The organism is Kluyvera chengduensis (assembly GCF_044197065.1).
Lineage (GTDB): Bacteria > Pseudomonadota > Gammaproteobacteria > Enterobacterales > Enterobacteriaceae > Kluyvera > Kluyvera ascorbata_C.
Genome location: NZ_JBIQOI010000015.1, coordinates 1 through 57208, shown reverse-complemented (window position 1 = coordinate 57208; position 57208 = coordinate 1). Strand labels below are relative to the sequence as shown.

Annotated in this window: 50 protein-coding genes; 16 read left to right on the top strand and 34 right to left on the bottom strand. The window is 54.8% G+C overall.

Translation table 11 applies throughout. The annotated features are described in order from the left end of the window. Positions 1-230 precede the first annotated feature (230 nt). Entirely contained in the window at positions 231-794 is a 564-nt protein-coding gene (gene gmhB, locus ACH1XZ_RS22565) for a D-glycero-beta-D-manno-heptose 1,7-bisphosphate 7-phosphatase (RefSeq protein WP_333499059.1), read from the bottom strand. Positions 795-982: 188 nt separating this feature from the next. On the opposite strand from gmhB, the gene metN reads away from it, so the two are divergent. The 6 genes from metN to proS all read left to right on the top strand — a co-directional run bounded on the left by metN (position 983) and on the right by proS (position 6571). Then, on the top strand, positions 983-2014 hold the full coding sequence (metN, locus tag ACH1XZ_RS22560; protein WP_395597240.1) for a methionine ABC transporter ATP-binding protein MetN: 1032 nt from the start codon (positions 983-985) through the stop codon (positions 2012-2014). Continuing rightward, the gene (locus ACH1XZ_RS22555; RefSeq protein ID WP_035891987.1) at positions 2007-2660 is read left to right on the top strand and encodes a methionine ABC transporter permease MetI; all 654 of its coding nucleotides are present in this window, start codon (positions 2007-2009) and stop codon (positions 2658-2660) included. The genes metN and ACH1XZ_RS22555 overlap by 8 nt, the downstream gene beginning before the upstream one ends. Before the next feature lie 41 nt (positions 2661-2701). Then, on the top strand, positions 2702-3517 hold the full coding sequence (gene metQ, locus ACH1XZ_RS22550; protein ID WP_035891986.1) for a methionine ABC transporter substrate-binding lipoprotein MetQ: 816 nt from the start codon (positions 2702-2704) through the stop codon (positions 3515-3517). Between the two features lie 113 nt (positions 3518-3630). Then, positions 3631-4035 carry an Rcs stress response system protein RcsF gene (gene rcsF / locus ACH1XZ_RS22545; RefSeq protein WP_395597239.1) on the top strand — a complete coding sequence of 135 codons (405 nt, stop codon included), beginning with the start codon at positions 3631-3633 and terminating at the stop codon, positions 4033-4035. Then, entirely contained in the window at positions 4032-4739 is a 708-nt protein-coding gene (gene tsaA / locus ACH1XZ_RS22540) for a tRNA (N6-threonylcarbamoyladenosine(37)-N6)-methyltransferase TrmO (RefSeq protein ID WP_395597238.1), read from the top strand. Before rcsF ends, tsaA begins: the two co-directional genes overlap by 4 nt. A 113-nt stretch (positions 4740-4852) precedes the next feature. Next, the gene (gene proS / locus ACH1XZ_RS22535) at positions 4853-6571 is read left to right on the top strand and encodes a proline--tRNA ligase (RefSeq protein ID WP_395597237.1); all 1719 of its coding nucleotides are present in this window, start codon (positions 4853-4855) and stop codon (positions 6569-6571) included. A 173-nt stretch (positions 6572-6744) separates the two neighbouring features. Here the strand turns inward: proS and nlpE are convergent, their stop codons facing one another. The 3 genes from nlpE to ACH1XZ_RS22520 are packed head-to-tail and all read right to left on the bottom strand — an operon-like array spanning position 6745 to position 8438. Continuing rightward, entirely contained in the window at positions 6745-7446 is a 702-nt protein-coding gene (gene nlpE, locus ACH1XZ_RS22530; protein ID WP_395597236.1) for an envelope stress response activation lipoprotein NlpE, read from the bottom strand. 36 nt (positions 7447-7482) lie between these two features. After that, a complete protein-coding gene (arfB, locus tag ACH1XZ_RS22525; RefSeq protein ID WP_395597242.1) occupies positions 7483-7896 on the bottom strand; it encodes an alternative ribosome rescue aminoacyl-tRNA hydrolase ArfB in 414 nt (137 codons plus the stop codon). Next, the gene (locus ACH1XZ_RS22520; protein ID WP_395597235.1) at positions 7893-8438 is read right to left on the bottom strand and encodes a YaeQ family protein; all 546 of its coding nucleotides are present in this window, start codon (positions 8436-8438) and stop codon (positions 7893-7895) included. The genes arfB and ACH1XZ_RS22520 overlap by 4 nt, the downstream gene beginning before the upstream one ends. Before the next feature lie 176 nt (positions 8439-8614). Between ACH1XZ_RS22520 and ACH1XZ_RS22515 the strand changes: the two genes are divergently transcribed. Both ACH1XZ_RS22515 and rof read left to right on the top strand, forming a co-directional pair. Then, positions 8615-8815, top strand: a complete 201-nt coding sequence (locus ACH1XZ_RS22515) for a YaeP family protein (RefSeq protein ID WP_035891979.1) — start codon at positions 8615-8617, stop codon at positions 8813-8815. After that, on the top strand, positions 8802-9062 hold the full coding sequence (gene rof / locus ACH1XZ_RS22510; RefSeq protein WP_035891978.1) for a Rho-binding antiterminator: 261 nt from the start codon (positions 8802-8804) through the stop codon (positions 9060-9062). Before ACH1XZ_RS22515 ends, rof begins: the two co-directional genes overlap by 14 nt. Position 9063: 1 nt before the next feature. Here the strand turns inward: rof and tilS are convergent, their stop codons facing one another. The 20 genes from tilS to rpsB form a co-directional block, all read right to left on the bottom strand. Further along, positions 9064-10380 carry a tRNA lysidine(34) synthetase TilS gene (tilS, locus tag ACH1XZ_RS22505; protein WP_395597234.1) on the bottom strand — a complete coding sequence of 439 codons (1317 nt, stop codon included), beginning with the start codon at positions 10378-10380 and terminating at the stop codon, positions 9064-9066. 63 nt (positions 10381-10443) lie between these two features. Beyond that, entirely contained in the window at positions 10444-10833 is a 390-nt protein-coding gene (locus ACH1XZ_RS22500) for a VOC family protein (protein WP_395597233.1), read from the bottom strand. A 62-nt stretch (positions 10834-10895) separates the two neighbouring features. After that, positions 10896-13034, bottom strand: coding sequence for a lysine decarboxylase LdcC (gene ldcC, locus ACH1XZ_RS22495; protein WP_395597232.1), 2139 nt, complete (start codon positions 13032-13034; stop codon positions 10896-10898). A 105-nt stretch (positions 13035-13139) separates the two neighbouring features. Next, entirely contained in the window at positions 13140-14099 is a 960-nt protein-coding gene (gene accA / locus ACH1XZ_RS22490; protein ID WP_395597231.1) for an acetyl-CoA carboxylase carboxyl transferase subunit alpha, read from the bottom strand. Between the two features lie 12 nt (positions 14100-14111). Then, the gene (gene dnaE, locus ACH1XZ_RS22485) at positions 14112-17594 is read right to left on the bottom strand and encodes a DNA polymerase III subunit alpha (protein WP_395597230.1); all 3483 of its coding nucleotides are present in this window, start codon (positions 17592-17594) and stop codon (positions 14112-14114) included. Positions 17595-17630: 36 nt separating this feature from the next. Beyond that, positions 17631-18227 carry a ribonuclease HII gene (gene rnhB / locus ACH1XZ_RS22480; RefSeq protein WP_035891972.1) on the bottom strand — a complete coding sequence of 199 codons (597 nt, stop codon included), beginning with the start codon at positions 18225-18227 and terminating at the stop codon, positions 17631-17633. Continuing rightward, complete coding sequence (lpxB, locus tag ACH1XZ_RS22475) at positions 18224-19372, bottom strand: lipid-A-disaccharide synthase (RefSeq protein ID WP_395597229.1); 1149 nt, start codon at positions 19370-19372, stop codon at positions 18224-18226. Before lpxB ends, rnhB begins: the two co-directional genes overlap by 4 nt. Continuing rightward, a complete protein-coding gene (lpxA, locus tag ACH1XZ_RS22470) occupies positions 19372-20160 on the bottom strand; it encodes an acyl-ACP--UDP-N-acetylglucosamine O-acyltransferase (RefSeq protein WP_395597228.1) in 789 nt (262 codons plus the stop codon). Before lpxA ends, lpxB begins: the two co-directional genes overlap by 1 nt. A 3-nt stretch (positions 20161-20163) precedes the next feature. Continuing rightward, positions 20164-20619, bottom strand: a complete 456-nt coding sequence (gene fabZ, locus ACH1XZ_RS22465) for a 3-hydroxyacyl-ACP dehydratase FabZ (protein WP_004145858.1) — start codon at positions 20617-20619, stop codon at positions 20164-20166. A gap of 103 nt (positions 20620-20722) precedes the next feature. Then, positions 20723-21748, bottom strand: a complete 1026-nt coding sequence (gene lpxD / locus ACH1XZ_RS22460) for a UDP-3-O-(3-hydroxymyristoyl)glucosamine N-acyltransferase (RefSeq protein ID WP_395597227.1) — start codon at positions 21746-21748, stop codon at positions 20723-20725. 3 nt (positions 21749-21751) lie between these two features. Beyond that, positions 21752-22237, bottom strand: coding sequence for a molecular chaperone Skp (gene skp, locus ACH1XZ_RS22455; RefSeq protein ID WP_395597226.1), 486 nt, complete (start codon positions 22235-22237; stop codon positions 21752-21754). A 126-nt stretch (positions 22238-22363) separates the two neighbouring features. After that, complete coding sequence (bamA, locus tag ACH1XZ_RS22450) at positions 22364-24775, bottom strand: outer membrane protein assembly factor BamA (protein WP_395597225.1); 2412 nt, start codon at positions 24773-24775, stop codon at positions 22364-22366. 31 nt (positions 24776-24806) lie between these two features. Beyond that, positions 24807-26159 carry a sigma E protease regulator RseP gene (rseP, locus tag ACH1XZ_RS22445; RefSeq protein ID WP_123650806.1) on the bottom strand — a complete coding sequence of 451 codons (1353 nt, stop codon included), beginning with the start codon at positions 26157-26159 and terminating at the stop codon, positions 24807-24809. An 11-nt stretch (positions 26160-26170) separates the two neighbouring features. Then, complete coding sequence (cdsA, locus tag ACH1XZ_RS22440) at positions 26171-27028, bottom strand: phosphatidate cytidylyltransferase (RefSeq protein WP_035891965.1); 858 nt, start codon at positions 27026-27028, stop codon at positions 26171-26173. A gap of 12 nt (positions 27029-27040) precedes the next feature. After that, the gene (gene ispU / locus ACH1XZ_RS22435) at positions 27041-27799 is read right to left on the bottom strand and encodes a (2E,6E)-farnesyl-diphosphate-specific ditrans,polycis-undecaprenyl-diphosphate synthase (protein WP_072011334.1); all 759 of its coding nucleotides are present in this window, start codon (positions 27797-27799) and stop codon (positions 27041-27043) included. Between the two features lie 237 nt (positions 27800-28036). After that, the gene (ispC, locus tag ACH1XZ_RS22430; protein WP_395597224.1) at positions 28037-29233 is read right to left on the bottom strand and encodes a 1-deoxy-D-xylulose-5-phosphate reductoisomerase; all 1197 of its coding nucleotides are present in this window, start codon (positions 29231-29233) and stop codon (positions 28037-28039) included. A 212-nt stretch (positions 29234-29445) separates the two neighbouring features. After that, the gene (gene frr, locus ACH1XZ_RS22425; protein WP_035891962.1) at positions 29446-30003 is read right to left on the bottom strand and encodes a ribosome recycling factor; all 558 of its coding nucleotides are present in this window, start codon (positions 30001-30003) and stop codon (positions 29446-29448) included. Between the two features lie 152 nt (positions 30004-30155). After that, positions 30156-30881, bottom strand: a complete 726-nt coding sequence (gene pyrH / locus ACH1XZ_RS22420; protein ID WP_185669221.1) for a UMP kinase — start codon at positions 30879-30881, stop codon at positions 30156-30158. Positions 30882-31047: 166 nt separating this feature from the next. Further along, positions 31048-31899, bottom strand: coding sequence for a translation elongation factor Ts (tsf, locus tag ACH1XZ_RS22415; protein ID WP_035891960.1), 852 nt, complete (start codon positions 31897-31899; stop codon positions 31048-31050). Between the two features lie 136 nt (positions 31900-32035). Next, positions 32036-32761 carry a 30S ribosomal protein S2 gene (gene rpsB, locus ACH1XZ_RS22410; protein WP_395597223.1) on the bottom strand — a complete coding sequence of 242 codons (726 nt, stop codon included), beginning with the start codon at positions 32759-32761 and terminating at the stop codon, positions 32036-32038. Between the two features lie 334 nt (positions 32762-33095). On the opposite strand from rpsB, the gene map reads away from it, so the two are divergent. The 4 genes from map (at position 33096) to ACH1XZ_RS22390 (ending at position 37975) form a co-directional block, all read left to right on the top strand. Next, positions 33096-33890: a type I methionyl aminopeptidase gene (gene map, locus ACH1XZ_RS22405; RefSeq protein WP_395597222.1), complete on the top strand. Its 795-nt coding sequence runs from the start codon at positions 33096-33098 to the stop codon at positions 33888-33890. A 65-nt stretch (positions 33891-33955) separates the two neighbouring features. After that, complete coding sequence (glnD, locus tag ACH1XZ_RS22400) at positions 33956-36628, top strand: bifunctional uridylyltransferase/uridylyl-removing protein GlnD (protein WP_395597221.1); 2673 nt, start codon at positions 33956-33958, stop codon at positions 36626-36628. Between the two features lie 33 nt (positions 36629-36661). Next, on the top strand, positions 36662-37486 hold the full coding sequence (dapD, locus tag ACH1XZ_RS22395) for a 2,3,4,5-tetrahydropyridine-2,6-dicarboxylate N-succinyltransferase (RefSeq protein ID WP_004872026.1): 825 nt from the start codon (positions 36662-36664) through the stop codon (positions 37484-37486). Between the two features lie 108 nt (positions 37487-37594). Continuing rightward, positions 37595-37975, top strand: a complete 381-nt coding sequence (locus ACH1XZ_RS22390; protein WP_333495934.1) for a DUF3461 family protein — start codon at positions 37595-37597, stop codon at positions 37973-37975. Positions 37976-38088: 113 nt separating this feature from the next. Here ACH1XZ_RS22390 and cdaR read toward each other — a convergent pair whose 3' ends face one another. The 3 genes from cdaR to dgt form a co-directional block, all read right to left on the bottom strand. After that, positions 38089-39246 (bottom strand): DNA-binding transcriptional regulator CdaR, encoded by a 1158-nt coding sequence (cdaR, locus tag ACH1XZ_RS22385; protein WP_035891956.1) that lies wholly within the window; start codon positions 39244-39246, stop codon positions 38089-38091. A 158-nt stretch (positions 39247-39404) separates the two neighbouring features. Continuing rightward, positions 39405-40853: a serine endoprotease DegP gene (gene degP, locus ACH1XZ_RS22380; protein WP_395597220.1), complete on the bottom strand. Its 1449-nt coding sequence runs from the start codon at positions 40851-40853 to the stop codon at positions 39405-39407. Positions 40854-40988: 135 nt separating this feature from the next. Further along, on the bottom strand, positions 40989-42503 hold the full coding sequence (gene dgt, locus ACH1XZ_RS22375) for a dGTPase (RefSeq protein ID WP_395597219.1): 1515 nt from the start codon (positions 42501-42503) through the stop codon (positions 40989-40991). An 83-nt stretch (positions 42504-42586) separates the two neighbouring features. Here dgt and mtnN point away from each other — a divergent pair, with 83 nt between their 5' ends. Genes mtnN through ACH1XZ_RS22360 form a run of 3 tightly spaced genes read left to right on the top strand, consistent with a single transcriptional unit; the run spans position 42587 to position 44716 of the window. Further along, positions 42587-43285, top strand: coding sequence for a 5'-methylthioadenosine/S-adenosylhomocysteine nucleosidase (gene mtnN, locus ACH1XZ_RS22370; RefSeq protein WP_395597218.1), 699 nt, complete (start codon positions 42587-42589; stop codon positions 43283-43285). A 7-nt stretch (positions 43286-43292) separates the two neighbouring features. After that, entirely contained in the window at positions 43293-44078 is a 786-nt protein-coding gene (gene btuF, locus ACH1XZ_RS22365; RefSeq protein WP_395597241.1) for a vitamin B12 ABC transporter substrate-binding protein BtuF, read from the top strand. A 14-nt stretch (positions 44079-44092) separates the two neighbouring features. After that, entirely contained in the window at positions 44093-44716 is a 624-nt protein-coding gene (locus ACH1XZ_RS22360) for a TRIC cation channel family protein (protein ID WP_395597217.1), read from the top strand. 142 nt (positions 44717-44858) lie between these two features. Here the strand turns inward: ACH1XZ_RS22360 and erpA are convergent, their stop codons facing one another. Both erpA and clcA read right to left on the bottom strand, forming a co-directional pair. Then, positions 44859-45203, bottom strand: a complete 345-nt coding sequence (gene erpA, locus ACH1XZ_RS22355; protein ID WP_395597216.1) for an iron-sulfur cluster insertion protein ErpA — start codon at positions 45201-45203, stop codon at positions 44859-44861. 82 nt (positions 45204-45285) lie between these two features. Beyond that, positions 45286-46704: a H(+)/Cl(-) exchange transporter ClcA gene (gene clcA / locus ACH1XZ_RS22350; protein ID WP_395597215.1), complete on the bottom strand. Its 1419-nt coding sequence runs from the start codon at positions 46702-46704 to the stop codon at positions 45286-45288. A 181-nt stretch (positions 46705-46885) separates the two neighbouring features. On the opposite strand from clcA, the gene hemL reads away from it, so the two are divergent. After that, positions 46886-48166, top strand: a complete 1281-nt coding sequence (hemL, locus tag ACH1XZ_RS22345) for a glutamate-1-semialdehyde 2,1-aminomutase (protein ID WP_395597214.1) — start codon at positions 46886-46888, stop codon at positions 48164-48166. Between the two features lie 96 nt (positions 48167-48262). Here hemL and fhuB read toward each other — a convergent pair whose 3' ends face one another. The 5 genes from fhuB to mrcB form a co-directional block, all read right to left on the bottom strand. Beyond that, a complete protein-coding gene (gene fhuB, locus ACH1XZ_RS22340; protein WP_395597213.1) occupies positions 48263-50245 on the bottom strand; it encodes a Fe(3+)-hydroxamate ABC transporter permease FhuB in 1983 nt (660 codons plus the stop codon). Beyond that, the gene (gene fhuD, locus ACH1XZ_RS22335) at positions 50242-51132 is read right to left on the bottom strand and encodes a Fe(3+)-hydroxamate ABC transporter substrate-binding protein FhuD (RefSeq protein ID WP_395597212.1); all 891 of its coding nucleotides are present in this window, start codon (positions 51130-51132) and stop codon (positions 50242-50244) included. Before fhuD ends, fhuB begins: the two co-directional genes overlap by 4 nt. Next, the gene (gene fhuC / locus ACH1XZ_RS22330) at positions 51132-51929 is read right to left on the bottom strand and encodes a Fe3+-hydroxamate ABC transporter ATP-binding protein FhuC (RefSeq protein WP_395597211.1); all 798 of its coding nucleotides are present in this window, start codon (positions 51927-51929) and stop codon (positions 51132-51134) included. The genes fhuD and fhuC overlap by 1 nt, the downstream gene beginning before the upstream one ends. Before the next feature lie 48 nt (positions 51930-51977). Continuing rightward, entirely contained in the window at positions 51978-54212 is a 2235-nt protein-coding gene (gene fhuA / locus ACH1XZ_RS22325) for a ferrichrome porin FhuA (protein ID WP_395597210.1), read from the bottom strand. Between the two features lie 326 nt (positions 54213-54538). Beyond that, positions 54539-57076, bottom strand: coding sequence for a bifunctional glycosyl transferase/transpeptidase (gene mrcB / locus ACH1XZ_RS22320; RefSeq protein WP_395597209.1), 2538 nt, complete (start codon positions 57074-57076; stop codon positions 54539-54541). Positions 57077-57208 lie beyond the last annotated feature (132 nt).

Genomic DNA, 57208 nt, shown 5'->3' with positions numbered 1-57208 from the left:
CGGCTTTCGCTCACTGTTGCGAGGTGGCGTATATTACGCTTTCCTCTTTCAGAGTCAAGCGTTTAATTTCGCTTTTCTCTGTCGAGATTCTCAGGAGAACCTCGCTGACCCGGCGGCTTGTTTGCCGTTGTTCCGTCTCAGTGGGGCCGCATTATAGGGAGTTAATTCAGGCTGACAAGAGGAAAAATGCATTTTTCTTTCAACCGCTCACCTTTTCGCCTTTTCGTCGTTTATTTCTGCTTTTTGATAGCCGCAGGCAGGTCTGCAAGGCTATTAATCACCCAATCCGCGGCCTTTTCCGCTTCCTCGGTGACAGGTTTGCCCGTACGCACCAGTACTTTAGTACCTACGTTCGCCGCCGTAGCCGCCTGCATGTCTTCTACTTTATCACCCACCATATAAGAAGAAGCCATATCAATGTGCAGAAACTCCTGCGCGGATTTGAACATTCCCGGGTGTGGTTTACGGCAATCACATACCTGGCGATATTCTTCTACTGTTCCCTGCGGATGATGCGGGCAATAATAGATGCCGTCCAGGTCAACGCCACGGTCAGCCAGAGACCAGTCCATCCATTCCGTCAGCGTTTCAAACTGCGCTTCGGTGAACTTCCCGCGAGCAATACCGGACTGGTTAGTCACCAGCACCAGCGCATAGCCCATCTCTTTTAATTCGCGCATAGCGTCGATGACGCCATCAATAAACTCAAACTCATCGATTTCATGTACGTAGCCATGATCGACATTAATCGTGCCGTCACGATCGAGAAAAATTGCGGGTACAGACTTTGCCACCGTGTTGCTCCTGATTAAGGCTTGTATCTTTAGTATCGCATGTTTCGACAGGCAAGAAAGCGCCGATCGCATAAATCAGATTGATTTAGCCGTCTAGATGCCTTAACATCCGTTTTGTTGACGGTCATCGCCCGTCTCTGGCAGAAGAAAATGCCACGGATAACTCCTAACCGATAATAAATAATCTAATGATTAAACTTTCGAATATCACCAAGGTGTTCCAACAGGGCCACCGCACAATTCAGGCGCTGAACAACGTTAGCCTGCACGTGCCTGCGGGACAAATTTATGGCGTCATTGGCGCATCCGGTGCAGGTAAAAGTACGCTGATTCGCTGCGTCAACCTGCTTGAACGCCCGACCGAAGGCAGCGTTCAGGTTGGCGGCCAGGAACTTACCGCACTGTCCGAAGCGGCGCTGACTAAAGCGCGTCGCCAGATTGGCATGATCTTCCAGCACTTCAACCTGCTCTCTTCACGCACGGTATTTGGCAACGTTGCGCTGCCGCTGGAACTCGATAATACGCCTAAAGAAGAAGTGAAGCGTCGCGTCACTGAGCTGCTGGACCTCGTGGGTCTGGGCGACAAGCATGATAGCTATCCGGCGAACCTGTCCGGTGGGCAAAAACAGCGCGTAGCGATTGCCCGTGCTCTGGCCAGCAACCCGAAGGTTCTGCTGTGTGATGAAGCCACCAGCGCGCTGGACCCGGCAACCACTCGCTCCATCCTCGAACTGCTGAAAGACATCAACCGTCGCCTGGGTCTGACGATTCTACTCATCACCCACGAAATGGATGTGGTAAAGCGCATCTGTGACTGTGTTGCGGTTATCAGCAACGGTGAGCTTATCGAGCAAGATACGGTGAGCGAAGTCTTCTCTCATCCGAAGACGCCGCTGGCACAGCAATTTATTCAGTCCACGCTGCATCTGGATATTCCAGAAGATTACCAGGCGCGTCTTAAAGAAGCACAGACTGCCGATAGCGTACCGATGCTGCGTATGGAGTTTACCGGCCATTCGGTCGATGCTCCGCTGCTGTCGGAAACCGCACGTCGCTTTAACGTGAACAACAACATTATTAGCGCGCAGATGGATTACGCGGGCGGCGTGAAGTTCGGCATTATGCTGACAGAAATGCACGGCACCCCTGAAGATACGCAAGCGGCCATCGCCTGGCTGCAGCAACACCATGTAAAAGTAGAGGTACTGGGTTATGTCTGAAGCCATGATGTGGTTACTGGCGCGCGGCGTCTGGGAAACGCTGGCAATGACATTCGTGTCGGGCTTTTTCGGCTTCGTGATTGGTCTGCCGGTCGGCGTGCTTCTATATACCACGCGTCCGGGGCAAATCATTGAGAACGGCAAGCTTTACCGTGTGCTTTCTGCGTTGGTGAATATCTTCCGCTCCATCCCGTTCATTATCCTGCTGGTATGGATGATTCCATTTACCCGCATTATTGTTGGTACCTCTATCGGCCTGCAGGCGGCAATCGTTCCGCTGACGGTCGGTGCAGCACCGTTTATTGCACGTATGGTGGAAAACGCCCTGCTGGAAATCCCTACCGGGCTGATTGAAGCGTCCCGCGCAATGGGTGCCACGCCGATGCAGATCGTCCGTAAAGTCCTGTTGCCGGAAGCGCTGCCAGGTCTGGTCAATGCGGCAACCATCACCCTGATTACGCTGGTTGGCTACTCCGCAATGGGCGGTGCCGTCGGTGCGGGCGGTCTGGGGCAGATTGGCTATCAGTACGGCTACATTGGATATAATGCGGTCGTGATGAATACAGTACTGGTATTGCTGGTCGTTCTGGTTTATTTAATTCAAGTATCTGGCGATCGTATCGTTCGAGCAGTCACTCATAAATAGCGTTACACACAACACAACTCAAAAGTTTAAGGATATTAAGCATGGCGTTCAATTTTAAAACCTTTGCGGCAGTTGGGGCCCTGATTGGTTCTCTGGCACTTGTTGGTTGCGGCCAGGACGAGAAAGATCCAAACCACATTAAAGTCGGCGTAATTGTCGGTGCAGAACAGCAGGTTGCTGAAGTTGCACAGAAAGTAGCAAAAGAAAAATATGGCCTGGACGTTGAGCTGGTTACCTTCAACGATTACGTTCTGCCGAACGAAGCGCTGAGCAAAGGCGACATCGACGCCAACGCCTTCCAGCACAAACCGTATCTTGATCAGCAGATTAAAGACCGCGGCTACAAACTGGTTTCCGTAGGTAACACCTTCGTTTACCCAATCGCGGGCTACTCCAAGAAAATCAAATCTCTGGATGAACTGCAGCCGGGCTCCCAGATTGCGGTACCAAACGACCCGACCAACCTTGGCCGTTCCCTGCTGCTGCTGCAACAAGTGGGCCTGATCAAACTGAAAGATGACGTGGGTCTGCTGCCAACCGCGCTGGACATCACCGAGAACCCGAAAAACCTGAAGATTGTTGAGCTGGAAGCACCACAGCTGCCACGTTCTCTGGACGATGCGCAGATTGCCCTGGCCGTTATCAACACCACTTACGCCAGCCAGATCAACCTGACTCCAGCGAAAGACGGTATCTTCGTTGAAGGCAAAGACTCTCCGTACGTGAACCTGATCGTTACGCGTGAAGATAACAAAGACGCTGAAAACGTGAAGAAATTCGTACAGGCTTACCAGTCTGACGAAGTGTACGAAGCGGCGAACAAGATCTTTAACGGCGGCGCTGTTAAAGGCTGGTAATCGCAATACCGCTAAGCAGTATCTTTCAAGACGGGCACATGCCCGTCTTGTCATTTATGCAAGCACCTGATTCAATAGCCCCCTGGTCTACCCTTTATAATAGAGGAATTACTATGCGTGCTTTACCGGTCTGTTTATTAGCACTCCTGTTAGGTGGCTGTTCCATGCTAAACAGATCTCCTGTTGAACCCATTCAAAGCACTGCGACCCCCGCGAAAACGGAGACCGCGAAACCGAAAGCGCCACGCGCTACGCCGGTGAGAATTATCACCAACGCTGAAGATCTGGTCGGTAAGCCGTTCCGCGATCTGGGCGAAGTTTCCGGTGACTCATGCCAGGGCACTAATCAGGATTCCCCACCAAATATCCCAACGGCACGTAAGCGCATGCAGATCAACGCCTCTAAAATGAAGGCCAATGCGGTACTGCTGCACAGCTGTGAAGTCACCAGCGGCACGCCGGGTTGCTACCGTCAAGCGGTCTGCGTAGGTTCAGCCCTTAACGTCAGCGCGCAATGAGCCCATTCGCATTTGAACAAATAGGCGTTATCCGCTCTCCTTATAAAGAGAAGTTTGCCGTACCTCGCCAACCAGGGCTGGTCAAAAGCTGTAGTGGCGAGCTGCATCTGCTGCCTCCGTACAACCAGGCCGACGCCGTGCGCGGTCTGGAAGCATTCAGCCATTTATGGGTACTGTTCGTCTTCCATCAGACGATGGAAGGCGGCTGGCGTCCCACAGTGCGACCACCCCGCCTCGGCGGAAATGCACGGATGGGCGTCTTTGCCACCCGCTCCACCTTCCGCCCAAACCCTATCGGGATGTCGCTGGTTGAGCTGCGTGGCGTTCGCTGCCAGAAAGAGCACGTCATTCTGGAGCTCGGTGGGCTCGATTTAGTGGACGGTACGCCGGTAGTCGATATTAAGCCCTACTTACCCTTCGCCGAGTCGCTTCCTGACGCTCGCGCCAGCTACGCTCAGGATGCGCCGCAGGCCAATGTTGAGGTCACCTTCAGCGATGACATTGCCCAGCAGCTTATCGGTCTGGAAAAACGCTACCCGCATTTACGTCGTTTTATTGCCGAAGTACTGGCCCAGGACCCGCGTCCGGCCTATCGTAAGAACGAGGAAGAAGGAAAGACCTACGCCGTCTGGCTGCTGGACTTTAACGTCCGCTGGCGCGTAACACCGTCAGGATTTGAGGTCTTTGCACTGGAAGCCCGGTAATTTCACCGCGCTCTCTTTTGACATCCCTTTCTCGCTGGTAAACTAAATCACTTTTGTTTTTGTGCCAGGCTCGACTTGAGCCTGTTCGATCGTTCAACTGGAACCGTAACAACATGCGTACTAGCCAATACCTGCTCTCCACTCTGAAGGAGACACCTGCCGACGCCGAGGTTATCAGCCACCAGCTGATGCTGCGCGCCGGGATGATCCGCAAGCTGGCCTCCGGGTTATACACCTGGCTGCCGACCGGCGTGCGCGTCCTGAGAAAAGTCGAAAAGATCGTGCGTGAAGAGATGAACAACGCCGGTGCTATCGAGGTGTTAATGCCGGTAGTTCAGCCTTCTGAACTCTGGGAAGAGAGCGGTCGTTGGGAACAGTACGGCCCGGAACTTCTGCGCATTGCAGACCGTGGCGATCGTCCATTCGTTCTGGGTCCAACCCACGAAGAAGTCATCACCGACCTGATTCGTAACGAGCTGAGCTCTTACAAACAGCTGCCGCTGAACTTCTACCAGATCCAGACCAAATTCCGTGACGAAGTGCGTCCACGCTTCGGCGTGATGCGTTCCCGCGAATTCCTGATGAAAGATGCTTACTCTTTCCATACTTCTCAGGAATCCCTGCAGGAAACCTACGACGCGATGTATGCGGCCTACAGCAAAATCTTCAGCCGTATGGGTCTGGATTTCCGTGCGGTACAGGCTGACACCGGTTCTATCGGCGGTAGCGCTTCCCATGAATTCCAGGTACTGGCGCAGAGCGGCGAAGACGATGTGATCTTCTCTGACTCCTCCGACTACGCGGCAAACATCGAGTTCGCTGAAGCAGTGGCACCAAAAGAACCACGTGCAGCAGCAACGCAGGAAATGACGCTGGTTGATACGCCGAACGCGAAAACCATCGCCGAGCTGGTTGAGCAGTTCAATCTGCCAATCGAGAAAACCGTGAAAACCCTGCTGGTGAAAGCGGTGGAAGGCAGCAAGTCTCCGCTGGTTGCCCTGCTGGTTCGCGGCGATCACGAACTGAACGAAGTCAAAGCAGAAAAACTGCCGCAGGTTGCAAGCCCGCTGACCTTCGCCACTGAAGAAGAAATTCGTGCGCTGGTGAAAGCCGGTCCAGGCTCCCTCGGCCCAGTCAATATGCCAATTCCGGTGATTATCGACCGTACCGTCGCCGTGATGAGCGATTTCGCGGCCGGTGCTAACATCGACGGTAAGCACTACTTCGGCATCAACTGGGATCGCGACGTGGCGACGCCAGAAGTGGCTGACATCCGTAACGTTGTCGCTGGCGACCCAAGCCCAGACGGTAAAGGCACGCTGCTGATTAAACGCGGTATCGAAGTGGGCCACATCTTCCAGTTGGGTACTAAGTACTCCGAAGCGATGAAAGCCTCCGTACAGGGCGAGGATGGCCGCAACCAGATCCTGACCATGGGCTGCTACGGTATCGGTGTAACTCGTGTGGTTGCCGCTGCTATTGAGCAGAACTTTGACGACCGCGGTATCGTATGGCCAGACGCCATTGCACCATTCCAGGTTGCCATTCTGCCAATGAACATGCACAAATCCTACCGTGTTCAGGAGCTGGCTGAGAAGCTTTACGCTGAACTGCGTGCACAGGGTATCGAAGTGCTGATGGACGACCGTAAAGAGCGCCCTGGCGTGATGTTCGCGGATATGGAGCTTATCGGTATTCCTCACACCATCGTGCTGGGTGACCGTAACCTCGATAACGACGATATCGAATACAAATACCGTCGTAACGGCGAGAAGCAGCTGATTAAAACCGGCGACATCGTTGATTACCTGGTTAACGCTATTAAGGGCTAACTCGTTCGATGCCCTCCCGGAGTCGGCGTTAACGCCTCGTCCGGTCGACAAAAAGCCTCGCATTTGCGAGGCTTTTTTTATCGTTGTAGGCCGGGTAAGGCGTTTACGCAGCCATCCGGCAATCGGCACCGAATTGCCTGATGGCGCTACGCTTATCAGGCCAACAAATACCTTTACTTCGCGCTGGTACAGTCTTTACCAGGCGCAAATTTTCCGGCTTTATCGGTCGCCAGCGTTTTCACCATCGCACCGGTATCCGGATTTGGCTCAACGGTAAAGTGTCCATCAACCACCAGCAGAATCGGCTTGCTGTCGCTACCCTGCGCGGCGGCGTAGTCACGTTCCAACTGGGCATTATTCGCTACCGCCACGCGCTGGCCGGTGGCGCAGTCGGTGAAGGTGGCCGCATCCGCCATATAGAAGTACATCCCGCGCATCGCCATTGGCGTGGTTGGCAGGCTGGCTTTCACCGGCTCCAGTGTATAGTTAAGCTTTGACTCAATCGGATTACCTTCGCGGTCAAGCATCTCCAGCTTCTCGCCCTTCGCACGATAGTATGACTTCTCGCCTTCGCTGTCCGTCAGCACCAGTTTATCGGCGGTACGCGCCCAGGTACCGTAGGAGCCAAATGAAGATGGCTCACTGCTCACGCCCTGGTAGTGTTCGTTCATCACCCAGGTGCCGTCCTTCTCAAGGAACAGCGACGTTTCAATACCTTCGCAATCGGCGCAAGGGATAACACCGCGCCAGCTTTGCTGCATCGGCGTTAATTCAGCCGCTTGAGTCGGTTTTAGCGTATTCACTTCCGAATGGTTACATCCGAAAAGTCCAAACAGCATCCCCGTGGCCGCAATGGCCAATATCGCTTTTTTCACCCTCAAATCCTTATTCTTATTACATCCACGTCCGGCTTAATAGCGAACTTTACCGCGCAAGTTTTTTACTGAAGACTTTTGCGCTTTCGACGTCAGCCGCCGCTCCTTCGACGCCCGGGTTGGGCGCGTCGGTCGTCGACTTTTTTGTTCTGCGGTCAGCGTCTGGATAACCGAAACCAGGCGAGCCATTGCCGCTTCGCGGTTCATTTCCTGACTGCGATACTCCTGCGCCTTAATAATAATCACACCGTCAGCAGAAATTAAGTGGTGGCTGGCTGCGAGCAGGCGCTCTTTATAATACTCTGGCAGGCTGGAGGCCCGGATGTCAAAACGCAGGTGAATCGCCGTAGAGGTCTTATTCACGTGCTGACCACCCGCCCCCTGCGCCCGGATGGCAGTAATCGTCAGCTCGTCGTCCGGGATACTTACCTGCCGGGAGATAACAATCATGCTGGCAGTTGCCACGGCGTCAGGTGAATTTCCAGATTATTCTGAACGTCAGATAGCCAGATAGCGCCTTCCTGAATAGTGGCCTGTAGCGTCATGGTGCGTTCGGCAAAAGCGCTCAGCTTCGCCAACTGTTCATCATCAAGATACCAGACCGCCAGGTTCTTAAAGCTCGCCATCTTGTTCTGATTTTGCTGCCACCAAATCTCTGCCGCACGACTATTGTAGGTGAACAACGCCACCTCCTGAGACAGACTGCAGGCTTTTTTAATCCGGCGCTCATCCGGCAGACCCAGTTCAATCCACAGGTCGATGCCCAGATGATCGTTGCGCAGCCATACTTCCGGCTCGTCCTCAGAAGAGAGCCCACGGGTAAACTGCAGACGTTCGTTCGCGTACTTAATCCACGCCAGCAGGCGCAGCATCATACGCTCCTGGGTTTCGGAAGGATGACGCGCCAGCGTTAACGACGCGTCCAGAAACTGGTTGCGGTCGAGATCCGCGACGTTCACCACCGCCTTATAAATTGTTGCTTTCAGCGCCATGACTTCACTCCTGCGAAAAATGGGGCTCATTGTAGCGAAATCAGGGCCAAAAGGCTGTCCCGAATTGCATCTGCCGTCACTCATCCCGCTGATAATGCTTAAATGAGTATGATATAGTCACCTTGCTAAACAGAGATTATCTTCATAGGCTTATTGAAGCGCAGACAGGAGGGCACGTGGGCAACTATTGTGAGTTGATTCGTCAACGCTACGCAGAGATTGCGAGCGGTGATTTGGGGTATATCCCGGATGCGCTAGGTTGTGTACTGAAGGTGTTGAACGATGTTGCGGCGGATAATGCCATTTCCGAATCAATCAGGGAAAAAGCCGCGTATGCGGCGGCAAACTTACTGGTGAGCGATTATGTCGATGAATGATACTTATCAACCCATCAATTGTGATGACTATGACAACCTTGAGCTCGCCTGCCAGCACCACCTCGTCCTGTCACTGGAGCTGAAAGACGGCGAAGTGCTGCAAGCCAAGGCTCATGATCTGTTATCGCGTAAAAACGTGGAATATCTGGTCGTCGATAGCGCGGGTGAACTGCGCGAACTGCGCCTCGACCGTATTACCAGCTTCAGCCACCCCGAAATCGGGACCGTGGTCGTTAGCGAATCATGATTCAATCACGGGCGGCGTCGCTGCCCGTTTTATCCCACTTCAGCGCTATACCCTCACCTGCTTCGCATACCCCGTCGACCGTCACAAAAACACCGACAGCCGTAATGAGCGTGTCACCATAAAATAGCAGCGGCGTGGTGTCGCGCAGCCAGGGCGGTACGCCAAGCTCCTGCCAGATTTTCTTTAGCTTACGGCCACCGTTGCGCCCGGCAATATGTAGCATTCCCGATGCTTTAAACCGCACCGAGACGGACTCGCCTGCCCGCGGCGGACGAATGTCGCCCCCGGCGATGCAGTGCAGTTCACCGAGTTCACCCGGCAGCACGAGCGGCATCGTGCGGTCAGTCCACTCCAGCACCGACTCCGTTTGCCCCTTCTGCGCCCTCACCCACCAAAGCTGCTGCTGATAGCGGCGAACGTCGAAGTGGCCCAGGCGCAGACAAGGCGCAGCGTCTTCGCGCGCCAGCGCCACCTCCTGCCATATCCGGGCTATCGCCTCCCGAGAAGGCATCGGCGCACCGAGCCACGCCAGCCAGCGTCGCAAAATCGCCGCCCGTTTTGGCGCACTCATCGCCATCATCGGTTCGATGGCAAGCGTCCCGGCGTCCGTACGCAGTCGCGCAAGCTCATCCGCCAGCAACTCGTCCAGCAGCTGTTCCTGCTCAGCGCACAGCGCCGCACTTCTGGCCGCCGCTTCAGCAAAGTGAGGCCAGCGGGCATTGAGTAACGGCAGGACGCGCAGACGCAGGAAATTGCGGTCATAGGCATCATCCTGATTGCTCTCGTCTTCAATCCACGTCAGCGTATGCGTCTGCGCCCAGTGTAGCAACGCCGCACGGGTTTCATGTAACAGCGGACGAATTAACTGCGTGTCATCAAACGCAGCATGCGTAGGCATCGCCGAAAGCCCAGCGGGCCCGCTGCCGCGTTTAAGCGCTAACAGCAGGGTCTCGCTTTGATCGTCCAGATGCTGCGCCGTCACGAGAACTTCGCCCGGCCTGAGCGCCTCGCGAAACGCCTGATAGCGCGCGGTTCGGGCTTCCGCCTCCAGCCCACTGCCACTCTGTGCCAGCGTTACCCGCTCGACCACCAGCGGCACCTGCCATTGTGCGCAGACCTGCTGGCAGTGTTCTACCCAGCTATCGGCGTTCTGGCTAATCCCGTGATGGATATGGATAGCGCGCAATGAGAGGGTTGGCTCCTGCTGACGCCAGCAGACCAACTGATGCAACAGCACCGTTGAGTCGAGGCCACCGCTAAATGCCACCAGAAACTGGCGGTGCGGTAAGAGTCGTTGCGCGAGCGAAGATGATGTCATGGCGATGTCGTAATGGGATATATAGCCCGGCACGTTACCGGGCCGGGCGCTCAGTGGCAAGCCTTACTGCTGGTATAGCTCCAGCGGCAGGCCGTCTGGATCATTGAAAAAGGTAAAACGCTTGTCGGTAAACGGGTCGATACGGATAGCTTCACAGGCCACACCATGAGACTCAAGGTGCGCCACCGCCGCGTCAATGTCATCCACGCTAAACGCCAGATGACGCAGGCCACAGGCTTCCGGGCGGCTTGGACGCGCCGGCGGGAACGGGAAGGAGAAAAGCTCAATCACATACTGACCGTTTAGCGCCAGGTCGCCTTTCCACGAATCACGCGCTTCCCGATAGGCTTCGCTCTGCAGCGTAAAGCCGAGAATGTCGCAGTAAAAAGACTTACTCTTTGCGTAATCGGCCGCAATAATGGCAATGTGATGAACCTGTTTTAATCCCAGCATCGTTTCTCTCCGTTAACCTTATCTCTGCACGTTACCCGCGCAGGTCGTTATCACGCAACCCCTCACTGGCTTTTTAGGACTCTCACACGGTAGACGCCATTTTCATCGCGTTTTGCCCCGTGGATATCGGTTTCAAAGCCCGGATAATGTCGACCAACGGAACAGAGCATCAGCAGGAAGTCGAGCACCGAACGGCTCTCTTCAGTGATCATCTCACCCGGCATCAACAGCGGTACGCCCGGCGGGTACGGCAGGATCATATTGGCCGAGACCCGCCCTACCAGATCTTCCAGTGCGACCGTTTCCACCTCGCCTTTGATCTGTTTCTGCCACGCCCGATGCGGCGTGAGCTTCATCTCCGGCAGCACATCGAAGGCACGTAGCATCAAACGCGGGAGATCGTGCTGGCGGATCAGGCGATGGATCCCCTGCGCCAGATCCTGAATACGCATGTTGCGATAGAAGTCAGGATCTTCGGCGTAGAGATCCGGCAACATGTTTTTGACCCGCAGGTTCAGATCGTAGGCACGCTTAAACTCGGTGAGCCCACGAAGCAGCCCCATGGCGCGGGTTTTATCGATCCCAATGCTGAACAGGAACAGCAGGTTATACGGCCCGGTCTTTTCGACGACCACGCCGTGTTCATCGAGATACTTCGCCACCAGCGCCGCCGGAATACCGTCATCGCTCATGTTGCCCTGTTCATCCATTCCCGGCGTCAGGATCGTGACCTTCACCGGGTCGAGGAACATATGATCGGCGTCAGCGTCGCTAAATCCGTGCCACGCTTCACCCGGCGACACCGGCCAGCATTCCGCTTCATCGATGGCTTCCGGCTGCCAGATATCAAAGAACCAACTGTCCGACTCTTCGCGCAGGCGCTGAACCTCCTTGCGGAAATGCAGCGCGCGCTCCACCGAGCGGTTAATCAGTCGTTTACCGGGGTTACCGCGCAGCATGGCCGCCGCCGTCTCTATCGAGGCAACGATTGGATAGCTTGGCGAGGTGGAGGTGTGCATCATAAAGGCTTCGTTGAAGGTGTCTTCATCGTAGTCGCCCTTAATGTGGATTAACGAGGCCTGCGACAGCGCCGCCAGCATCTTGTGCGTGGATTGGGTTTCGAAGAAGACCTTACCCGGCACCCGCTCGCCGCTCATACCGCTTTTGCCCTGATAGATAGGGTGGAAATGGGTATAGGGTACCCAAGCCGAGTCAAAGTGAATAGACGGCACGTCCAGCGTCTGTTTGATCCAGTTGGTGTTATACAGCAGACCGTCGTAGGTGGAGTTGGTGATCACTGCATGTACCGGCCACTCGGCGCCATCGGTGCTGTTCACCTTCTGCTGCAGGCTATCGCGGGTAAACTCGCGCTTTGGAATGCCGCCAAGTATCCCCAGCGCGTTACGCGTTGGCTTTAACCAGAGTGGCACGACGTCATTCATCATCAACAGATGCGCCAGCGACTTATGGCAGTTGCGGTCAATCAGCAGCGTGCTGCCGCTCGGCGCGGCGTACATGCCGACGATTTTGTTTGAGGTTGAGGTGCCGTTGGTCACCATGTAGCTCTGCTCGGCGCCAAAGGTGCGGGCGATATACTCTTCGGCTTCAAGGTGCGGCCCGGTGTGATCCAACAGTGAGCCCAGCTCGGTAACGGAAATCGACACGTCGGCCTTTAGGGTATTAGCACCGAAGAAATCATAGAACAGGCAGCCTACCGGGCTTTTCTGGTAAGCCGTACCGCCCATGTGCCCCGGCGTACAGAAGGTGTATTTACCTTCCGTGACGTAGGTAAATAGCGCTTTGGTGAACGGCGGCGTGATGTTATCGAGGTATTCGTCGGTGTACTGACGGATGCGGGTAGCGATATCGTCGGCCTGACCCAGCGCATATTCAAAGAACCACAGCGCCATGCGCATGTCGTGCGCGCTGACGTCCATCGTCGAGTGGTTATTGATAAAGGCGTAGAGCGGTAGATATTCATTAAGCTGATTTATCTCACCGCAGAGATCGACGCTGTATTCGTCCCAGTCAAAAATCACCCCGCATATACGCGGGTTGTGTTCGATAAACTTCAGCAGGTCGGCACTGTTCTGCGGCCAGATAATTTTGAAGCCCTGCGCCAGCAGCGCACCTTCCAGCTCCTTAATCGGTTCGTCTTTGTAGTAGACGCCGTGCGGGCCCATAATGGCGATAATATTCATGCGTTCCTCCTGGAAATCCTTTACCTATCATAGCGCAGGAAGAACGCAGACCATAAAAAAGGGCCACAAACTGTGGCCCTTTTCAGCAAGGTCTTAACGAAATCGTTATGCGTAACCGTAGCTCATCAAGCGCTGATAGCGACGGTTAAGCAGGTCTTCTTTGCTCAGCACGTCGAGATCCGCGAGGTCAGCCAGCAGTTGCGCCTTCAGGGATGCCGCCATCACCTCTGGGTTACGGTGTGCGCCGCCCAGTGGTTCCGGAACGATAGAGTCGATAAGCTTCAGCTCTTTCAGACGCGGTGCGATGATGCCCATGGCTTCAGCAGCCAGCGGTGCTTTGTCAGCGCTTTTCCACAGAATGGAAGCGCAGCCTTCCGGAGAGATAACAGAATAGGTGCTGTACTGCAGCATATTCACTTTATCGCCCACACCGATAGCCAGCGCGCCGCCGGAGCCGCCTTCGCCGATAACGGTACAGATAACCGGCACGCTCAGACGAGACATCTCACGCAGGTTGCGTGCGATAGCTTCGGACTGACCGCGTTCTTCCGCGCCCACGCCAGGGTAAGCACCCGGGGTGTCGATGAAAGTGATGATAGGCATGTTGAAGCGTTCTGCCATCTCCATCAGACGCAGCGCTTTACGGTAGCCTTCTGGTGCCGGCATGCCGAAGTTACGACGGATTTTCTCTTTGGTTTCGCGACCTTTCTGATGACCAATGATCATCACCGGACGACCGTCCAGACGTGCGATACCGCCAACGATAGCTTTATCGTCAGCATAGGCGCGATCGCCCGCCAGTTCGTCAAATTCATCAAACGCCAGGCGGACATAATCCAGGGTGTACGGACGCTGTGGGTGGCGCGCCAGTTGGGCTACCTGCCATGCGCCGAGATCGGCAAAGATTTTGCGCGTCAGCTCTACGCTTTTTTCACGCAGACGATGCACTTCTTCGTCGATATTAATATCCAGTTTCTCATCCTGACGGCTAACCGCAGTCAGAGAATCGATTTTCGCTTCCAGCTCTGCAATCGGCTGTTCAAAATCAAGGAAATTCAGACTCATAGTATTCCTGTATTAGTCAAACTCCAGTTCCACCTGCTCCGAACCGATGAGGCCACGCAGATCGTTGAGTAAACGATCGCTCGGAGAGACACGCCAGGTTGCACCGAAACGCAACCGCGCACGTGCATCCGCCCTCTGATAGTAGAGATGTACTGGAATGGTTCCCGAACGATGGGGTTCCAGAGACTGACGGAGTCGGTTTAAAAGCTGGTCATCAATTTGCCTGTCCGTCAGCGAGATAGCAAGCCCGCGAGCGTATTTTTCCCGGGCTTCGTCAATGTCCATCACTTCGCGGGCCATCATTTTAAGGCCGCCGCTGAAGTCATCAAAGCTGACCTGTCCGCTGACGATAAGTATGCGGTCGTTTTCCAGCAGATGCTGGTATTTTTCCAGGGCTTCGGTGAATAACATCACCTCTAGCCGTCCGGATCGGTCATCCAGGGTGCAGATACCGATACGATTGCCTCTCTTGGTGACCATAACCCTTGAGGCAATCACGAGCCCCGCAGCCGTGGTCACTTTACCACGTTCTGTCGGATGCATGTCTTTTAGGCGATAGCCGCCAACATAGCGCTCAATTTCTTTGAGATACTGGTTAATCGGGTGGCCTGTTAAGTATAAACCTAACGTTTCCCGCTCACCTTCCAGTACCGTATGTTCAGGCCATGGCATGCAGTTTGCGTACGACTGCTCAATTTGCTCCGGCTCCTCGGCCAACACGCCGAACATATCCGCCTGACCAATAGCTTCCGCTTTCGCGTGCTGGTCGGCGGCTTTTAACGCATCGCCCAGCGAATTCATCAGCGCGGCGCGGTGCGGCCCCAGGCGGTCAAACGCCCCGGACATAATCAATTTTTCCAGCACCCGGCGGTTAAGCTTTTTGGTATCGGTACGCGCACAGAGGTCAAACAGCTCGCGGAAATAGCCGCCGTTGTTACGCGCTTCGATAATCGCTTCAATGGGGCCTTCGCCCACGCCTTTAATGGCGCCGATACCATACACGATTTCCCCGTCATGATTAACGTGGAAATGATATAAACCGGAATTGATATCCGGCGGCAGGATTTTGAGCCCCATTCGCCAGCATTCATCCACCAGGCCGACCACCTTTTCGGTGTTATCCATATCGGCGGTCATTACCGCCGCCATAAACTCGGCAGGATAGTGCGCTTTCAGCCACAGCGTCTGATAGGAAACCAAAGCATAAGCAGCAGAGTGCGATTTGTTAAACCCGTAACCGGCGAATTTCTCTACCAGGTCGAAGATTTTCATCGCCAGTTCGCCGTCAACACCGCGACTTTTCGCCCCTTCTTCGAAGGTGCCGCGCTGCTTGGCCATCTCTTCCGGCTTTTTCTTACCCATTGCACGACGAAGCATATCCGCGCCGCCAAGGGTATAGCCGGAAAGCTCCTGGGCAATCTGCATAACCTGTTCCTGATACAGGATGATGCCGTAGGTTGGTTCCAGTACCGGCTTCAGACACTCATGCTGCCACTGAACATCCGGATATGAGATCTCTTCACGCCCGTGCTTACGGTCGATAAAGTTATCTACCATCCCAGACTGCAGCGGGCCCGGACGGAACAGGGCCACCAGCGCGATCATATCTTCGAAGCAGTCAGGCTGCAGACGTTTAATCAGGTCTTTCATGCCGCGGGATTCAAGCTGGAAGACCGCGGTGGTCTCCGAGCGTTGCAGCATATCAAAGCTTTTCTTATCGTCGAGCGGAATGGCCGCGATATCCAGCGGCGGCTCGCCGTTACGTTCGCGCCGGGCGTTGATCATCTCCAGCGCCCAGTTAATGATGGTGAGCGTACGCAGACCCAGGAAGTCGAACTTCACCAGCCCGGCATATTCCACGTCGTTCTTATCGAACTGGGTAACCGGGTGCAGGCCCTGCTCGTCGCAGTATAGCGGCGCAAAATCGGTAATTTTGGTCGGTGCGATAACCACGCCACCCGCGTGTTTACCGGCGTTTCGGGTGACCCCTTCCAGCTTACGCGCCATGTCTATCAGCGCGCGGACTTCTTCATCCGCCTCGTAAATTTCCGGCAGTTGCGGTTCAACTTCAAACGCTTTCGCCAGCGTCATGCCCGGATCGGGCGGCACCAGCTTGGAGATACGATCAACGAAGCCGTACGGGTGACCCAGCACGCGGCCTACGTCGCGGATAACCGCTTTCGCCGCCATGGTACCGAAGGTGATGATCTGCGAAACCGCATCACGTCCGTACATCTCCGCCACGTGCTCAATAACCTGGTCGCGTTTCTCCATGCAGAAGTCGACGTCGAAGTCGGGCATCGAGACACGTTCCGGGTTAAGGAAACGTTCGAACAGCAGATCGAGCTCCAGCGGATCAAGGTCGGTAATTTTCAGCGCATAGGCCACCAACGAACCCGCACCGGAACCACGTCCCGGCCCAACCGGAACGCCGTTATCTTTCGACCACTGGATAAACTCCATCACGATCAGGAAGTAGCCGGGGAACCCCATCTGGTTGATAACCTTGAGTTCAATGTCCAGACGTTCGTCATATTCCGGGCGGCGCTTGGCGCGTTCTTCCGGGTCCGGGAACAGGAACTCAAGACGCTCCTCCAGTCCCTCTTTCGACTTCGCCACGAGGAAATCCTCGGTGGTCATATCGCCGGTCGGGAACTGCGGCAGGAAGTACTCGCCCAGACGCACCGTGACGTTACAGCGCTTAGCGATTTCAACGGTGTTTTCCAGCGCTTCCGGGATGTCGGAGAACAACTCACACATCTCATCTTCGCTGCGCATATATTGCTGCACGGAGTAATTACGCGGACGCTTCGGATCGTCGAGGGTAAAACCATCGTGGATGGCGACGCGAATTTCGTGTGCGTCAAAGTCGCCCGGCTCGAGGAAGCGGACATCGTTAGTCGCTACCACCGGCAGACCGCGCGTTTCCGCCAGCTCAACCGCCGCATGCAGGTACGACTCTTCATCCTGGCGGCCGGTACGAATCAGCTCGAGGAAATAACAGTTGGGAAAATGTTCTTCATAAAAATCAACGCACTGATCTACCAGCGCCGTATTACCGCGCAGCAGGCCGCGCCCGACGTCGCCCATACGGCCGCCAGACAGCAAAATCAGCCCCTCTTTCAGCTCAACCAGCCAGTCGCGATCGATGATCGGACCGGCCGCGCCGTAGCCACGCTGGTAGGCTTTGGAGATCAGCAGCGTCAGGTTCTGGTAGCCGGTGTTATTGGCCGCCAATACCGTTAAATGGGTGAGTTCATCGCCGAACAGTTCGCTCTGAACGTTAAAATCCGCGCCGACGATCGGCTTGATCCCTGCACCATGGCCCGCTCCGTAGAACTTCACCAGGCCGCACAGGTTAGTAAAATCGGTGATCGCCAGCGCAGGCATGCCAAGCGCGGCCGCCTTTTTCACCAGCGGCCCGGTTTTTGCCAACCCATCGATCATGGAGTAGTCGCTATGCACCCGCAGGTGCACGAAACGTGGTTCAGCCATCTTTAGATTCCGGTTTACTTATTCACGACACACGAATCAGGACGCAAGTCCCAGTGCACGTTTGACGGGAGCAAAGCTGCGTCGATGATGTTCGGTAGCGCCATATTGCGCCAGCGCTTCCAGATGGAAAGCGGTTGGATAGCCCTTATGCTGGGCAAAACCGTACTGCGGGAACACTTTATCCAGCTCGGTCATCTCAGCATCTCGCGTCACTTTAGCGAGAATAGACGCCGCGCTGATTTCCGCCACTCGGCTATCGCCTTTCACTACCGCCATGGATGGCATCGGCAGCGCCGGGCAGCGGTTGCCGTCGATCAGCACATATTCCGGCGGGATAGAGAGCCCGGCAACGGCACGCTGCATCGCCAGCATGGTGGCATGCAGAATGTTCAGTTCGTCGATTTCATGTGGCTCTGCGCGGCCAAGGCTCCAGCACAGCGCTTTTTCTTTGATTTCGTCAAACAGCGCCAGACGGCGTTTTTCGCTCAGCTTCTTGGAGTCGTTCAGACCGACAATCGGGCGAGCAGGGTCGAGTATGACCGCTGCAGTCACCACCGCGCCAATGAGCGGGCCGCGGCCGACTTCATCCACACCCGCCACTAAATGGGTGTGGGGATATTCAAATTCAATCATTGTGCAAGCTCCAGCACCGCATCTGCCGCCTGTTCATCCGCATTACAGCGAATTTGCAGGTGAAGGTCGCGGAAGGTATCGTGCATCGCGTGGCTGGTCTTACCGTTTGCCAGCAGCGGCTGCAGCGCATCGGCTAACGCCTGCGGCTGACACTCATCCTGCAGCAGCTCTTTCACCAGTTCGCGACCGGCGAGCAGATTTGGCAGGGAAACGTAGTCGGTCTTCACCAGACGCTGCGCCAGCCAGAAGGTGAACGGCTTCATGCGATAGCCGACAACCATCGGACATTTCGCCAGCATACATTCCAGCGCCGCTGTCCCGGATGCCAGCAGTGCGGCATCGCTGGCGATCATCGCTTCGCGCGCCATTCCGTCCAGCATATGTACGGAAAGATCCGGCGCCACTTCGGCCTTGATACGTTCAAACTGCTCGCGACGTTTTGCATTCACCAACGGCACCACGACTTCAAGGTCGGGGTACTGCTGGCGCAACAGCTGTGCCGTTTTTAAAAAGTCAGCGCTGAGCATTTCCACTTCAGCACCGCGGCTGCCGGGTAACAGCGCTAGACAGTGCACATCGTGGGCGATACCCAGCGTATCCCTGGCGGCGTTTTTATCGGGGTCGAGCGGCATGGCATCCGCCATGGTATGACCGATAAAGCGGCACGGGACGTTAAATTTGTCATAAAACGCTTTTTCAAAAGGCAGAAATGCGAGTACCAGGTCGGTAGCTCTGCCAATTTTGAAGACGCGTTTCTGTCGCCAGGCCCAGACGGACGGACTGACGTAGTGAATGGTTTTAATGTCCTGTTTTTTAAGGTTGCCCTCAAGAGTGATATTGAAATCGGGGGCATCAATGCCGACAAAGACGTCGGGCTTGAGATCGGTAAAGCGTTTGGTCAGATCAGCGCGAATGTGCAGCAGACGACGCAGCCGCCCCAGCACTTCAACGATGCCCATCACCGCCAGCTCTTCCATCTCGTACCAGGCTTCACAACCTTCAGCCTGCATAAGCGGGCCCGCAACGCCAACAAAACGGGCGTTGGGAACTCGCGCCTTGAGGGCGCGAATCAGACCTGCACCAAGAATATCGCCGGAGGTTTCTCCGGCGACCAGGGCAATCGTTAGCGGACGCTGCTCAGTCATTAACGAATCAGGCCACGCGTAGAGCGGGCGAAGAAATCGCTGAATGGTTGAACTTCCGGATGCTGCTTCGCCAGTTCGGCGATTTCCGGTTTAGCTTCGTCCAACGTTTTGCCACTGCGGTACAACGCTTTATAGGCGTTGCGGATCGCGGTGATCGCTTCACGGCTAAAGCCGCGGCGCTTCAGGCCTTCGATGTTGACGCCAAACGGCGTCGCGTGGTTGCCCTGAGCAATAACGTACGGTGGCACGTCCTGAGCAACGCCAGAACAGCCGCCGACCATCACGTGTGCACCGATAATGCAGAACTGGTGCACAGCGGTCATGCCGCCGATGATAACAAAATCATCCAACGATACGTGACCCGCGAGCGTCGCGTTATTGGCCAGGATGCAGCGGTTGCCTACGGTACAATCGTGCGCTACGTGAGCGTTGATCATCAGCAGGTTATCGCTGCCCACCTTCGTCAATCCACCGCCCTGTTCTGTGCCACGATGAATGGTGACGCTTTCGCGGATGCGGTTGCGATCGCCAATTTCCACGCGAGTCGGTTCACCAGCATATTTCAGATCCTGGTTAACTTCCCCGATAGAGGCGAACTGATAGATCTCATTATCACGCCCAATAGTGGTATGGCCGTTAACAACAACGTGAGACTTCAGTACGGTGCCTTCGCCGATAACGACGTTTGGCCCCACAATACAAAACGGACCAATGTGGGCATTAGCGCCGATAACGGCACCGTCTTCCACAATGGCAGTAGGATGGATAAAGGCGGTTTTATCAATCACGGATCAGGCCTCCCGGCTACGCGCACACATCATCGTCGCTTCGCAAACCACTTTACCGTCTACCAGCGCAACGCCTTTAAAGCGAGTCAGGCCACGGCGAGTTTTCTCGAAGGTGACTTCCATAATCATCTGATCGCCAGGCACGACAGGACGCTTGAAGCGCGCTTCATCGATACCAGCAAAGTAGTACAGCTCGCCTGGCTCCAGTTTACCAACGCTTTTAAACGCCAGAATACCGGTTGCCTGCGCCATCGCTTCCAGAATCAGCACGCCCGGTAAAATCGGTTTGCCAGGGAAGTGGCCCTGGAAAAACGGCTCATTTACGGAAACATTTTTCACTGCGCGCAGAAAACGACCTTCTTCAAAATCCAGCACGCGGTCTACCAGTAAGAACGGGTAACGGTGCGGCAGAAGTTCTAAAATCTCTTCAATGTGCAGAGTATGAGTGTCAGTAGTCAAAATACTCTTCCTGTCAAAATATACTAAGGGGCAATAATAACACGGCCTGCCGGATTACAAGAATGCCGACAGGCCGGAAAGTATCATGCGATACAGATGAAAATTAGTCTTGATTATCAAGCTTGCGTTCAACAGCTTTGAGACGCTTGCTCATTTCATCAATATTCATCACCAGTGCGGCAGTTTTGCGCCATGCCTTGTTAGGCTGGAGCGGGATACCTGACGAGTAAACGCCGGGCTCGGTAATAGGACGCATGACCATGCCCATACCGGTTACTGTCACCTTGTCGCAGATTTCCATGTGGCCGTTGATGACGCTGGCACCGCCAATCATGCAGTAACGACCAATTTTCAGGCTACCGGCCATGATAACACCACCAGCAACCGCGGTATTGTCGCCAATCACCACGTTGTGCGCAATCTGGCACTGGTTATCAATGATAACACCGTTGCCGATCTGTGTATCATCCAGCGCGCCACGGTCGATCGTTGTACAGGCGCCGATCTCGACGCGATCGCCAATAATGACGCGACCAAGCTGAGGGATCTTCACCCAGTTACCGCGATCGTTAGCGTAGCCAAAACCATCCGCGCCGATCACGGTGCTGGATTGGATCAGGCAATTCTCACCGATCTCGACTTCGTGGTAAATGGTGACATTAGCCCACAGACGTGAACCTGCGCCAATTTTCGTTTTTTTACCAACGAAACACCCCGCCCCAATCACAACGTTATCGCCGAGCACAACGTCAGACTCAATCACCGCATTCGCACCGATAGAGACGTTGTTACCGAGGACCGCAGACGGACTAATGACCGCGCTCGGAGCGATATCCTGCGCCGGCTGTGGCGTGGTATCTAAAATTTGAGCCATACGGGCGTAAGTCAGGTAGGGATTCTTCACTACCAACGCAGCGCCTTTGGCAAAAGGCAGTAATTCTTGCGTCAGGACAATCGCCGACGCTTCGCACGCAGACAGGTGATCACGGTACTTAGGATTAACCAGGAACGTGATATGGCCCGCTTTAGCGGATTGCATGGACGCGACAGCGGTGATGACGATATCGCCATCACCGTGTAATTCCGCATCCAACTGCTGAGCTAAGTCAGCCAGTCGAATTGAAGGCATTACTTATTTAACCTGTTTCAGTACATCAGCGGTGATGTCTTTAACATCGCTGCTGTTGAATGCAACGGCGTTAGCATCAACAACCAGGTCAATGCTCTGGCTTGCAGCAACGGATTTCACAGCAGTCTGGATACGAGTAACCAGTTTGCCACGTTCTTCGTTGGTACGACGCTGACGATCCTGCTCAAAGGACTGTGCTTTCTGGGAGAAAGTCTGACGCTGGGAAGCGATGTCTTTTTCCAGTTTGGTGCGATCGCTACCTGCTTTCATAGACTGCAGACGCTGCATTTTAGACTGCAGGTCACCTTCCATGCGCTGAAGTTCGCCAGCACGGCCTTTGAATTCGTTTTCCAGAGTGCTGGAAACGCCAGTTTTCTGTGCAACTTGCTGGAACAGGCTACCCATATTAACAATTGCAATTTTGTCTGCTGCTTGAGCAGATGCAGCCATTGCTAAACCCAGACCTGCAGCGACTAACCACTTTTTCACAATAATACTCCTTACCATCCCATATGTACCCGAGGGTACTGTTCTTTTGGTGGCCGAAGCCACCTTGACGCTATCGCCTAATGCCAGCAAAACTACACTGAACTTGCATTCCTTTGCAAAGAGCAATTACCAGGTTTTACCAATGTTGAACTGGAACTGCTCGGATTTGTCTCCCTCGTATTTCTTATACGGCTGGGCGTAGGAGAAGACCAACGGCCCTAATGGGGACATCCATTGTAATGCGATACCCGCGGACATACGGATATTGCTCGGATCGCTGTAGTCAGGAACGCCTGCAGCCTTCATTGCCGCCGTGTTCTCCCAGTTGGTATCCCAAACGGTACCCATATCCCAGAAGAATGACGTACGGACCGAGTTCGCGTACTTATCACTGATGAACGGCGTTGGGACGATCAGCTCAAGGCTAGCCACACCCATGGCGTTACCACCGACGGCGTCGTCAGATTTACAGTAGCCACCAGACTGGTCGCAGTTATCCAGACCGGATGCACCATAATAGACCGCTTTCGGGCCAATGGTGTTGGACTGGAAACCACGCACGGTGCTGGAACCACCGGCATAGAAGTTCTCATAGAATGGCAGTTCTTTACCGCCTAAGCCGTCACCGTAACCCCACTTGGTACGACCCAGCACGACCCACTGATGATCATCATCAATTGGGAAGTAGGAAGCCGTATCCAGCGTGACTTTGTAGAACTCGTTATCAGAGCCCGGAATCGTCACTTTACCGTTCAGGTTGACACGCGAACCGTCCGTCGGGAAGTAGCCGCGGTCAAGTTTGTTATATGTCCAACCGTAGTTGAAGGTGAAGTCGTTGGCGCTGAAGCCGTTATCATCGCTGGTTTTACCCGCCGTCTGGCCGATAGAGTCCAGATAACGCCACATCGCCACCTGCGGTTCCATATTGGACAGGTCGTTGTGGACATAGCCCAGACCCGCACGCAGTGAGTTGTATTCGTTAATCGGGAAGCCCAGCGTACCGTCTACACCATAACTTTTGTTGGTATAGGACGACAGGTCAGCATCATCCGCTTTAAAGTCATTGTAGAAGACACGGCCACCAAGGCTAACACCATCCACCGTAAAGTACGGGTTGGTCACAGAAAGCTCGGTGTAGGTCTGGTAATCGTTCTTGGTACCGTTGATACCGACGGAATAGCCGGTACCTAACCAGTTATCCTGCTGAACGCCCGCCTGGAAGCTTACGCCGCTTTCCGTACCGTAGCCGATACCGAAGTTGAAGCTACCAGTGTTACGCTCTTTGACCTTGTAAACCACATCCACCTGATCCGGGCTACCCGGTACGCGTTGGGTTTCAGTGTCGACGGTTTCGAAGTAGCCCAGACGGTTCAGACGATCTTTGCCCTGGTCAACTAAATCACCACCCAGCCACGCGCCTTCCATCTGGCGCATTTCGCGACGCAGAACGGAATCTTTGGACGTGTCGTTACCGACAAAGCGGATGTTACGCACGTAGAAGCGGTTGCCGGCATCAACGTTGATGTGCAGCTTAACCGTTTTATCCGTGTCGTTAATTTCAGGCTGAGACTGTACGCGTGGATACGCGTAGCCGTAGCGACCAAGAAGTTTCTTAATGTTATCTTCCATTTTGGTCACTTTCGCGCCGTTATAGAGTTCACCTGGCTCGATCTTAGTCAGGCTCTCAATTTCAGCCGAGTGCCCTGCCAGATTCCCCGTCACCTGTACGCCAGACAGTTTGTACTGGTCGCCTTCGGTGATGTTAACGGTGATGTAGATACCTTTTTTATCCGGCGTCAGACTCACCTGCGTGGAATCGATGTTGAAACGGGCATAACCACGATCCAGGTAGTAGCTACGCAGGGTTTCAAGGTCACCCGCCAGCTTCTGTTTCTGGTATTTACGATCGCCAACCACGTTCCACCACGGTACTTCGTCACGCAGCTGGAAGGTTGAGATCAGATCTTCGGTGCTGAACGCATGGTTACCGACGATGTTGATCTGTTGGATCTGGGCGGAAACCCCTTCCTGGAAGACCAGCTTCAGGTCGACACGGTTACGCGGCAACGGCGTAACAACCGCCTTCACGCTCGCGCTATACTTACCGACGCTGTAGTAGAAATCTTCCAGTCCTTTTTCGATATCGGAGAGGGTTGTACGGTCGAGAGATTCGCCGACACGAACGCCAGAAGCTTCAAGGTTCTGTTTCAGCATGTCATCTTTCACCGACTTGTTGCCGGAGAAGGTGATGCTAGCAATTGTTGGGCGTTCTTTGACCTGTACCAGTAACACATCGCCGTCTCTCAGGACGCGAACGTCCTCAAAGTTGCCCGTAGCAAACAGGGCGCGAATGGTGTTACTGATATCATCATCAGAGACGGTATCGCCAGGACGTACTGGCATACTGAGAAGGGCCGCACCAACAGCGACACGCTGCAAGCCTTCGAAATGAATGTCCTTCACCACGAACCCGTCAGCACCGTACACGGTCGCGCTGCTAAACAGCAGCGACGCTATAAGCAACTTTTTCATCGCCATCGTTATTATGCGTTCTTCCTAACTAACTCTCTTACAACCGAGAGAAATCATTGAAAAGTGCAAGCCCCATTAACAGCATCAGCAGAATCGAGCCGATGCGATAACTAAAGTCTTGAACTCGCTCGGATACCGGGCCGCCTTTCAGCTTCTCAATCGCTAAAAACAGCAAGTGTCCCCCATCTAATACGGGGAGCGGGAACAGGTTGATTATGCCTAAATTCACGCTGATGAGTGCAAGAAACATCAGGTAGTAAATCAGCCCATACTCCGCAGACATCCCAGCCCCCTGGGCGATCGAAATCGGCCCACTGAGGTTGTTCAGTTTGACGTCACCGGTGATCAATTTTCCCAGCATACTGACGGTCAGCTTCATCAACTGCCCGGTTTTCTCCGTGGCTTCGACGATAGCGCTGAACGGCCCATACTGGCGCACTGTCTTATATTCCTCAGGCAGCGGGATAATCTTCGGTACTACCCCTGCGAACCCTTCCGCTTTTCCGCTACCGTGTTTTGTATCCGGTATCAGAGTTAAAGACAAGAGAGTCCCCTGCCTTTCGATCTCCAGCTGTAACGCTTTGCCTGGATTGTCGCGCACCAGCGTGACAAACGTCATCCATTGCGTCAGCGGTTGACCGTTGACTGTAACGATCCGATCCCCAGCTTGTAAACCAGCTTTACGCGCCGCAGAGTCAGATTGCACCTCTGCCAGCACTGGTTCAATCTGCGCGCCACGAGGGCGAATACCGAGCGACGTCACCGGATCTTGTTTATCCGGTTCAAACGCCCAATGACGCAGATTGAGGATTTTATCCTGCCGCTGCTCGCTGCCGAAAGGGGAAACGGTGAGGGTGGTGCTTTCATCACCAATTTTCGCCACTAACGCCATACGTACAGCATCCCAATCAGGCGTTTCGATACCATCCACCGCTTTTAGTTCCGTGCCTGGTGCAATTTGTGCTTCCGCAGCGATGGAGTTGGCGGTTATTTCACCAACTACTGGACGAATACCAGGGACACCGATGATGAACACCAGCCAGTAGGCGAAGATAGCAAAGAGGAAGTTGGCGATGGGGCCGGCGGCAATAACGGCGGCGCGCTGGCCCACCGTTTTGTTGTTGAACGCCATATGACGCATCTCTGGCGCCACTGCGTCAACGCGCTCGTCGAGCATTTTGACGTAACCGCCCAGCGGGATAAGGGCGATAACAAATTCAGTGCCGCGTTTATCCACACGGCGCCAGAGCGCTTTACCAAAACCAATGGAAAAGCGCTCTACACGGATACCACAGCGCCGAGCAACCCAGAAGTGACCAAATTCGTGTACGGTGATCAATACCCCTAGCGCGATAATAAATGCGGCCAGGTTCCAGAGAATGCTCAGCATAAGTCCATCCGTTAGATCGTCCTGAAAACCAGCAGCAGCAAGCAGGCGAAGACCGGAACTGCCGCCGTCAGGCTGTCAATGCGGTCAAGTATCCCGCCGTGGCCAGGGATAAGATGCCCGCTATCTTTGATGCCAGCTTCACGTTTGAACATGCTCTCAGTGAGATCGCCCAATACCGAAGCCAGCGCTGCAACGATGGAACAGGTTAACAGTGTGGACGGGGCAACGTCCAGATTTGCCCACAGGCCATAGGCCCAGGAAATAATTGCCGCCGTCACCAGGCCGCCAAAGAAGCCTTGCCAGGTTTTGCCCGGAGAGACCTTCGGTGCCAGCTTATGTTTGCCAAAAAGCTTACCAAACATATAGGCCCCGGAGTCAGCACCCCATACCAGAATCATGACGTAGAGCAGCCACAGCGCGCCGCTGTAGTGGTTTTCATCATAATGCCAGGAGCGCAGCGCCAGCATTCCCCAGAAGAAAGGGACAATCGTGACGATGCCAAAGACCAGTCGCAGCACTTTGGATTGACGCCAGATAGCAGCGGACCCTGGATAGGAAAGGACCAACAGCAAGGCGACAACCCACCAAATCAGGGAGGCCCACAGCGACGTTTCAACGACCGGCTGATGGATATTATGGTGATACTCCGGAATTAAGAAGAGCATCACCGCCAGCAACAGGCCACAGAGTACCGCCAGCCATACGCGCTGTGTCCGCGAGGTGAAACCGCTTAATTGCCCCCATTCCCATGCCGCCAGCATACAAACGACCAGCGTAACAATAGCGAAGCCGCCGGGCGGCAGCAAAAACAGGGCTGCAATAACAACCGGTATTAAAATCAATGCAGAAATCAGGCGATACTTCAGCAAAAGCTACCCCCATCAGGCCTTGTCGCCACCAGGCTCGGTGCCACCGAAACGTCGCTCTCGATTAGCGAAAGCATGCAGCGCACCTTCAAAGTCTTGTTCATCGAAATCGGGCCAAAGAACATCTGTAAAGTAAAGTTCAGCATAGGCAATTTGCCAGATAAGAAAGTTACTGATCCGATGTTCTCCCCCGGTCCTAATTACTAAATCTACGGGAGCCAGTTCATGCATGCAGATCTGCTGAGAAAGCAGCTCTTCACTAATTTGATCGGGGCGGAGCTCCCCTTCCTGAACCTGTTCGGCTAAGCGCTGAACTCCCTGAACAATATCCCATCGACCGCCATAGTTAGCAGCAATGTTCAATGTTAGCCCCGTGTTATTTTCCGTCAGCGCTTCCGCTTTACGAATTCGCTCCTGCAGGCGCGAATTAAACCGACGGGTATCGCCAATAATCCGCAGCCGAACATTATGACGGTGCAGACTTTTCACTTCGCTGTCCAGCGCCCAAACGAACAGCTCCATCAACGCACTCACCTCTTGCTCAGGGCGATTCCAGTTTTCACTGCTGAATGCGTATAGCGTTAATGCCTCAATACCGTTGCTCGCCGCATAGGATACGGCTCGGCGCACGGATTTCGCCCCGGCTTTATGGCCAAAGGCGCGAATCTTACCTTGCTTTTTCGCCCAGCGACCATTGCCATCCATAATGATTGCCACATGGCGGCAACCGTGGGCTGGCTGACTCTCGCTGGTTGGTTGATTAGCAGACAACATAACGCGTTTTTAATCCATGAAAAGGGATGAGCGGTACCCCGGAATACAGCTATACACTTCATCCTCCAGGCAAACCTGAACGATTTTACGTATCTTTGTCTCGCAAAAAAGCCGTGCTAAATCACGGCTCTCCCGACCCCGCAGCGAAAACGCACTGAGATCGGGTGGCGCAGACTATATCACTGAAGCCAGACGCTAACAAATGCCGTGACGGGTTGTATGCTGATTCGGCTCTCATTACCTGACGAAATGTTTCGCCTGCGTCGTTGCCGCTTCCCGCGCCATAGCATCGATAACCAACACCGCTTCCACACTCTGCGGTTCACGGAGATCAAGGCTATCCAATACCGCCATATTGACGTTCGCGATATCGGTAAAGCGGATTTGCCCGTCAAGGAACGCCGCCACAGAGATTTCGTTCGCGGCATTCAGCGCGGTTGTTGCCGCCTGACCTTGTTCAAAAGCCTCCATCGCCAGCTTCAGGCAAGGGTAGCGAGCATAATCCGGTTCGGAGAAGCTTAATGCGCCCATCTTGCAGAAATCTAACGGCTTCGCGCCAGAAACCACGCGGTGAGGCCAGGCCATAGTGTTGGCAATTGGCGTACGCATATCGGGTTCACCCAGTTGCGCCAGTACGCTGCCGTCCTGGTAACGCACCATCGAGTGAATCACCGACTGAGGATGAATCAGCACTTCCATCTGCTTCGCTGAAGCATTAAATAACCAGCGGGCTTCGATGTATTCCAGACCTTTATTCATCATAGTGGCCGAGTCGACGGAAATTTTACGTCCCATCGACCAGTTCGGATGACGGCAAGCCTGATCCGGCGTCATTGCACCGAGCTCATTGATTGGCGTCTCACGGAATGGGCCACCTGACCCGGTAAGCAGAATGGATGACACCCCATGCTGCTCAAGGTCAGCGTACCCTAAGTCGGACTGAAAACTTTGCGGTAAACTCTGAAAGATAGCGTTATGTTCGCTGTCGACCGGCAGTAACTGCGCGTTATGCTGCTTTACCGCTTCGAGAAATAACCGTCCACAGGTCACCAGCGACTCTTTATTCGCCAGCAGAATACTTTTGCCTGCACGAATCGCCGACAGCGTCGGCAGCAGCCCCGCCGCCCCCACGATGGCCGCCATCACCTGATCAACCTCGTCCAGCGCCGCCACATCGCACGCCGCCTGCTGCCCACAGAGCACTTCCGTACGGCTGCCGTGTTCACGCAGCGCAATCTTCACCGCATCGGCGCTCTTTGCGTCATCCATCACCGCGTAGCGAGGTGTGAACTCCAGACATTGTTCAACCATCCGCTCGACGTTTTTACCTGCCACCAGCGCCGTTACTGCAAAACGTTCAGGGTTGTGGCGCACCACGTCCAGCGTGTTGCAACCAATAGAGCCCGTTGAGCCCAGGACAGTTAATTGCTTCATGAGATATTCCGGGTAGATAGATTTACTCTATGGATTTCAAGCAGCAGGAAGGCGGCAAGTGAACGAGCCCGATGAGCTTACTCTAGTAAGTGATTCGGGTGAATGAGCAAAGCCAACGCACCTGCGGCTTGAAAGACGACGAGTAAAAGCAAAACGCCGCCAGCAAAGCACTAATGCTTCCTGTACGGCGTTCATCGCACAACTTACACAGCTTAGAACTGCATCAGTTCCGCTTCTTTCTCAGCCAGCGCCGCTTCAATTTTCTTGATAGCAACGTCAGTCAGTTTTTGCACGTCTTCCTGAGAACGGCGATCGTCATCTTCGCTGATCTCTTTGTCTTTCAGCAGCGCCTTCACTTTATCGTTCGCATCACGACGAACGTTACGCACGGAAACGCGCGCCTGTTCAGCTTCGCCACGGACGATTTTGGTCAGGTCTTTACGACGTTCTTCAGTCAGCGGAGGCAGCGGAACGCGAATGTCGGTGCCCGCAGAGCTTGGGTTCAAACCGAGGTCAGACGCCATAATCGCTTTCTCAACGGCCGGGCCCATAGAGCGGTCGAATACGTTGATTTTCAGGGTACGGGTATCTTCTACAGTCACGCTTGCCAGCTGACGCAGTGGCGTAGCGGTGCCGTAATACTCAACGACGATGCCGTCCAGCAGGCTAGGAGAAGCACGACCCGTGCGAATTTTGCTGATTTGGTTTTTGAATGCTTCTACACATTTGTCCATGCGTACTTCAGCATCTTTTCTGATATCGCTAATCACGTTACGAATCCTTGAAAACTAGTCTCAGTCAGACCAGACGATGACACATTGCAGAGAATGCGCTAAGTATAGTCTCGTTTAAATCATGCCACAGAATATCTCAATTCTGCCGGATAAACGCGAATCTTACCCGGAAATGGCCGCAACGGAAATTATTCCGTAATTAAAGTGCCTTCTTTTTCGCCCATCACCACGCGACGCAGTGCGCCTGGTTTATTCATATTGAATACGCGAATTGGCAATTTGTGGTCACGAGCCAGCGTAAAGGCAGCCAGATCCATGACTTTCAGTTCTTTATCCAGCACTTCGGTGTAGGTCAGCTGCTCATACATGGTGGCAGACGGATCTTTTGCTGGGTCAGCGGTGAACACACCGTCAACTTTGGTGGCTTTCAGTACCACGTCGGCTTCGATTTCGATGCCGCGCAGGCAGGCTGCAGAGTCGGTGGTAAAGAACGGGTTGCCGGTACCGGCGGACAGAATCACGACGCGGTTGTTACGCAGCAGGCTGATTGCCTCTGCCCAGCTGTAGTTGTCGCAAACGCCGTTCAGCGGAATCGCTGACATCAGGCGGGCGTTCACATAGGCGCGATGCAGTGCGTCACGCATTGCCAGGCCGTTCATTACCGTTGCCAGCATGCCCATGTGGTCGCCCACAACGCGGTTCATGCCCGCTTTTGCCAGACCCGCACCACGGAACAGGTTGCCACCACCAATGACGACACCCACCTGAATGCCCAGCTCAACAAGTTCTTTAATCTCTTGCGCCATACGGTCAAGAATACTTGCGTCAATACCGAAGCCTTCAGTCCCCTGCAATGCTTCACCGCTAAGCTTGAGCAGAATACGTTTGTAGACAGGTTTTGCGTTGGTAGCCATTTTCTTTCCTGGAGTGTCACGATTGGGATGGTAAAAATTCAGGTGACATCATGCGTTCCATGCCAGTGCGTCCCAATAGGAGCAGGCTGATTCTCACATGACGATTTTGTGCATTAACCCTTAGCGCACAAAAGAGAGCCGCCCTCAGGCGGCTCCTTTACTGCAATTAAGACTGCTTGGACATTGCAGCAACTTCTGCTGCGAAGTCAGTCTCAACTTTCTCGATGCCTTCACCCACTTCGAAGCGGATGAAGCCAGTGACGTCAGCATTGTGCTCTTTCAGCAGCTGGCCAACAGACTTGCTTGGATCCATAACGAATGGCTGGCCAGTCAGAGAAACTTCGCCGGTGAATTTCTTCATGCGGCCTTCAACCATTTTCTCTGCGATTTCTTTTGGCTTACCAGACTGCATCGCGATGTCCAGCTGTACCTGGTATTCTTTCTCTACCACTTCAGCGGATACGTCTTCTGGTTTAACGAATTCTGGCTTGCTTGCAGCAACGTGCATTGCCAGCTGTTTAACCAGTTCTTCGTCAGCGCCAGTAGCAGCAACCAGAACACCGATACGTGCGCCGTGCTGGTAGTTACCCAGAACTTCGCCTTCCAGGGAAGCTACGCGACGGATGTTGATGTTCTCACCGATTTTAGCAACCAGCGCAACGCGTTCTTCTTCGAACTGTGCTTTCAGAACGTCAACGTCGGTGATGTTACCAGCAACAGCTGCGTCCAGAACTTTGTCAGCAAATGCCTGGAAACCGGAGTCTTTAGCAACGAAGTCAGTCTGGCAGTTAACTTCCAGAATGAAGGCGATGTTGCCATTGATTTTGGTTTTGATCACGCCGTCAGCAGCAACGTTGCCTGCTTTTTTCGCTGCTTTGATAGCACCGGATTTACGCATATTTTCGATTGCCAGCTCGATGTCGCCATTAGCTTCAGTCAGGGCTTTTTTGCAATCCATCATGCCTGCGCCAGTACGCTCACGCAGCTCTTTTACCAGGGAAGCGGTAATTTCAGCCATTCTAAAATCCTCGGAAGATTTGATCTGCCCGGCGATAAACCGCACAGATTTAAAAGTGAAAAAGGGGGCCATAAACAGGCCCCCTAACCAAACGTGTTACTACCTGGTTTATAAGGGCTCTTTCGAGCGTGCCTTATTACTCAGCTTCTACGAAGCTTTCTTCCGCCTGGGAAGCCAGATCAGAAGAACGGCCTTCACGAACGGTAGCAGCAACTGCGCTCAGGTACAGGGTCACAGCACGGATTGCATCGTCGTTACCAGGGATAACGAAATCAACGCCATCTGGATCAGAGTTGGTATCAACGATAGAGAATACTGGGATACCCAGGTTGTTCGCTTCTTTGATAGCAATGTGTTCATGGTCAGCATCGATAACGAACAGTGCGTCCGGCAGGCCGCCCATGTCTTTAATACCGCCCAGGCTGTTTTCCAGTTTCGCCAGCTCACGAGTACGCATCAGCGCTTCTTTCTTGGTCAGCTTGTCGAAAGTACCGTCCTGAGACTGAGTTTCCAGATCTTTCAGACGTTTGATGGACTGACGAACGGTTTTCCAGTTAGTCAGCATACCGCCCAGCCAGCGATGGTTCACGAAGAACTGGTCGCAGCTGTTAGCAGCTTCTTTCACAGCTTCGCTTGCAGCGCGTTTAGTACCAACGAAAAGGATTTTGCCTTTACGAGAAGAGATCTTGTTCAGTTCAGCCAGAGCTTCGTTGAACATTGGTACAGTTTTCTCAAGGTTGATGATGTGAACTTTGTTACGAGCGCCGAAGATGAAAGGCTTCATTTTCGGGTTCCAGTAACGGGTCTGGTGACCGAAGTGTACACCAGCCTTGAGCATGTCGCGCATGGAAACAGTTGCCATGGTTAAAACCTCTATAGATTAAGTTGGGGTTATGCCTCCACGTATCCCATATTACCGACCCCGAAGGGCACCCCGGAATATGTGTCGATACGTGTGTGTTATTTACACAAAGTGAGATTTGTCGCTTCCGGACAAAACAAGAATGAGCGGAAGTTCGGCGCGCTTTATACCATAAAAGCGGCGCAGATACCAACAGTTGTTATCTCTGACGCAGGGCACGAAAGGCGAAGTTCAGAATGATTCTCAATTTGGCACCAGGCGCCTCGGGCTGTTAACATTGACATTACTAACACTCAATTATTGTCGAAAAAATCGACACTGATGGACATATTCCATGGCGATTTCTATTAAGACCCCTGAAGATATTGAAAAAATGCGCGTTGCCGGCCGTCTGGCCGCCGAAGTGCTCGAAATGATCGAACCATACGTGAAGCCTGGCGTGACCACCGGCGAACTGGACCGCATCTGCAATGACTACATCGTCAACGAGCAGAAAGCGATCTCCGCCTGCCTGAACTACCACGGCTTCCCGAAATCCGTCTGCATCTCCATTAATGAAGTGGTATGCCACGGTATTCCGGATGACGAAAAGCACCTGAAAGACGGCGACATCGTCAACATCGACGTCACGGTCATCAAAGACGAGTTCCACGGCGACACCTCCAAAATGTTTATCGTGGGTAAGCCAACCATTCTGGGCGAACGTCTGTGCCGCGTAACTCAGGAAAGCCTGTATGTGGCGCTGAGAATGGTGAAACCGGGTGTGAACCTGCGTGAAATTGGCGCGGCTATCCAGAAGTTTGTCGAAGCGGAAGGGTTCTCCGTGGTGCGTGAATACTGCGGTCACGGCATTGGTCGCGGCTTCCATGAAGAACCACAGGTACTGCACTATGACTCTCGTGAAACCGACGTGGTACTGAAGCAGGGCATGACCTTCACTATCGAGCCGATGGTTAACGCCGGTAAGAAAGAGATTCGCACCATGAAAGACGGCTGGACGGTAAAAACCAAAGACCGAAGCTTGTCTGCGCAGTACGAGCATACTATTGTGGTGACAGACAACGGCTGCGAAATACTGACGTTACGCAAGGATGACACCATCCCGGCGATAATCTCGCACAACGAATAACGAAAAGCCGGCGAATGCCGGCTTTTTTAATGGGTGATAGTTTTTTCTTATGGGCGGCGCGCGCGATGAGTAACTCCATACCTGAACTGGCTTGTACCATTCTCCCTGCCCTGCCCGGCCAGCCGGAGAATCCGGTCGACTGGCCCGAAACCAGTTTGAACTGCACCGATATAAAAAATCGGCTCGATGAGTTTCAGCGATGGCTGGGCGTCGCCTTTGATGAAGGCATCTCTGCCGAACAATTAATTGAAGCCCGCACCGAGTTTATTGACCAGCTGCTGCAACGCCTGTGGCTGCTGTACGGTTTTGGCCCCGTGGAAGATGCGGCGCTGGTCGCCGTAGGCGGCTATGGTCGCGGCGAGCTGCACCCGCTTTCCGACGTTGACCTGCTGATTCTGAGCCGCAAAAAGCTGCCCGATGAGCAGGCACAAAAAATCGGCGAGCTGCTGACGCTGCTGTGGGATATTAAGCTGGAAGTCGGCCACAGCGTACGTACGCTGGAAGAGTGCCTGCTGGAAGGTTTATCAGACTTAACCGTCGCCACCAACCTGATTGAATCACGCCTGTTGATTGGCGACGTCGCGCTGTTTCTTGAGCTCCAGAAGCATATTTTCAGCGAAGGGTTCTGGCCGTCAGAAAACTTCTTCCCGGCTAAAGTCGCCGAGCAGGAAGCCCGCCACCAGCGCTATCACGGTACCAGCTACAACCTCGAACCCGATATTAAAAGCAGCCCCGGCGGCCTGCGCGATATCCACACCATTCAGTGGGTCGCCCGTCGCCACTTCGGCGCGACATCAATGGATGAGATGGTGAGCTTTGGCTTTTTGACCGAAGCCGAGCGCAATGAGCTCAACGAATGCCTACACCTGCTATGGCGCATTCGCTTTGCGCTACATCTTGAGCTCAACCGTTATGACAACCGCCTGCTGTTCGACCGCCAACTCAGCGTCGCCCGCCGCCTGAAATACGAAGGCGAAGGCAACCAGCCGATCGAACACATGATGAAGGATTTCTATCGCGTCACCCGCCGCGTCGGCGAGCTGAACCACATGCTGCTACAGCTGTTTGACGAGGCGATTCTCGCCCTCACTGAAGATGAAAAGCCGCGGGCGATTGACGACGATTTCCAGTTGCGCGGTACGCTTATCGACCTGCGCGACGATACCCTGTTCATCCGCGAGCCGCAGGCCATTCTGCGCATGTTCCACATCATGGTGCGTAATAGCAGCATTACCGGTATTTACTCGACCACGTTACGTCATCTGCGCCATGCCCGTCGCCATCTCAGCCAGCCGTTGTGCTATATCCCGGAAGCGCGTGAGCTGTTCCTGAGCATGCTTCGCCACCAGGGTGCCGTCAGCCGAGGCCTGCTGCCCATGCACCGCCACAGCGTACTGTGGGCCTACATGCCGCAGTGGTCTTATATCGTCGGTCAGATGCAGTTTGACCTGTTCCATGCCTACACGGTCGATGAGCACACCATCCGCGTGCTGCTGAAACTCGAAAGCTTCGCAAAAGAAGAGACGCGTTCGCGCCACCCGCTGTGCGTCGATCTCTGGCCGCGGTTGAACCATCCAGAGCTTATCCTGATTGCCGCCCTGTTCCACGATATCGCCAAAGGGCGCGGTGGCGATCACTCCATCCTTGGCGCACAGGATGTCCTGAAGTTCGCCGAGCTACACGGCCTGAACTCGCGGGAAACCCAATTAGTGGCTTGGCTGGTGCGTCAGCATCTGTTGATGTCGGTCACCGCCCAGCGCCGCGATATTCAGGACCCGGAAGTGATCAAGCAGTTTGCCGAAGAGGTGCAAACCGAACACCGTCTGCGCTTCCTGGTGTGCCTGACGGTCGCCGATATCTGCGCGACCAACGAAACCCTATGGAACAGCTGGAAGCAGAGCCTGCTGCGCGAACTCTACTTCGCCACCGAGAAGCAGCTGCGTCGCGGGATGCAGAACACGCCGGATATGCGCGAACGCGTCCGTCATCATCAGATGCAGGCGCTGGCGCTGCTGCGCATGGACAATATCAACGAAGAGGTGCTGCACCAAATCTGGAACCGCTGCCGCGCCAACTACTTTGTGCGTCATACGCCAAACCAGCTTGCATGGCACGCCCGTCATCTGTTGAAGCACGACCTCACCCAGCCGATGATCCTGCTCAGCCCGCAGGCCACCCGCGGGGGTACCGAGATCTTTATCTGGAGTCCGGACAGACCATACCTGTTTGCCGCCGTGTGTGCCGAGCTTGACCGCCGCAATCTTAGCGTGCACGACGCGCAGATTTTCACCACCCGCGACGGCATGGCGATGGACTCCTTTATTGTGCTTGAGCCAGACGGTAGCCCGCTCTCCGGCGACCGCCATGAAGCCATTCGTTTTGGGCTGGAGCAGGCGATTACTCAACGCAGTTGGCAGCCACCGCAGCCGCGTCGTCAGGCGGCAAAACTGCGCCATTTCTCGGTCGATACCGAGGTCAATTTCCTGCCGACCCACACCGACCGGAAATCGTTCCTCGAGCTGATTGCCCTCGACCAGCCCGGCCTGCTCGCTCGCGTCGGCCAGGTGTTCGCCGACCTCGGGATCTCGCTCCACGGGGCGAGAATTACGACAATTGGTGAACGAGTAGAAGATTTATTTATAATCGCCACCGCCGACCGGCGTGCGCTTAATAATGTGCTCCAACAAGAAGTGCAACAACGGTTGACAGCAGCCCTCAATCCAAACGATAAAGGGTGACGTATTTTTTTTAAGTAAATGGAAAGAGAAACAATGCAGCAATTACAGAACGTTATTGAGTCCGCTTTTGAGCGTCGCGCCGACATCACGCCGGCAAATGTGGATACCGTAACCCGCGAAGCGGTTAACCAGGTGATTTCCCTGCTGGATTCCGGCGCGCTGCGTGTCGCTGAAAAGATTGACGGTCAGTGGGTAACTCACCAGTGGCTGAAGAAAGCGGTTCTGCTCTCTTTCCGTATTAACGATAACCAGGTTATCGACGGTGCGGAAAGCCGCTACTTCGATAAAGTGCCAATGAAATTCGCTGACTACGACGAAGCGCGTTTCCAGAAAGAAGGTTTCCGCGTAGTGCCACCAGCAGCGGTTCGTCAGGGCGCGTTCATCGCTCGCAACACCGTACTGATGCCTTCCTACGTGAATATCGGTGCCTATGTTGATGAAGGCTCCATGGTGGATACCTGGGCGACCGTCGGCTCTTGCGCGCAGATCGGTAAAAACGTTCACCTTTCCGGCGGCGTCGGCATCGGTGGCGTTCTGGAACCACTGCAGGCTAACCCAACCATCATCGAAGACAACTGCTTCATCGGCGCACGCTCCGAAGTGGTTGAAGGCGTTATCGTAGAAGAAGGCTCCGTTATCTCCATGGGCGTGTACCTGGGTCAGAGCACCAAAATCTACGACCGCGAAACCGGCGAAGTCTTCTACGGTCGCGTACCGGCGGGCTCCGTTGTCGTTTCCGGCAACCTGCCATCCAAAGACGGCAAGTACAGCCTGTACTGCGCGGTGATTGTGAAGAAAGTGGATGCCAAAACCCGCGGTAAAGTGGGCATCAACGAGCTACTGCGTACTATCGATTAATACGATGCGAAAAAGCGGGGGCAACCCCGCTTTTTTTTATTCGTAAGCTGGCGGAAATAGATTTTTTCGTTAATTATTCAATAGTTAATTTAGATCAGGGGTACCGCTATGTACGATAATTTGAAAAGCCTGGGGATTACCAATCCCGATGAAATCGATCGTTACAGCCTCCGGCAGGAAGCCAACAACGATATCCTGAAAATCTATTTCCAGAAGGACAAGGGTGAGTTTTTCGCCAAGAGCGTGAAGTTCAAATATCCACGCCAGCGTAAAACCATTGCCGGTGATGGTCAGGGTTTTAAGGAAGTGCAGGAGATAAGCCCAAACCTGCGCTACGTGATTGATGAGCTGGACCAGATTTGCCAGCGCGATCGCACTGAAGTCGATCTTAAGCGTAAGATCCTTGACGATCTGCGCCATCTCGAAAGCGTTGTGACCAACAAGATCAGCGAAATTGAAGCCGATCTGGAGAAGTTGACGCGTAAATAGCAGTATGTGGGTGTATTCGTAGGCCGGGTAAGGCGAAGCCGCCACCCGGCTTTTTTTTGCCTGATGGCACTACGCTTATCAGGCCTACACAGACCACACATTATGCAGATTTATCATCTCTGCTCATCCAGCTGCAACGCAATATACAACAGCAGCCTGTCATCGAAATTCCCCAAATCCAGCCCGGTCAGCTCCGAAATGCGATTCAATCGATACTCCAGCGTATTGCGGTGAATAAACAGCGCCTTTGAGGTCGCTAGCGGCTGCACATTATTGCGAAACCATGCCGTTAACGTCCTACGCAGCAGACCATTATTATCCATCGCCTTCAGACGCATCAGCGGACGCGACAGCTCGTTGGCCTGCCAGCCACCGCGCAGGCTATCGAGCAGCACCGGCAGCATCAAATCCTGGTAAAAATAACTGCGACTCTCCGGCATACGCTGTTTGCCCACCATCATGGTGGTGCGCGCCGTACGGTAGGAACGGGCAATACTGCCCGGCCCGGTAAAGTAGTTGCCGAGCGCTACGCGAAAACGCAGATGCCCATTCTCTTTCATGCGGGAAATCAGCTGTTCTACACGCTTCTGGTGATCTTCTGCATCCCAGCGTCCAAACTGGTTAAGCGCCGGCTTCAGCACCACCATTTCGGTCAACGAGACTATCGCAATCAGGTTATTACGCTCTGGCGTCGTCAGCGCATTTTGCAGCTGCTGAAGCTCAGCCATCGCGCTGTCAACGCCCAACTGCCCGCTATCGACCTCGACGACCGCCGCCACGCGCGGCTGATTAAGATCAATGCCCAACCGCTGCGCCCATTCGGTCAGCGCCGGCGTATTCTCTTCTGCCTGAATCAGGTTCATCACCAGCTCTTCACGCAGGCGGCTATCCTGTGCCAGCAGATGCATCAGGCGAGACTGTTCCAGCATCATTTCCGCCGTCATGCACACCAGCTCACCGTATTTACGCAGCGTTTCCGGCTCACCGGTCAGGCCGATAACACCCACTATCTCGCCTTCCAGACGCAGCGGCAGGTTAATCCCCTGACGCACACCATGCAGGTGTCGAGCAACAGCATCGTCAATGTCCACCACGCGCCCTTGTGAGAGCACCAGCAGCGCACCTTCGTGCAATTCCCCAATACGCTCACGATCGCCGCTGCCGATAATGCGCCCGCGGGCATCCATTACGTTGATATTGGTATCGATAATGCGCATCGTGCGCGCCACGATATCCTGCGCCATTTTAGTATCAAGATGCCAGCTAGCCATGAACCCCTCCTGTGAGCAGGTTACATGATAAGAAAGATACAAAAACGCTGCACTGTGCAAATGCACAAAGCACGGTTGAGAACTATGGAGTTGTGGGGTGCTTCACATTACGAAGGGAAAAACCCTTTCCCCGGGTGGGGAAAGGGTTGAGGTCACGATTACTGCATCAGCAGGTAGATGGAGCTATCGCCACGCTGAATGTTCAGCGCCAGTACAGAAGGTTTGCTATCGAGGATTTTGCGCAGCTCAGCGATGTTTTTCACCGCCTGCTGGTTAGCGCCCACGATAATGTCCCCTTTCTTCAGGCCAATCTGTGCTGCCGGAGAACCCGCTTTCACGGTATTCACCACCACGCCTTTGTCCTGACCTTTGTTGCTCATTTCAGCCCCTTCGATACCGCTGAAGATAGAGCTGGAGTCAACCTGGGTCTGGCTGCTCTGCTGCAGCTCCAGATTCACCGTTACCGGCTTACCATCGCGCAGCAGGCCAAGGCTGATTTTGCTGCCTACCGGCATGGTGCCAACCTGCGCACGCAGCGCCGCGAAGCTGCTGATTGCCTTACCGTTCAGTGAGGTAATCACGTCACCGGCTTTAATTCCGGCTTTCGCCGCTGAAGAGTTCGGCATGACCTGGCTTACGAAGGCACCGCGCTGCGCGTCGACCTTCATCGCTTTCGCCAGCTCGGAGTTCAGTTCGGTACCCATGATCCCCAGCTCACCGCGTTTCACCTGGCCGAATTTCACCATCTGGTCAGTCAGGTTTTTCACCATGTTGCTCGGAATGGCGAAGCCGATACCGATGTTACCGCCGTCCGGTGCGAGGATTGCGGTGTTAATACCAATAAGCTCGCCGTTCAGGTTCACCAACGCACCGCCGGAGTTACCGCGGTTAATGGCCGCATCGGTCTGGATAAAGTTTTCGTAGTTTTCAACGTTCAGGCCACTACGACCCAGCGCAGAAACGATACCGGAGGTCACGGTTTCGCCCAGGCCGAACGGGTTACCGATAGCCACGGTGTAGTCACCAACGCGCAGTGCGTCAGAGTCCGCCAGCTTAATCGCCGTCAGGTTTTTCGGATCCTGAATCTGAATAAGCGCAATGTCGGAACGCGGGTCTTTACCGACCACTTTCGCGTCAAACTTACGGCCATCGCTCAGTTGAACCTTGATGGAATTGGCGTTATCCACCACGTGGTTGTTGGTGACGACGTAGCCTTTCGCGGCGTCAATCACGACACCAGAACCGAGGGCCATGAATTTCTGCTGTTGCTGTGGCTGATTGCCGCCGTTACCGCCATCTGGGCCCGCACCGCCCTGACAGAACGGTGAGCTCTGGAACGGAGAACCATCCTGGCAGAACGGCGAGTTGTCGCCAAAGAACTGCTGGAAGTTGCGGCCCATACGCGGCGTATTTACCGTTGTGCTGCCCTCAACATTAATGCTGACGACAGACGGCATCACCTTTTCCAGCATCGGAGCCAGACTTGGCATTGGCTGCGCAGCGGATGCGGAGGAAGATGCCGTCTCGGCCGCGCTAGCGGACAACGGAGACAGAGCCAGACTTAAACTAAGAGCCAGTGCACTCATTGCTAACGTGGTTTTTTTCATGTGTTTCAATCTCAATATCAGATTACGCAAAATTGCTATGTTCGTGACTATCAGATTCACTTTATGGCACTAAGTTCCGTGCAACTGCATCAGCTAAAAGTAAAAATTTATTGAGCGTCTTTACAAAACTTCTGATTATTCTACTGCCATCAACCGACGATATTCATCCCATGCGTAGAGATCCGTCATCCCGCTGATATAATCCTGAAGCAGGCGACAACGATAATAATATTCCATTACCGGAAAATCGACGGAATCACGAGAAAGTTTATTTACTGCTTCAACATAAGCTAAACGATGACGCGTTGAGAGCTTGCAAAATAACCGGGATTCGATAGGCAAGTGGCGCACGCGCTCTTGTTCAGCCAGCTCACTAAAATCGCTTAAGGATAATTTAAGCAAAGGCGCGTAAATATCCAGTAATCCGCCAATAACCCGGTAGCCCTGGAGTTCAAGCTGCTCAACCTCTGGATGGCTAAATACATGTTTTCTTGCAACATTCTTATACAGCTTCAGCAGTTGGCTGTAGCTGCTGTCATCTTCCAGCAGCGCATGGTTAAAATCGCCCTGATAAATCTTTGGAAGGTTCTCAATAAACCGCTGCGCCGCATAAGGCACCAGTTTATTTAATGTATTCACTCGCAAATACATAAAGAACTGATCTTCAGTACTGCGGCTTAATGAGTTTGAACGAGATTTATCCCACGCATTTTCGACAACCTGAGCAAACAACGAACCTTTGTTATGCTCCGGCCAGGCATCATATAAATGCTGATACAACTGCTCGACGCTAAAGACGCGTTTTTCTACCGCATCTTCGAGGTCAGCCACACAATAAGAAATATCATCCGCCGCCTCCATAATCCAGGTTAATGGGAATCGATTGTAAGGTGCTAAATCCAGTTCTTTACGTAAACGCTCAATATAGGGCTCTTCCGCCAGGTAGTAACCGGGCTTTTTCATTAAATAGCTGTGCGTCGCTGGGATATCTGTCGCCCACCAGGCCGGGCGCGTATATTTTAAGATACAGCCCACCTGCGCCCAGGTCAGGTTCATGCGCATCAGGGTATGCACCAGTCGAATCCCCTGCGCGTTACCTTCAAAATGGCACAGGTCCTGACGCACTTTACTGCGCAGCGTATTGAGCGTCTCTTCGCCCTCTCTCAACCGCAGGTCGGCAACCTCACAGCGATCGTGACTTGATGGCTGGCTCAGCGCATCTTTCGGTGCCAGTCGCTGACTAAACCAGTCGTTAATTGCCGCTTCACCAAAGTGACCAAACGGCGGATTGCCGATATCGTGCATCAGACAGGCCATCTCGACGATGCTTTCAAACGGCCCGGTCAGATCATCGAGTCCGTAAACTTCCAGCAGCGTTTTCTCTTTTAAACGGCTCAGGATCTCTTTGGCAATGTAACGCCCCACCTGTTGAACTTCCATTGAGTGCGTGAGGCGGGTACGGACAGCAGCGTTACGCTCCAGCGGAAACACCTGTGTTTTCTGCTGCAGGCGACGTATCGCAGGCGAGTTGATAATGCGCCCGCGATCGCTTTCAAAAATGCGCAGAATCTCATGTTCGGAGCTGACACCCTGTGGTGAGCGATAGCGCCGACGCCAGTTAATTTTATTGCGAAAATCAATCTTAGCCATAGCCTCTCCGTCGCAAGCAATGCGCTTCCCCTGAACCGCATGATAGACTATGCCTTTAAACATGGCACATCGCGAGTAAATCTATGAAAATCGGCATTATTGGCGCAATGGAAGAAGAAGTTACGCTGCTGCGTGACAAAATCGAAAATCGTCAGACTATCACCATCGGCGGTAGCGAAATCTACACCGGCCAGTTGAACGGCGTAGAGGTCGCGTTGCTCAAATCCGGCATTGGTAAAGTTGCCGCCGCAATGGGCGCTGCGCTGCTGCTGGAACGCTGCCAGCCAGACGTGATTATCAACACCGGCTCCGCAGGCGGCCTTGCGCCAACCCTGAAAGTGGGCGATATCGTGGTTTCTGACGAAGCGCGCTACCACGATGCCGACGTTACCGCATTCGGCTACGAAATTGGCCAGATGGCAGGTTGCCCTGCGGCATTCAAAGCCGACGACAAACTCGTTGCCGCCGCAGAAGAGTGCATCAAATCTCTCGACCTGAACGCCGTGCGCGGCCTGATTGTCAGCGGTGATGCCTTCATCAACGGCTCCGTCGCGCTGGCTAAAATCCGTCACAACTTCCCGCAGGCCGTTGCCGTAGAGATGGAAGCCACGGCGATTGCCCACGTTTGCCACAACTTTGGCGTGCCGTTCGTGGTCGTTCGCGCAATTTCCGACGTCGCCGATCAGCAGTCCCACCTGAGCTTCGAAGAGTTCCTGGCCGTTGCCGCGAAGCAGTCGACTCTGATGGTCGAAACGCTGGTACAGAAACTGGCGCGTGGCTAAGCGGCTGATGACAGGGCTACTTGCCCTGCTGCTTAGCACCCCGGCGTGGCTTGTCGCTGCGCCGCGGGTTATTACCCTCTCCCCTGCTAATACCGAACTGGCCTTTGCCGCCGGGATCACGCCCGTTGGCGTCAGCGCCTGGTCTGACTACCCCGCCGCCGCAAAAGCGATAGAGCAGGTCGCCTCCTGGCAAGGGATTAACCTTGAACGTATTGTCGCACTGCACCCAGACCTTGTATTAGCGTGGAAAGAAGGCAATGCCGAACGCCAGGTCAACCAACTGCGTTCGCTGGGTATTACCGTACTGTGGGTGGATTCGCACAGTATTGAGGAGATTGCCGCGACGCTTCGCCAACTGGCGAAATGGAGTCCGCACCCTGAAAAAGCCGAGCAGGCCGCCACCGAGCTGCTGAGCGACTATGCACAGCTAAAGACGCAATATGCCAACAAGCCGAAAAAACGGGTCTTTATGCAGTTTGGCTTTAACCCTATTTTCACCAGTAACAAAAGCGCCATTCAGAACCAGGTGCTGGAAATCTGCGGCGGTCAGAACATCTTTGCCGACAGCCGGGTAGCCTGGCCTCAGGTGAGCCGCGAACAGGTGCTGATGCGTAAACCGCAGGTGATTGTCGCCGCCGGCGATGCAGGTCAGATTCCGAAAATCCAGCAGTATTGGGCAAGCCAGCTCACAATCCCCATTATTCCCCTTAATAGTGACTGGTTTGAACGCGCGAGCCCACGTATTATCCTCGCCGCAAAACAACTCTGTACTGCGCTGTCGCAGGTTAATTAATCGGATAATTGGTCATGCTTGTCTATTGGCTGGATATTGTAGGCACCATCGTTTTCGCGGTCTCCGGCGTGCTGCTGGCGGGAAAGCTACGGATGGACCCTTTTGGCGTATTGGTACTGGGGGTGGTGACCGCCGTCGGTGGTGGGACCATTCGCGATATGGCGCTGGCCAACGGCCCGGTATTCTGGGTGAAAGATCCCACGGACCTGGTGGTGGCGATGGTGACCAGCATGCTAACGATTGTCCTGGTGCGTCAGCCGCGCCGTCTACCGAAATGGGTGCTGCCGGTGCTGGATGCCGTGGGGCTCGCGGTGTTTGTCGGTATCGGCGTGAACAAAGCGTTCATCGCTCACTCCGGGCCGCTGGTCGCCGTCTGTATGGGCGTCGTCACCGGCGTGGGGGGCGGGATTATCCGTGACGTACTGGCACGCGAAGTGCCGATGATCCTGCGAACGGAAATCTATGCCACCGCCTGTATTATCGGCGGGATTGTGCACGCCACCACCTATTACACTTTCCAGGTGCCGCTGGAGAACGCCAGTATGATGGGGATGGTGGTCACGCTGGCCATTCGCCTGGCGGCTATTCGCTGGCACCTGAAGCTGCCAACCTTTGCGCTGGATGATAACGGGCGTTGATTGCCGGATGGCGCTGCGCTTATCCGGCCTACCACCCGGTGTAGCCCGGCCAAGCGTAGCGCCGCCGGGGAGCCCCGGGAGCCAGAATGACAACAAAAAGCCCACCTCTCGGTGGGCTTTTCAATTTATTTGGTCAACACGCTTAGATGCTGAAGGAAGAACCGCAGCCGCAGGTGCTGGTTGCATTCGGGTTGGTTACGATAAAGCGTGAACCTTCCAGACCTTCGGTATAGTCCACCGAACCGCCTACCAGATACTGCAGGCTCATTGGGTCAACCACCAGGCCTACGCCCTGTTTCTCGATGGTCATGTCGCCTTCGTTGATCTGGTCGTCAAAGGTAAAGCCATACTGGAAGCCGCTGCAACCGCCGCCCGTGATGTACACACGCAGCTTCAGGTTTGGGTTGTCTTCGTCCGCAATCAGGAATTTTACTTTTTTGGCTGCGGCGTCGGTAAACTCCAGCGGCAGCACTACGTCATCACTCATTTTTTGCTCCCATTAATACAGCGGGTCTGGGCAAATAATAACCCGACTCTTTTGGTCATTATCTAATACCCTGGTAAATCGTTCAAGTATTCTCCGGGGCCGACTGCCTGGCTTTCGCCTCTTGCTCGGCCTCCTGCTTCGCCAGGGTGCGCGCCAGAATCGTGGCGTAGAGCGGCTGTCCACCGAGGAACTGCGCCAATAGCGTGGCACCGAGTCCGGTAATAATCATTGGCAAAATGAGCTGATAATTATCAGTCATCTCCAGTACCAGCACGATCCCAGTGAGTGGTGCACGCACAGACGCCGCCAACAGCGCGCCCATCCCGGCAATGGCAAAGGTCCCCGCCTCCAGGTTGTAAGCCGGGAACAAATGCATCGCCGCCATACCGAAGGCCGTACCCAGCAAGGTACCCAGCGCCAGCATCGGCGCGAAAATCCCGCCCGGCGCGCCAGAGGAGAAGCACAACAGCGTGGTGATAACGCGAGCCACAAACAGGAACAGCAGCGAACCGACGGTAAAGTTCCCCGCCGCCGCAATCGGGATCAGGTTAAATCCACCGCCCGCCGCTGCCGATTGAAACAATCCCAGCACGCCGCAGCCACCGCCAATCAAGCCGCCAATCAGCACCCATTTTGTCGTGTTACCGCCGTGGATGCGGAAAAACATATCCTGGGTTTTCAGCACCAGGGTATTAAACAGCGGACCAACGCAGCCAAAAATCACGCCCAGCACCAGATACAGCCACAGCGTGTTGACCGGTGCGTTGGTCAACTTGCCCACTTCAATCACCGGCGTTTCGCCGTTGAAGATGCGGAACATAATGCTCGACATGATAACGCCGGTGAATACCGCTTTAATGGAGATAAGGCTGTAGCGGAACTGCGGGCGCATCTCTTCGATGATAAACAGAATGCCCGCCAGCGGCGCATTGAACGCTGCCGATAGACCTGCCGCCGCACCGGTAGCCAGTAGCGTGTGGCGCGACTCTTCATCACGCTGACGGAAAATATCGCCAACCATGCGCCCGATATTGCCGCCGATCTGCACCGTCGGCCCTTCACGCCCAAGCACCATGCCCGCACCGAGCGTCCCCATCCCGCCAAAGAACTTCACCGGCAGCACGCGCCACCAGCGAACCGGGCGCAGGTCTTCCAGCGCGCCTTCTATTTCCGGGATACCCGAACCGCCCGCTTCCGGCGCAAAGCGTCGCATCAGCCAGTAGCCGAACATGGCCAGCAGCGCCGACAGAATAAACGCCAGCGGCCAGACCAAATACCAGCGGTCGGCAACCTGCGCCAGCGTGCCAATACGCACGTTCAGCACCCAGTTCACCGCATGCTCAAACGCCACGCCGATCAGCCCAACAAGCGAGCCCACCACGGCGGACATCAGCAGCACCATCAGCGGTGTTTTATCGCGATTCAGTAATTTACGCACCACATCGCGGCGGCGTAAGCGCACCATCCGCTGTGCCTCTAAAGGGGGTATTTCTGCTTTCATTCCGTCATCACTAATTGGTAATACAAATAGGAAGGGTGGGCATTTTACCCAGACCTGTGCGCTACGTCGCGAAAAAATTGTGCTACGAATGCTTTGTTGCAATCAGGCAAAAATTTCATAACTTCTGTGGAATAATTTAGAATAGCGGACAAAACATTTTTCACGAACCAGGATCCTGGCAATGAGCAAATCTGAAAACCTCTATAGCGCAGCGCGTGAACTTATCCCTGGCGGGGTCAACTCACCGGTACGTGCTTTTACCGGTGTCGGCGGTACACCGCTGTTTATCGAGCGTGCGGACGGTGCCTATCTGTACGACGTAGATGGCAAAGCCTATATCGATTATGTCGGTTCCTGGGGGCCGATGGTGCTGGGTCATAACCACCCTGCCATCCGCAACGCGGTGATTGAAGCAGCCGAACGTGGCCTGAGCTTCGGCGCGCCAACCGAGATGGAAGTCACCATGGCGAAGCTGGTTACCGAACTGGTGCCAACCATGGATATGGTGCGCATGGTCAACTCCGGTACCGAAGCCACCATGAGCGCCATTCGTCTGGCGCGCGGCTTCACCGGCCGTGACAAAATCATCAAATTCGAAGGCTGCTACCACGGTCACGCCGACTGCCTGCTGGTAAAAGCCGGTTCCGGCGCGTTGACCCTCGGCCAGCCAAACTCACCGGGCGTACCGGCGGACTTCGCTAAGCACACCCTCACCTGCACCTATAACGATCTGACCTCCGTGCGCGCCGCGTTCGAGCAGTTCCCGCAGGATATTGCCTGCATCATCGTTGAACCGGTTGCCGGTAACATGAACTGCATTCCACCGCAGGCTGATTTCCTACCGGGCCTGCGCGCGCTGTGCGACGAGTTCGGCGCGCTGCTGATCATCGATGAAGTGATGACCGGCTTCCGCGTAGCGCTGGCGGGGGCACAGTCCTACTACGACGTGGTGCCGGATCTAACCTGCCTTGGCAAAATCATCGGCGGCGGTATGCCGGTGGGCGCTTTCGGTGGCCGTCGCGATGTGATGGACGCGCTGGCACCAACCGGTCCGGTATACCAGGCGGGTACGCTTTCCGGTAACCCTATTGCAATGGCGGCGGGCTTTGCCTGCCTGACCGAAGTGGCGCAGCCGGGCGTACACGAAACGCTGACTGACCTGACCAATCAACTGGCGCAAGGTCTGCTGGATGCCGCGCAGGAAACCGGTATTCCACTGGTGGTGAACAACGTGGGCGGGATGTTCGGGATCTTCTTCACCGACGGCAAAGAAGTCACCTGCTATCAGGACGTGCTGAAGTGCGACGTTGAGCGCTTTAAGCGCTTCTTCCATCTGATGCTGGATGAAGGCGTGTATCTGGCGCCGTCGGCGTTTGAGGCGGGCTTTATGTCCATCGCCCACAGCGAAGAAGACATCAATAACACCATTGACGCGGCGCGTCGGGTGTTTGCGAAGCTGTAAGTCAGAGACACATGCCGGGTGGCGGCTTCGCCTTACCCGGCCTACGTAAATCGCACAATCTGTAGGCCGGATAAGCGCATGCGCCATCCGGCTTTTTTATCGACTCTGCTTTCTCAGCAGATAGATAAAGTACGGTGCACCGATAAAGGTCGACAGCAGCCCTGCTGGCACCTGATACGGGAACATCAGCATGCGTCCACACCAGTCGGCAAACACCAGCATCAGCCCCCCGATCAGCGCGGAAATCACAATGTGCGGCATCGTACGACGGAAGCCCATCATGCGTGCAATATGCGGTGCCATCAGTCCAACAAAACTTAGTGGCCCGATGGTCAGCGTGGCCGCCGCCGTCAGGCATGCCGCCAGCAGCAGCAGTGCGATACGCGCTGGAGAGAGCGCCATCCCGATAGACCGCGCCGTCTCACCGCCCAGCGGCAGAATGGTTAACCAGCGGCGGCACAGCGGCACCAGCAGCAGGAGAATCACCATCGCAATAGCCGACTGCACCACCTGCTCAGCGGTCGCGTTATAGGTTGAGCCGGAGATCCACGTCAGGATCTGCGCCATGCGCGGGTCACCGCTCGCTTGCAGCATCATCAGCAGCATGGTGAATGCGGTACTGAGCGCCATCCCCGCCAGCAGCATGCGGTGCGGCGAAAACCCACCGCGCCCGGCGGCAATCAGGATAATCAGCAACGTCACCGCCGCCCCCAGACTCCCTGCCGGCAGCAGCCAGCCAAACGCGTTGCCCGGTACCACAAACAGCATCAAGACCACGCCAAACGCCGCACCCGAGCTTATCCCCAGCACTTCAGGGCTCGCCATCGGGTTACCCGTTAAGCGCTGAATAATACAGCCCGCTACCGCCAGCATCACCCCTGCAATCAGCGCCGACGCAATACGCGGCCAGCGCCACTGCGCCAGTTGGTCAAGCAGCGTACCGCTGGCCCAGTGCCAGCTCTGCGCATCGCGACCCAGCGACAGGGCAACGAACATCGCCGCCAGCAGAATCACCAGCCCGCCTAGCGCAAACCACTGCACGTTCTGACGTTCATTCGCCACGTTATCGCTGGCATTCATTGACGGCGCACTCATGCTGCGCAGCCGTGGCAACAGCCAAAGCAACAGCGGTGCGCCAATCAGCGCGGTCACGGAACCGGTCGAGACTTCCATCCACACGCGGGTGAGCCAAAGAATAAGTTGGTCGGAAAGCCACAGAATCAGCGCACCAATCAGCGGAGCCAGTATCAGTCGAGAGAGCAGACGCCGCGCGCCGAGCATCTTCGCCAGCAGCGGCGCAAACAGGCCGATAAAGCCAATAATCCCCACCGCATTGACGAGGAAGGCGCTGATAACGATAGCCAGCGTTAGCGCGCCCAGACGTGCCAGCGACAGCGCCAGCCCCAGGTTGCGCGCCACGCCGTCGTCCAAGCCCATCAACGTTAACGGACGCAGCAGCAGCAGCGTCAACATGACGCCGCCCAACAGCTGAGGCCACAGGCGTTGTACCACGCTCCAGTCGGTTTGCGTCAGCGTCCCGGTGCTCCACAAGAACATGCTTTGCAGCTGGTCGTGATGGAAAATCACCATCAGCTGGTTAATCGCGCCACAGTACAGGCTCACCACCAGCCCAGCCAGAATCAGCGTCACCGGCGAGAGACGTTTGCCCCACGCTACGCCGAAGACCAGCGCGCCGACGATACAGGCGCCCGCCAGGGCAGCAAACTGCGAAGTCAGCACGCCCGGTATCGCCCACAGCGTGGTTATTGTCATCCCCAGTTGGGCGCCGGTTGCCACGCCGAGCGTCGTCGGCTCAGCCAGCGGGTTACGCAGCACCTGCTGGAACAGAACGCCTACCAGCCCCAGACCTGCCCCCACCAGCAGGGAGATAGCCAGACGAGGCACCAGGCTGTAGTGGAACAGCATCTGGTCAATGGCGTTAATATCCGGCTGGCGCATTGCCTGGAACCACAGCGCGTTGGGCAACGCCAGGTTGAAGTTAAACCAGGTCATCACCAGCGCGACGACGAATAGCGCCAGCAGTAGTATCACGGCAAAAGGAGAGCGGGTCGTTTTCACGCTTTGCCTCCCAATGCATTGTCGAGAATGCGGGCGAAGTTCATCGCCGACAGCGTCGCGCCATAGAACCACACCGCCGTGACGTTCTGCACGCGGTTGGCGCGCACAAACGGCATTGCCTGCCATAACGGCGTGGCGGCCAGGCGGCGCATATCGGCTGCGTTGCCGTGGTCAAAGCAGAGTACGTCGACGTCTTTGTAGGCCGCCAGCCTGTCGATACCGACCACCGTGCTGCCCCAGAAATTGGTTTCGCCTTGCCAGGCGTTTTTCACACCCAGACGGTCAAGAATTTCCTGGAACAGGCAATTCGGGCCAAACACCAGCATATGCCGCGGGTCGAGCAGCGACATCAGCAGCAGCGGGCGTTCACCGCGCTGTGCAAAGCGTGGCTTCAGACTATCGATATAGGCATCAAACTCCGCCAGATGGCGATGGGCCACATCCTGCTTGTTGAGCAGCTCCGCCATTTCCAGCAGCGAGCGTCGCGCCTGTTCCAGCGGCTGTTTGCCGTCGCTGAAGGCAAAGCTGCGCCCCGGCGCAATACGCGCGAGGATCTTCGGTGAAGGACCGTAGCCTGCGGACCAGACCAGCATAGAGGGCTTCATCTGGGTCAGCAGTTCAAGATTAGGTTCGGTGCGCAGCCCAACGTCAATGACCGAGTCCGGCAGCACCGGCTCGTTGACCCACATACGGTAGTTGGGGATATCCGCCACGCCGTAGGGCGTGACGCCCAGCGCCAGCATCAGCTCCACGGGCAGCCACTCCAGCGCCACAATACGTTCCGCGTTAACGGGTGCGGCCTGCGCTTTTTGCATCTGCCAGAGCAGCGGCGAGAGCGCCATCGCCGCGAGAAAACGGCGACGGTTTATCAAATTCGAATCAGTCATCAATAGACAAAACTTACCGGTGCAGCACCGGCTGGATGCGGCAGAATGCCCATTGGAATGCCATAAATCTGCTCCAGCGTGTCGCTGCGCATCAGTTCATCCGGCGTTCCCTGAGCAATCATTTCACCGCCGCGAAGCGCCACCAGATAATCACAGTAGCGCGCCGCCATATTAATATCGTGCAGAACGGCAACCACCGTCAGCCCGCGCTGCTGGCTGAGGCGATGCACCAGCGCCAGCACATCCACCTGATGGGCAATATCCAACGCCGAAGTCGGTTCATCGAGCAACAGACAGCGGCTGTCCTGCGCTACCAGCATGGCTATCCACGCACGCTGACGTTCGCCGCCTGAGAGACTATCAACCAGCCGATACGCCAGCGGTTTCAGCCCTACGAGGGAAATCGCTTCCTCGACCTTTTCACGATCGGCCACGCCAAAGCGGCCCAGCGCGCCGTGCCACGGGTAGCGACCAATCGCCACCAGTTCACGTACGGTCATCCCTTCTGCGGGCGGCAGTTGCTGCGGCAAATAAGCGACCTTACGGGCAAACGCTTTACTGTTCCAGCTTGCCAGCGGCTGACCATCGAGCACGATCTCCCCTTCCGACGGCGGCTGATGGCGACCAAGCATTTTCAGCAGCGTGGATTTGCCCGAGCCGTTATGACCGATAAGACCGGTCACTTTGCCCGCGGGAAAAGTTAAAGAGAGAGGATGAAGAAGCGTACGGCCTGGAACGCGAAAAACGACCTGTTCCAGAGAAAAGGTCGTATCAGAATGAGTTGTGTTGTCCTGCATAACCGTCAACATGTTAAAGGGCGCGGAAAACCCGCGCCCTGGAGGTGATTAGAAACGGAACGTTGCGGTGGCAACAACCTGACGCTCTGCGCCCCAGAAGCAACCGTAGGTCTGGAAGCAGCTGGAAACATATTCACGATCGAGCAGGTTAGTCACATTGACTGCAATGCTGGAACCAGCCATACCGAAACGAGCCAGGTCATATTTAACAACCGCATCCATCACTGCTGCGCTACCCACCTTGAAGGTGTTTGCCGGGTCACCGTAGCTAGAGCCAATAAAGCGACCACCGGTACCCAACGTCAGGCCAGAAAGAGCGCCATCGTGGAAGGTGTAATCCCCCCATAATGAGGCCATATTCTGCGGAACCTGCTCAACATTGTTACCCTTCAGATTCGTGTCTTTCGTGTACTCAGCATCAGTATAGGTGTACGAAGCCGTTACGTTGATATTGGCATTAACCGCTGCCTTAGCTTCAAACTCAAAGCCCTGCGAACGAACTTCACCCGATGGAACCTGAAGGTTAGAGTTGTTCGGATCGGTAGTCAGGGTATTCGTTTTAGTCAGGTGATATGCCGCTGCCGTAATGACAATTGGCATATCTTTCGGCACATATTTCACACCAGCTTCGTACTGCTCGCCCTTAGATGGTGCAAACGCCATGCGTGGCACGCTATACAGATCGAATGCGTTAGGCTCGAAAGACTGGCTGTAGCTCACATACGGAGAAATACCGTTATCAAACAGATAGTTTACACCGCCACGCCATGTGAACTGATGGTCATTACGTTCAATGTAGCCACCCACTGGAGTGGTTGAGTTCTCTCTGACAGTAGTCGCTTGCTGAGACCAATCATATCGGCCACCCAGAGTGAAGACCCATTTGTCCCATTCAGCCTGGTCCTGAACGTAAATACCCGTTTGTTTGGTTTCATTCATCTGATACGGTTCAGCCGAGTCGAAATCAAAGTTATTCAGGGTTTGCGGGTTATAGAGGTCGAGCGCCGGCGCGGTGCCAAACTTGGCATTGATATCGTTACGCATACGCATGAAATCAATACCGGTCAGCAACGTATGGTCAACCGTCCCCGTGGCAAAATTACTTTGAAGTTGAGTGTCAACGCTAAAGTTCTGTAAGCGTTCGTTATCAACGACGGTACCGCGTCCGAGATAGTGATCGCGATCGGCGGCAGAAATGGCCTGGCATGGGGCGTTAAAAGTGTTAGTGGTACAGATACCGGTACCATAAACACTCTGCTGGGCCGTTTTCATTTCGGCAAAGCGTAAATTCTGGCGTACGGTGAAGGTGTCATTGAAACCGTGTTCGAAGCTATAGCCAACCATTTTCTCGTTGCGCGAATAGCTATTGTTTTTAGCACCTTCATTAAAGTCGCTAGGCAGACGTGAGCCATTCGGTAACGGCTGAACGGTCCCTTCTTTCGGTAACCAACCATAGTAGCCAGTTTCAGGCTCATTCTGGAAATAAGAAAGGAATGTAAAGTTGGTTTTATCATCAGGACGCCAGGAGAAAGATGGCGCGATGGTGTAGCGTTGCTGCTCCGCATGATTCTGCTGTTCGTTATTAGAACGAGCCAGCCCGGTCAGGCGGTAAGAGAATTCACCGTTATCATCCAGCGCATCGCTGAAATCAAAACCGGTTTGGAACAGATTGTTTGTTCCCATTTTGAACTGCACTTCTTTCAGCGGTTCAGTCGTTGGGCGTTTGCTGACCATTGAGATGATCCCACCCGGGTTGCTCTTACCGTACAGAACGGAAGTTGGTCCGCGCATCAACTCAACGCGTTCCAGCATATAAGGGTCGATCACTGCATCGTTGTAGAAGTTACCTTGCAGCTTCAGACCATCCAGATAGTTGTTCTGGCTGAGACCAACTGAAGTGAACCCACGAATGCTAACAAAATCATAGGTGTTAGACGCACCACGGTTACTCACCACTACGCCCGGGGTGTAACCCAACGCTTCCTTGACGGAACGAGACTGGTGAATCTGCATCTCTTCATTGGTGACGACTGAAATAGACTGTGGCGTCTTCTCAATCGGCGTATCCGTTTTGGTTGCCGTTGCGGAACGCTTCGCCGCAATCGTTGCCGCCGGACCCCAGGCACTTTCCTGAGCGGCTGGAGCTGCGGTAACGGTGATGGTTTCTTCTTTTGGTTTTTCTGCAGCCTGTGCATAGACAGACATGCCGCTAACCGCCGTGGCTACTACGACCGCGAGTTTACGCAGCGAGTGGGTTGGCTGAGCAGTTTTAAGACGCGCCATTGGTATATCTCTGATGAAGTGAATGATAACGTAAACGAGAATTATTATTATAACGATGGAAATAATAGGTCATGCATTGCACGCATAGCAAGCGATATAAGTCCCTACCAGAATTAAGGGGTTAAGAATTAAACAGATGAAATAATGGCGTTAAGAAAAAGAAAAAACTTAGAGATAAAAAAGCCCCTGCGCAACGCAGAGGCTTAGTACTAATACGGCACCGAGCCATCCCGGCGTCGGCGTGAACGCCTCGTCCGGGCTACAAAATCGGCTGTAGCCCGGCCGAACGAAGTGACGCCGGGATCGGCACCGAACCGGGGGCAACCTTAGTTGCCGCCGAACATATCCTTAATCCAACCCGCTACACCGTCGCTGTCTTTCTTCTCCTGCGCCGGCTGCTGCTGCTGTTGCTGCTGAGGCTGTGAAGAGGAAGAGTCAAACGGGTTCGCTGACTGCTGCTGCTCGATGGCCTGCTGGCTCTGCTGGCAGAGTGAATCCGGGTCGGTGGTCCAGACCGGCAGCATACGGGTGCCACCGCCGCCGCAGACGAAGTTACCGCCGTCGTCTACGCCCATGTTCACCACGTCTTCCGGCGGCGTCAGATCCAGCGCGATAGGCGACTGGGTTTGCAGATAACGCTGGTAGATGGACATCGCACCGCTCGCGCCGTACAGCTTGGTCGGCTGGTTATTATCACGGCCTACCCAGGTGATCACCACTTCACGACCGTCAATCCCGGCAAACCAGGTATCGACGTTGTTGTTGGTGGTCCCGGTTTTCCCTGCCAGATGCAGGTTCGGGTATTTCGCGCCCAGTTGACGACCGGTACCGCGCTGCACAACCTGCTGCATGGTCCACAGCGTCAGATAAGCCGCCTGTGCCGGAACGGCACGTTCAGCCTGCGGATAGCTCTGGTACAGCACGGTACCGTCTTCCGCAATCACCGAACGCAGCGCCGACAACGGCGCGCGATTACCGCCGCTGGCGATAGTCTGGAACGCCTGCGCCACTTCAATTGGCGTCAGGTTCAGCGCCCCCAGCAACATCGCCGGCACGGCGTTGAGCTGATCTTTCGGCGCGCCCAGCTTCAGCCAGGTGTCGGTAACCGCTGGCAGACCCAGCGCCATACCGAGGTTAACGGTCGGCACGTTCATGGAACGCGTCAGCGCATCCACCAGCATCACCTGGCCGCTATAGCGACGATCGTCGTTCTGCGGTGACCACACCTGACCATTCGGCTGACGCAGCGCAATTGGCGCATCGGCAATCCAGGTGTTCAGACGATACTGATTCGGCTGACTTAACGCCGTCAGATAGGTCGCCGGCTTAGCCAGAGAACCAATTGAACGACGTGCCTGCATCGCGCGGTTGTAGCCCGCAAACTGCGGTTCAGCGCCGCCTACCATCGCCCGCACTTCGCCGCTGAAGCGGTCAACCACCACCATCGCGGTTTCAAGGTCGCTGAGCTTACGCTGTTTCTTCAGCACCGGAATGCCGTCGGTTGCCGCTTTTTCTGCCGCATCCTGCGCCACCGAGTCGAAGGTGGTAAAGATCTTCACGCCGGAGAGATCTTTCACTTTATCGCCCAGCTTAGCCTGCAGCTCCTGACGCACCATCTGCATAAACGCAGGCTGCGGCGAAATCACCCCGCCGCGCGGCTGTACGCCCAGCGGACGCGCGCTCAGCATGTCGTAAAGCTCCTGATCGATAACCTTCTGCTGTTGCAGCAGGCGCAGAACCAGGTTACGACGCTCCAGCGCCAGTTTCGGGTTACGCCACGGGTTATAGATAGAAGCCCCTTTCACCATGCCCACCAGCAGCGCCTGCTGGTCAAGGCTCAGCTCTTCCACTGGACGGCCAAAGTAGTACAGGCTCGCCAGCGGGAAGCCGCGGATTTCATTGTCGCCGCTCTGACCGAGGTAGACCTCGTTCATATACAGCTCAAGAATGCGATCTTTGCTGTAGCGGGCGTCCATGATCAGCGCCATGTAGGCTTCGTTCGCCTTACGCCAGTAGGAACGCTCGCTGGAGAGGAACAGGTTCTTCACCAGCTGCTGGGTCAGCGTACTCGCCCCCTGCACCGTTCTACCCGCGGTCAGGTTCGCCAGCACTGCGCGCCCCATTGAGTAGAAGCTAATACCGTCGTGCTCGTAGAAGTGACGGTCTTCGGTCGCGATAAGCGTATCGATCAGCAGATCCGGGAACCCACTGCGCGGCACAAACAGACGCTGCTCGCCGTTTGGCGAGGACATCATGGTGATAAGGCGCGGGTCGAGACGGAAGAAACCGAACTGGCGGTTGCTGTCCAGATTCTCGATGGTTTCCAGATGATCGCCAGAGAAGGTCAGACGCGCGCGCACCTGCCCTTCTTTACTGTCCGGGAAATCGAACGGACGACGGATCATCTCGATGCTGTTGGCCTGTACGGTAAATTCACCGGGGCGCGTCATCGCCGTGACCTGGCGATACTGGGTCGCCGTCAGCAGCTGCACCATCTCTTTCTTGCTGATCGGCATATCCGGCTCAAGGCTCACCATGCGGCCGTACACCGCCGCCGGAAGCTGCCAGACTTTACCGTCAATGCGGCTGCGGATTTTTTGATCCAGATAGACGCCATAAATGGCCATCAGCACGGCAAAAACGATGCCCAGCTTTACCAGGAACCAGAACCAGCGGTGTTTGCCGCGCGGTTTTTTCCCCTTTCCGCCGCCTTTACGCGAGCGAGGCTTTTCATCGTCATAGCCATCATCATCATAATCGTCGTCATACTCATCATCTCTGAGCTGTCGACGGCTTACCTTTTGCTTTGCCGGACGTGCAGGCTTGCCTTTACGTCCAATCGGCTCGCGGTCATTCCCCGCCATGCTTTCTCTCCGCAACATTCAGGCATAAAGGCCTGATTCTCAATTCTTCTGTCACGAGACAGAAGAAGATATCTCTCAATTTTATGCAGTTTTCCCCGGCGTCGCATTCGCTCGGCCGGGCTACGTTCTCAT

Coding starts and splice junctions, on each gene's coding strand:
- metN (WP_395597240.1), top strand. CDS start 983: ATGATTAAACTTTCGAATATCACCAAGGTGTTCCAACAGGGCCACCGC.
- ACH1XZ_RS22555 (WP_035891987.1), top strand. CDS start 2,007: ATGTCTGAAGCCATGATGTGGTTACTGGCGCGCGGCGTCTGGGAAACG.
- metQ (WP_035891986.1), top strand. CDS start 2,702: ATGGCGTTCAATTTTAAAACCTTTGCGGCAGTTGGGGCCCTGATTGGT.
- rcsF (WP_395597239.1), top strand. CDS start 3,631: ATGCGTGCTTTACCGGTCTGTTTATTAGCACTCCTGTTAGGTGGCTGT.
- tsaA (WP_395597238.1), top strand. CDS start 4,032: ATGAGCCCATTCGCATTTGAACAAATAGGCGTTATCCGCTCTCCTTAT.
- proS (WP_395597237.1), top strand. CDS start 4,853: ATGCGTACTAGCCAATACCTGCTCTCCACTCTGAAGGAGACACCTGCC.
- arfB (WP_395597242.1), bottom strand. CDS start 7,896: ATGATTGTTATCTCCCGGCAGGTAAGTATCCCGGACGACGAGCTGACG.
- ACH1XZ_RS22520 (WP_395597235.1), bottom strand. CDS start 8,438: ATGGCGCTGAAAGCAACAATTTATAAGGCGGTGGTGAACGTCGCGGAT.
- rof (WP_035891978.1), top strand. CDS start 8,802: ATGTCGATGAATGATACTTATCAACCCATCAATTGTGATGACTATGAC.
- tilS (WP_395597234.1), bottom strand. CDS start 10,380: ATGACATCATCTTCGCTCGCGCAACGACTCTTACCGCACCGCCAGTTT.
- ACH1XZ_RS22500 (WP_395597233.1), bottom strand. CDS start 10,833: ATGCTGGGATTAAAACAGGTTCATCACATTGCCATTATTGCGGCCGAT.
- ldcC (WP_395597232.1), bottom strand. CDS start 13,034: ATGAATATTATCGCCATTATGGGCCCGCACGGCGTCTACTACAAAGAC.
- accA (WP_395597231.1), bottom strand. CDS start 14,099: ATGAGTCTGAATTTCCTTGATTTTGAACAGCCGATTGCAGAGCTGGAA.
- dnaE (WP_395597230.1), bottom strand. CDS start 17,594: ATGGCTGAACCACGTTTCGTGCACCTGCGGGTGCATAGCGACTACTCC.
- rnhB (WP_035891972.1), bottom strand. CDS start 18,227: ATGATTGAATTTGAATATCCCCACACCCATTTAGTGGCGGGTGTGGAT.
- lpxB (WP_395597229.1), bottom strand. CDS start 19,372: ATGACTGAGCAGCGTCCGCTAACGATTGCCCTGGTCGCCGGAGAAACC.
- lpxD (WP_395597227.1), bottom strand. CDS start 21,748: ATGCCTTCAATTCGACTGGCTGACTTAGCTCAGCAGTTGGATGCGGAA.
- bamA (WP_395597225.1), bottom strand. CDS start 24,775: ATGGCGATGAAAAAGTTGCTTATAGCGTCGCTGCTGTTTAGCAGCGCG.
- rseP (WP_123650806.1), bottom strand. CDS start 26,159: ATGCTGAGCATTCTCTGGAACCTGGCCGCATTTATTATCGCGCTAGGG.
- ispU (WP_072011334.1), bottom strand. CDS start 27,799: ATGTTGTCTGCTAATCAACCAACCAGCGAGAGTCAGCCAGCCCACGGT.
- ispC (WP_395597224.1), bottom strand. CDS start 29,233: ATGAAGCAATTAACTGTCCTGGGCTCAACGGGCTCTATTGGTTGCAAC.
- pyrH (WP_185669221.1), bottom strand. CDS start 30,881: ATGGCTACCAACGCAAAACCTGTCTACAAACGTATTCTGCTCAAGCTT.
- tsf (WP_035891960.1), bottom strand. CDS start 31,899: ATGGCTGAAATTACCGCTTCCCTGGTAAAAGAGCTGCGTGAGCGTACT.
- rpsB (WP_395597223.1), bottom strand. CDS start 32,761: ATGGCAACTGTTTCCATGCGCGACATGCTCAAGGCTGGTGTACACTTC.
- map (WP_395597222.1), top strand. CDS start 33,096: ATGGCGATTTCTATTAAGACCCCTGAAGATATTGAAAAAATGCGCGTT.
- glnD (WP_395597221.1), top strand. CDS start 33,956: ATGAGTAACTCCATACCTGAACTGGCTTGTACCATTCTCCCTGCCCTG.
- dapD (WP_004872026.1), top strand. CDS start 36,662: ATGCAGCAATTACAGAACGTTATTGAGTCCGCTTTTGAGCGTCGCGCC.
- ACH1XZ_RS22390 (WP_333495934.1), top strand. CDS start 37,595: ATGTACGATAATTTGAAAAGCCTGGGGATTACCAATCCCGATGAAATC.
- cdaR (WP_035891956.1), bottom strand. CDS start 39,246: ATGGCTAGCTGGCATCTTGATACTAAAATGGCGCAGGATATCGTGGCG.
- degP (WP_395597220.1), bottom strand. CDS start 40,853: ATGAAAAAAACCACGTTAGCAATGAGTGCACTGGCTCTTAGTTTAAGT.
- dgt (WP_395597219.1), bottom strand. CDS start 42,503: ATGGCTAAGATTGATTTTCGCAATAAAATTAACTGGCGTCGGCGCTAT.
- mtnN (WP_395597218.1), top strand. CDS start 42,587: ATGAAAATCGGCATTATTGGCGCAATGGAAGAAGAAGTTACGCTGCTG.
- btuF (WP_395597241.1), top strand. CDS start 43,293: ATGACAGGGCTACTTGCCCTGCTGCTTAGCACCCCGGCGTGGCTTGTC.
- ACH1XZ_RS22360 (WP_395597217.1), top strand. CDS start 44,093: ATGCTTGTCTATTGGCTGGATATTGTAGGCACCATCGTTTTCGCGGTC.
- erpA (WP_395597216.1), bottom strand. CDS start 45,203: ATGAGTGATGACGTAGTGCTGCCGCTGGAGTTTACCGACGCCGCAGCC.
- clcA (WP_395597215.1), bottom strand. CDS start 46,704: ATGAAAGCAGAAATACCCCCTTTAGAGGCACAGCGGATGGTGCGCTTA.
- hemL (WP_395597214.1), top strand. CDS start 46,886: ATGAGCAAATCTGAAAACCTCTATAGCGCAGCGCGTGAACTTATCCCT.
- fhuD (WP_395597212.1), bottom strand. CDS start 51,132: ATGACTGATTCGAATTTGATAAACCGTCGCCGTTTTCTCGCGGCGATG.
- fhuC (WP_395597211.1), bottom strand. CDS start 51,929: ATGCAGGACAACACAACTCATTCTGATACGACCTTTTCTCTGGAACAG.
- fhuA (WP_395597210.1), bottom strand. CDS start 54,212: ATGGCGCGTCTTAAAACTGCTCAGCCAACCCACTCGCTGCGTAAACTC.
- mrcB (WP_395597209.1), bottom strand. CDS start 57,076: ATGGCGGGGAATGACCGCGAGCCGATTGGACGTAAAGGCAAGCCTGCA.